This window comes from Arthrobacter sp. UNCCL28 (assembly GCF_900102805.1).
GTDB classification, from domain to species: Bacteria; Actinomycetota; Actinomycetes; order Actinomycetales; family Micrococcaceae; genus Arthrobacter; species Arthrobacter nicotinovorans_A.
In genome coordinates this window covers 504,751-562,421 of the sequence record NZ_FMWE01000001.1, presented here as the reverse complement: position 1 = coordinate 562,421, position 57,671 = coordinate 504,751, and the positions used below count along the sequence as shown (strand labels likewise).

At 63.3% G+C, this 57,671-nt stretch carries 47 protein-coding genes (2 of these 47 only partly in view); 10 read left to right on the top strand and 37 right to left on the bottom strand.

Annotated features, from left to right (window positions below; all coding sequences use genetic code 11):
• The 7 genes from BLQ01_RS02520 to BLQ01_RS02490 all read right to left on the bottom strand — a co-directional run.
• Positions 1-1,639, bottom strand: partial view of an ATP-binding protein gene (locus BLQ01_RS02520; RefSeq protein ID WP_091550347.1) — the beginning only. 2,525 nt of this gene lie to the left of the window's left edge; 1,639 of the gene's 4,164 nt are visible here — the first part of the coding sequence; the start codon lies at positions 1,637-1,639; its stop codon lies beyond the left edge, outside the window.
• Positions 1,640-1,804: 165 nt separating this feature from the next.
• Positions 1,805-3,394 carry a glutamine-hydrolyzing GMP synthase gene (gene guaA, locus BLQ01_RS02515; protein ID WP_026539875.1) on the bottom strand — a complete coding sequence of 530 codons (1,590 nt, stop codon included), beginning with the start codon at positions 3,392-3,394 and terminating at the stop codon, positions 1,805-1,807.
• 119 nt (positions 3,395-3,513) lie between these two features.
• On the bottom strand, positions 3,514-4,014 hold the full coding sequence (locus BLQ01_RS02510) for a DUF3817 domain-containing protein (protein ID WP_017200326.1): 501 nt from the start codon (positions 4,012-4,014) through the stop codon (positions 3,514-3,516).
• The gene (locus BLQ01_RS02505) at positions 4,011-4,910 is read right to left on the bottom strand and encodes an SURF1 family protein (protein ID WP_091549998.1); all 900 of its coding nucleotides are present in this window, start codon (positions 4,908-4,910) and stop codon (positions 4,011-4,013) included. The genes BLQ01_RS02510 and BLQ01_RS02505 overlap by 4 nt, the downstream gene beginning before the upstream one ends.
• A 238-nt stretch (positions 4,911-5,148) precedes the next feature.
• Positions 5,149-5,637 carry a PTS sugar transporter subunit IIA gene (locus tag BLQ01_RS02500; protein WP_026539873.1) on the bottom strand — a complete coding sequence of 163 codons (489 nt, stop codon included), beginning with the start codon at positions 5,635-5,637 and terminating at the stop codon, positions 5,149-5,151.
• Positions 5,638-5,685: 48 nt separating this feature from the next.
• The gene (locus BLQ01_RS02495; protein ID WP_091549996.1) at positions 5,686-7,440 is read right to left on the bottom strand and encodes a glycerol-3-phosphate dehydrogenase/oxidase; all 1,755 of its coding nucleotides are present in this window, start codon (positions 7,438-7,440) and stop codon (positions 5,686-5,688) included.
• Positions 7,441-7,607: 167 nt separating this feature from the next.
• On the bottom strand, positions 7,608-8,744 hold the full coding sequence (locus BLQ01_RS02490) for a GuaB3 family IMP dehydrogenase-related protein (protein ID WP_026539871.1): 1,137 nt from the start codon (positions 8,742-8,744) through the stop codon (positions 7,608-7,610).
• 182 nt (positions 8,745-8,926) lie between these two features.
• Between BLQ01_RS02490 and BLQ01_RS02485 the strand changes: the two genes are divergently transcribed.
• Positions 8,927-9,577 carry a hypothetical protein gene (locus BLQ01_RS02485; RefSeq protein WP_139183430.1) on the top strand — a complete coding sequence of 217 codons (651 nt, stop codon included), beginning with the start codon at positions 8,927-8,929 and terminating at the stop codon, positions 9,575-9,577.
• Here the strand turns inward: BLQ01_RS02485 and BLQ01_RS02480 are convergent.
• The 4 genes from BLQ01_RS02480 to BLQ01_RS02465 all read right to left on the bottom strand — a co-directional run bounded on the left by BLQ01_RS02480 (position 9,574) and on the right by BLQ01_RS02465 (position 17,405).
• Complete coding sequence (locus BLQ01_RS02480) at positions 9,574-11,472, bottom strand: ABC transporter ATP-binding protein (protein WP_091549992.1); 1,899 nt, start codon at positions 11,470-11,472, stop codon at positions 9,574-9,576. The two genes, BLQ01_RS02485 and BLQ01_RS02480, sit on opposite strands and share 4 nt — an antisense overlap.
• Before the next feature lie 88 nt (positions 11,473-11,560).
• Entirely contained in the window at positions 11,561-13,072 is a 1,512-nt protein-coding gene (guaB, locus tag BLQ01_RS02475; protein WP_026539869.1) for an IMP dehydrogenase, read from the bottom strand.
• 200 nt (positions 13,073-13,272) lie between these two features.
• Complete coding sequence (locus tag BLQ01_RS02470; RefSeq protein ID WP_091549990.1) at positions 13,273-15,351, bottom strand: acyltransferase family protein; 2,079 nt, start codon at positions 15,349-15,351, stop codon at positions 13,273-13,275.
• Positions 15,348-17,405 (bottom strand): acyltransferase family protein, encoded by a 2,058-nt coding sequence (locus BLQ01_RS02465; protein ID WP_254779218.1) that lies wholly within the window; start codon positions 17,403-17,405, stop codon positions 15,348-15,350. Before BLQ01_RS02465 ends, BLQ01_RS02470 begins: the two co-directional genes overlap by 4 nt.
• A gap of 238 nt (positions 17,406-17,643) precedes the next feature.
• On the opposite strand from BLQ01_RS02465, the gene BLQ01_RS02460 reads away from it, so the two are divergent.
• Complete coding sequence (locus BLQ01_RS02460; RefSeq protein ID WP_091549986.1) at positions 17,644-18,621, top strand: DUF389 domain-containing protein; 978 nt, start codon at positions 17,644-17,646, stop codon at positions 18,619-18,621.
• Here the strand turns inward: BLQ01_RS02460 and BLQ01_RS02455 are convergent.
• The 5 genes from BLQ01_RS02455 to BLQ01_RS02435 form a co-directional block, all read right to left on the bottom strand.
• Positions 18,534-19,694 (bottom strand): flavin-containing monooxygenase, encoded by a 1,161-nt coding sequence (locus BLQ01_RS02455; protein WP_091549985.1) that lies wholly within the window; start codon positions 19,692-19,694, stop codon positions 18,534-18,536. The two genes, BLQ01_RS02460 and BLQ01_RS02455, sit on opposite strands and share 88 nt — an antisense overlap.
• 205 nt (positions 19,695-19,899) lie before the next feature.
• Positions 19,900-21,534 (bottom strand): helix-turn-helix transcriptional regulator, encoded by a 1,635-nt coding sequence (locus BLQ01_RS02450; protein WP_091549983.1) that lies wholly within the window; start codon positions 21,532-21,534, stop codon positions 19,900-19,902.
• Positions 21,535-21,709: 175 nt separating this feature from the next.
• Positions 21,710-23,323, bottom strand: coding sequence for a chaperonin GroEL (groL, locus tag BLQ01_RS02445; RefSeq protein ID WP_091549981.1), 1,614 nt, complete (start codon positions 23,321-23,323; stop codon positions 21,710-21,712).
• An 86-nt stretch (positions 23,324-23,409) separates the two neighbouring features.
• Complete coding sequence (gene groES / locus BLQ01_RS02440; RefSeq protein WP_011775524.1) at positions 23,410-23,706, bottom strand: co-chaperone GroES; 297 nt, start codon at positions 23,704-23,706, stop codon at positions 23,410-23,412.
• 191 nt (positions 23,707-23,897) lie between these two features.
• Positions 23,898-24,260 carry a hypothetical protein gene (locus tag BLQ01_RS02435; protein ID WP_026539864.1) on the bottom strand — a complete coding sequence of 121 codons (363 nt, stop codon included), beginning with the start codon at positions 24,258-24,260 and terminating at the stop codon, positions 23,898-23,900.
• A 67-nt stretch (positions 24,261-24,327) separates the two neighbouring features.
• Here BLQ01_RS02435 and BLQ01_RS02430 point away from each other — a divergent pair, with 67 nt between their 5' ends.
• Positions 24,328-25,557: a THUMP-like domain-containing protein gene (locus BLQ01_RS02430; RefSeq protein ID WP_091549980.1), complete on the top strand. Its 1,230-nt coding sequence runs from the start codon at positions 24,328-24,330 to the stop codon at positions 25,555-25,557.
• A gap of 4 nt (positions 25,558-25,561) precedes the next feature.
• On the opposite strand, the gene BLQ01_RS02425 is transcribed toward BLQ01_RS02430, so the two are convergent.
• The 3 genes from BLQ01_RS02425 to BLQ01_RS02415 are packed head-to-tail and all read right to left on the bottom strand — an operon-like array spanning position 25,562 to position 27,726.
• Positions 25,562-26,374 carry a shikimate 5-dehydrogenase gene (locus tag BLQ01_RS02425; protein WP_091549977.1) on the bottom strand — a complete coding sequence of 271 codons (813 nt, stop codon included), beginning with the start codon at positions 26,372-26,374 and terminating at the stop codon, positions 25,562-25,564.
• Between the two features lie 51 nt (positions 26,375-26,425).
• Entirely contained in the window at positions 26,426-26,548 is a 123-nt protein-coding gene (ykgO, locus tag BLQ01_RS02420) for a type B 50S ribosomal protein L36 (RefSeq protein WP_011775528.1), read from the bottom strand.
• A 29-nt stretch (positions 26,549-26,577) separates the two neighbouring features.
• A complete protein-coding gene (locus BLQ01_RS02415) occupies positions 26,578-27,726 on the bottom strand; it encodes a GTP-binding protein (protein ID WP_091549975.1) in 1,149 nt (382 codons plus the stop codon).
• Positions 27,727-27,908: 182 nt separating this feature from the next.
• Between BLQ01_RS02415 and BLQ01_RS02410 the strand changes: the two genes are divergently transcribed.
• Positions 27,909-29,060 (top strand): glutamate--cysteine ligase, encoded by a 1,152-nt coding sequence (locus BLQ01_RS02410; RefSeq protein ID WP_026539860.1) that lies wholly within the window; start codon positions 27,909-27,911, stop codon positions 29,058-29,060.
• A 48-nt stretch (positions 29,061-29,108) separates the two neighbouring features.
• Here the strand turns inward: BLQ01_RS02410 and tsaD are convergent, their stop codons facing one another.
• The 6 genes from tsaD to BLQ01_RS02380 are packed head-to-tail and all read right to left on the bottom strand — an operon-like array spanning position 29,109 to position 34,411.
• Positions 29,109-30,254: a tRNA (adenosine(37)-N6)-threonylcarbamoyltransferase complex transferase subunit TsaD gene (tsaD, locus tag BLQ01_RS02405; protein WP_175493324.1), complete on the bottom strand. Its 1,146-nt coding sequence runs from the start codon at positions 30,252-30,254 to the stop codon at positions 29,109-29,111.
• Positions 30,251-30,754 carry a ribosomal protein S18-alanine N-acetyltransferase gene (gene rimI / locus BLQ01_RS02400; RefSeq protein WP_026539858.1) on the bottom strand — a complete coding sequence of 168 codons (504 nt, stop codon included), beginning with the start codon at positions 30,752-30,754 and terminating at the stop codon, positions 30,251-30,253. Before rimI ends, tsaD begins: the two co-directional genes overlap by 4 nt.
• On the bottom strand, positions 30,754-31,425 hold the full coding sequence (gene tsaB / locus BLQ01_RS02395) for a tRNA (adenosine(37)-N6)-threonylcarbamoyltransferase complex dimerization subunit type 1 TsaB (protein ID WP_091549974.1): 672 nt from the start codon (positions 31,423-31,425) through the stop codon (positions 30,754-30,756). Before tsaB ends, rimI begins: the two co-directional genes overlap by 1 nt.
• Positions 31,425-32,009 carry a tRNA (adenosine(37)-N6)-threonylcarbamoyltransferase complex ATPase subunit type 1 TsaE gene (gene tsaE, locus BLQ01_RS02390; protein ID WP_091549972.1) on the bottom strand — a complete coding sequence of 195 codons (585 nt, stop codon included), beginning with the start codon at positions 32,007-32,009 and terminating at the stop codon, positions 31,425-31,427. Before tsaE ends, tsaB begins: the two co-directional genes overlap by 1 nt.
• Entirely contained in the window at positions 32,006-33,259 is a 1,254-nt protein-coding gene (gene alr, locus BLQ01_RS02385) for an alanine racemase (protein ID WP_091549970.1), read from the bottom strand. Before alr ends, tsaE begins: the two co-directional genes overlap by 4 nt.
• Before the next feature lie 57 nt (positions 33,260-33,316).
• Positions 33,317-34,411, bottom strand: coding sequence for a carbohydrate kinase family protein (locus BLQ01_RS02380; RefSeq protein WP_254779165.1), 1,095 nt, complete (start codon positions 34,409-34,411; stop codon positions 33,317-33,319).
• A gap of 66 nt (positions 34,412-34,477) precedes the next feature.
• Here BLQ01_RS02380 and BLQ01_RS02375 point away from each other — a divergent pair, with 66 nt between their 5' ends.
• Positions 34,478-35,869 (top strand): 6-phospho-beta-glucosidase, encoded by a 1,392-nt coding sequence (locus BLQ01_RS02375; RefSeq protein WP_091549966.1) that lies wholly within the window; start codon positions 34,478-34,480, stop codon positions 35,867-35,869.
• Here BLQ01_RS02375 and BLQ01_RS02370 read toward each other — a convergent pair.
• Complete coding sequence (locus tag BLQ01_RS02370; protein ID WP_026539852.1) at positions 35,850-36,368, bottom strand: GNAT family N-acetyltransferase; 519 nt, start codon at positions 36,366-36,368, stop codon at positions 35,850-35,852. The two genes, BLQ01_RS02375 and BLQ01_RS02370, sit on opposite strands and share 20 nt — an antisense overlap.
• A 137-nt stretch (positions 36,369-36,505) precedes the next feature.
• On the opposite strand from BLQ01_RS02370, the gene mshA reads away from it, so the two are divergent.
• Complete coding sequence (gene mshA / locus BLQ01_RS02365; protein WP_026546274.1) at positions 36,506-37,750, top strand: D-inositol-3-phosphate glycosyltransferase; 1,245 nt, start codon at positions 36,506-36,508, stop codon at positions 37,748-37,750.
• Positions 37,751-37,852: 102 nt separating this feature from the next.
• A complete protein-coding gene (locus BLQ01_RS02360; RefSeq protein WP_091549965.1) occupies positions 37,853-39,541 on the top strand; it encodes a formate--tetrahydrofolate ligase in 1,689 nt (562 codons plus the stop codon).
• A gap of 191 nt (positions 39,542-39,732) precedes the next feature.
• Here BLQ01_RS02360 and BLQ01_RS02355 read toward each other — a convergent pair whose 3' ends face one another.
• The 8 genes from BLQ01_RS02355 to glmS form a co-directional block, all read right to left on the bottom strand.
• A complete protein-coding gene (locus BLQ01_RS02355) occupies positions 39,733-40,818 on the bottom strand; it encodes an inositol-3-phosphate synthase (RefSeq protein WP_091549963.1) in 1,086 nt (361 codons plus the stop codon).
• A 170-nt stretch (positions 40,819-40,988) separates the two neighbouring features.
• The gene (gene mgrA / locus BLQ01_RS02350; protein WP_091549961.1) at positions 40,989-42,026 is read right to left on the bottom strand and encodes an L-glyceraldehyde 3-phosphate reductase; all 1,038 of its coding nucleotides are present in this window, start codon (positions 42,024-42,026) and stop codon (positions 40,989-40,991) included.
• Between the two features lie 80 nt (positions 42,027-42,106).
• Positions 42,107-43,876: a malto-oligosyltrehalose trehalohydrolase gene (gene treZ / locus BLQ01_RS02345; RefSeq protein ID WP_091549959.1), complete on the bottom strand. Its 1,770-nt coding sequence runs from the start codon at positions 43,874-43,876 to the stop codon at positions 42,107-42,109.
• A gap of 54 nt (positions 43,877-43,930) precedes the next feature.
• Positions 43,931-46,243, bottom strand: coding sequence for a malto-oligosyltrehalose synthase (gene treY, locus BLQ01_RS02340; RefSeq protein ID WP_091549957.1), 2,313 nt, complete (start codon positions 46,241-46,243; stop codon positions 43,931-43,933).
• The gene (gene glgX / locus BLQ01_RS02335; RefSeq protein ID WP_091549955.1) at positions 46,240-48,522 is read right to left on the bottom strand and encodes a glycogen debranching protein GlgX; all 2,283 of its coding nucleotides are present in this window, start codon (positions 48,520-48,522) and stop codon (positions 46,240-46,242) included. Before glgX ends, treY begins: the two co-directional genes overlap by 4 nt.
• Before the next feature lie 68 nt (positions 48,523-48,590).
• A complete protein-coding gene (locus BLQ01_RS02330; protein WP_175493323.1) occupies positions 48,591-50,168 on the bottom strand; it encodes an NAD(P)H-hydrate dehydratase in 1,578 nt (525 codons plus the stop codon).
• A 17-nt stretch (positions 50,169-50,185) separates the two neighbouring features.
• A complete protein-coding gene (locus tag BLQ01_RS02325) occupies positions 50,186-50,533 on the bottom strand; it encodes a holo-ACP synthase (protein ID WP_011775548.1) in 348 nt (115 codons plus the stop codon).
• Between the two features lie 4 nt (positions 50,534-50,537).
• Positions 50,538-52,421, bottom strand: coding sequence for a glutamine--fructose-6-phosphate transaminase (isomerizing) (gene glmS, locus BLQ01_RS02320; RefSeq protein WP_026539843.1), 1,884 nt, complete (start codon positions 52,419-52,421; stop codon positions 50,538-50,540).
• 138 nt (positions 52,422-52,559) lie between these two features.
• On the opposite strand from glmS, the gene coaA reads away from it, so the two are divergent.
• Positions 52,560-53,531 (top strand): type I pantothenate kinase, encoded by a 972-nt coding sequence (gene coaA, locus BLQ01_RS02315; RefSeq protein ID WP_026539842.1) that lies wholly within the window; start codon positions 52,560-52,562, stop codon positions 53,529-53,531.
• A 1-nt stretch (position 53,532) separates the two neighbouring features.
• Positions 53,533-54,417: a M15 family metallopeptidase gene (locus tag BLQ01_RS02310; RefSeq protein WP_175493322.1), complete on the top strand. Its 885-nt coding sequence runs from the start codon at positions 53,533-53,535 to the stop codon at positions 54,415-54,417.
• A gap of 65 nt (positions 54,418-54,482) precedes the next feature.
• Here the strand turns inward: BLQ01_RS02310 and glmM are convergent, their stop codons facing one another.
• The 3 genes from glmM to rplM all read right to left on the bottom strand — a co-directional run bounded on the left by glmM (position 54,483) and on the right by rplM (position 56,994).
• Positions 54,483-55,847, bottom strand: a complete 1,365-nt coding sequence (glmM, locus tag BLQ01_RS02305; protein ID WP_026546280.1) for a phosphoglucosamine mutase — start codon at positions 55,845-55,847, stop codon at positions 54,483-54,485.
• A 157-nt stretch (positions 55,848-56,004) separates the two neighbouring features.
• Entirely contained in the window at positions 56,005-56,511 is a 507-nt protein-coding gene (gene rpsI, locus BLQ01_RS02300) for a 30S ribosomal protein S9 (protein ID WP_091549953.1), read from the bottom strand.
• 39 nt (positions 56,512-56,550) lie between these two features.
• The gene (rplM, locus tag BLQ01_RS02295) at positions 56,551-56,994 is read right to left on the bottom strand and encodes a 50S ribosomal protein L13 (RefSeq protein ID WP_024817563.1); all 444 of its coding nucleotides are present in this window, start codon (positions 56,992-56,994) and stop codon (positions 56,551-56,553) included.
• 287 nt (positions 56,995-57,281) lie between these two features.
• On the opposite strand from rplM, the gene BLQ01_RS02290 reads away from it, so the two are divergent.
• A protein-coding gene (locus BLQ01_RS02290; RefSeq protein ID WP_091549951.1) for a prepilin peptidase crosses the window boundary here: on the top strand, positions 57,282-57,671 show its 5' portion. The gene runs 255 nt beyond the window's last position; only the first 390 of its 645 coding nucleotides appear in the window; the start codon lies at positions 57,282-57,284; the stop codon falls past the right edge of the window.

Below are 57,671 nucleotides of genomic sequence, written 5' to 3'. Positions count from 1 at the left end.
GGGTGAACTTATCCAGGCTCTCCCGGACGGCGATGAGCAGTTCGAGCTGTGCACCCCATTCGGTGAAAGTATCGCCCAGCCGGATTTCAGCGTGGTCGGAAACCTGCTTCATCCTGTCCCGCAGGACAGGAAGCTTCTCCTCTGCCAGGCGCGCGAGTTGTTGGGCTTCTTCGGTCTCCTTGCGCGTGACCAGGCGTGCGCCGTACCAAGGGCTGGAAGTGGACGCCCGGCTGAAGCTGCCGAGCTCCGCTGCCCGGCGCAGGCGGCCTGCCAGTTCCTCCCGGTCCTTGATGTTGTCCAGGACGCTGCGCTTGAGGCGGACAGTGGTGGAAGGCGCGGGGTGGATGGATGTCAGCTCTGCCAGTGACTGCATGGCCTGGTAGGGAGAGCACCCCCACCGTTCACGGACGTTGTGCAGCGAGGCCACATGGTCCATCAAGGCGTGGCGGTGCCCGGTCAACGTCTGGTGCAGATTGCCCAGCTGGGGTTCAAGCGCTTTTTCGTTGCGCATGATGGCCCGGACCAATTGGCCCTTGAGCTGCTGCGGAGTGGTCCCGTTGCCGGGGCGGAACAGCATGGAGTCAAGGCCGAGCGATTCCAGATGCGCGGAGAGTCCTGCCAGGCTGGACTGCCTGTCACCTACCACCAGCACGGATTTACCCTCGCTGACCAGCGCACCGATCGCATTGATGGCGGTTTGGGTCTGCCCGCTGCCCGGCGGGGTGCTGACAACCAGGGAATCCCCGGCGCGGACGGCATCCACAACGTACTGCTGGTCCGTGTCGGCGTCCAACAGCAGGAGTTCATCCGCCGGATCACGAAGATCGAGGCTGGGGAACCGGCCGGCTTTGATCGGCTCAGGCTCAATGTCACCACCGTTGGCTGCAACAGCAAGCGCCGCAACGGTGGGATTGTTCATGTTGATCCATGGATCATCGAGGTTGCCCGACAGGTCAGCCAGGGTGGTGACCAGCAAGTTGAACTCCACCTCGGCACCGTGAATCGGCTGGACGAGTGTTGCCAGCCGGTCCAGCACCGGCTGGGGATCGAAACGCGCGGTGTTATAGGCCATGCGGGCCACTGCGTTGACGTCGAAGACGATGCCATGGACCGATTTCAGGTGGCGGACCAAGGCAGGATTCATCCGTGCCTGCTCGGTGAGCTGAAGCTCGAAGTCGTCTTCGCCCGGCCTGATGGTCAGGATGATCGAAGCGAGCATGACGGGTGCGGAAACGCGTTGGGGCTTTCCACCAACAGCAGAGGTCCACACTACGGTCCCTGCCGACAAATAACCGGCCTCAATACCGCGATCGTTGCTCAGCTCGAAGATCTTGGACCTGATATTGCGGGCGGCGCGGGCTGCCACCAAGTACTGCTGCCTGTCCCGGATCAAGGTGGACAGGCGCGTCCTTCGACCTGCCAGCAACTGCGCCAACCCCGAGGGGTGCGCGTTGCTGAGATCGATGGCGCCCTCCGGCGTCTTGACGAAACGCAGCATCGTGTCCGCCCCGGTGACGGGCTTAAGACCAGACAGCCATTTACGGAGCTCTTCGGAACCCTCTTCCTGGCCTTGACCTAGTGACACAACTTCTGCCTTCTTTTCTGTACTAGCTTTAGACGCCTTGGACCATACCGGCATACCTTCGAGGGTAGCGGGAATACCTTGGCAGTCCGGACCGCAACGCTGTTCCGACGCGAAATTGGCCGTCATTTCACAGGTGCCTGCCAAATTGCGGGGACCACGGCACTACGGGGGTCCAAGCAAAATGGCCGGCCTCCAAAGGAAGCCGGCCACTTTAGAATGCTATTCCCACTCGATGGTTCCCGGTGGCTTGCTGGTGACGTCCAGCACCACGCGGTTCACTCCATCAACTTCGTTGGTGATGCGGTTGGAGATCCGGGCGAGGAGGTCATAAGGCAACCGCGACCAGTCCGCCGTCATGGCATCCTCGGAGGACACCGGTCGCAGCACGATCGGGTGGCCATACGTACGGCCATCACCCTGGACACCAACACTGCGGACATCGGCCAGGAGGACAACCGGCATCTGCCAGACGTCGTTATCCAACCCTGCGGCCGTGAGTTCGGCGCGGGCAATGGCATCGGCCTTGCGCAGCAGGTCCAGGCGTTCCTTGGTTACTTCGCCTACGATACGGATTCCAAGGCCCGGGCCCGGGAACGGCTGGCGTCCGACGATTTCCTGCGGCAGACCAAGCTGGGCACCAACAGCGCGCACTTCATCCTTGAACAAGGCCCGCAGCGGCTCGACGAGCTCGAACTGCAAATCCTCAGGAAGCCCACCCACGTTGTGGTGGCTCTTGATGTTCGCAGCACCTTCGCCGCCGCCTGATTCGACGACGTCCGGGTACAGTGTTCCCTGAACCAGGAACTTGATCTTCTCGCCTTCGGCAGCAGCCTGGGCGATGATGGCCCGCTCCGCTTCTTCAAAAGCACGAATGAACTCCCGGCCAATGATCTTGCGCTTGGTTTCGGGGTCGCTGACGCCGGCCAAAGCCGACTGGAAGCGCTCCTGCTCATTGGCGACGTAGAGGTTGACGCCCGTGGCAGCCACGAAGTCGCGCTCGACTTGCTCGGCTTCGCCTTCACGCAGGAGGCCGTGGTCAACGAAGACACAGGTCAGCTGGTCGCCAACGGCGCGCTGGACCAAAGCCGCAGCTACAGCGGAGTCGACGCCACCGGAGAGGCCACAGATAACTTTGGAGTCCCCGATCTGCTCGCGGATCCGGTCCACCTGCTCTTCGAGGATGTTGCCGGTGGTCCAGTTGGGGCTCAGGCCGGCCCCCTTGAACAGGAAGTTCTCCAGAACATGCTGGCCAAGGACAGAGTGCTTCACTTCCGGGTGCCACTGCACACCGTAAAGGCGCTTCTCGTCATTGGCGAAGGCAGCTACCGGAGCTCCGGCCGTAGTAGCCAGGACCTCGAAGCCCTCGGGGGCCTCGTGAACAGAGTCGCCGTGGCTCATCCAGGTGTTCTGGGACGCCGGGACGCCATCGAGGATGGAGCGTGCGTCACCTACCAGCAGGGCTTCGGTGGCACCGTACTCCCGCAAACCGGTCTGGGCTACCTTGCCACCCAGGGCATTGGCCATGGCCTGGAATCCGTAGCAGATGCCAAACACGGGAACGCCGGCCTCGAAGAGGTCAGCACCCACGAACGGGGCACCCTCTGCGTAGACGCTTGAGGGCCCTCCGGAAAGGATGATGGCTGCCGGGTTCTTGGCCAGAAGCTGCTCGGTGGTGAAGGTATGCGGAACAATTTCCGAATACACATTCGCTTCGCGGACGCGGCGGGCAATCAGCTGCGCGTACTGGGCACCGTAGTCAACAACCAGCACCGGCTTCTGGGAAGTTTGGGGTGCGGTGGGAGTAGTCACCAGACAAGACTACTTTGCCGGGCCGTCCCGGTGCACGTCCGCGAAGCCTGCAAGGGGCCAAAACGCCCCTTGCCGTAAGGCATCTCACATGCATTGCTGCGCGTGGGGCCGGCGGTGTCCTAGTACCGCTTGGATGCCTGGGGGTTGGCGGCCAGTTCAGCTTCCACCTGGGCGTGGAACTTCTTCTCCACAATGAAGGACAGCAACGGAATCACACCGCCCAGGGCCAGCAGGACCATCTTGGAGAACGGCCAGCGCATGAGCGACCACAAGCGGAAGTTGGAGACCAGGTAGACCACGTACATCCAACCGTGCACGATCAACACCGAGGTGGAGATGTTGAATCCGCCAATCACTCCCTTGGGCTCGGATTCGGCGAAGCCAAAACCAAAGGGCTGACCCGTCACGGCGTTGGTGCCGCCTGCGAACAGCGAAACTCCAAACCCGTAACGGGCGATGAGTTCGGCGCACAGCAGGAGCAGCATGGCACCGGTGAGGTAGGCCATGACTTTGTAGAACTTCAGCGCCGAACGGATCTGGGCTTCCGTTCCGCCAAACCGCCGCTTCTTGGGCTTGGGTCCGGATTGTTCGGGCTGGATGGCCGGTTTTGGCTCAATCATTGCTGCACCTTTTGTTCTGGCTCTGGGCTTGTAGGTTCTGTGGTGGCCCCGGGACGCTCCGAGGGATAGGAGACGCGTTCGTCGTCTTCGTGGCCGTCGCCGTCTCCGCCTTCTTCATCCTCGTAGTCCTCGTCCTCTTCGAGGTCGCGACGGTAGTCGTCCTTGACCAGGCGCCACCAGATGAAGAGGGAGAACCCAGCGAAGACAACCCATTCCACGGCGTAGAAAAGGTTCAACCAGTTGACCTTCTCCGCAGGCGGCTGAGGCGGGATGTTGAGGGCCTTTACGTCGTCGCCGAGCGGCAGGGTGACTCCGCCCGACACTTCCGACGTCGCTGCGACGAACCCCGGGTAGCTGGACACTTCCCAGATGTTGATGAGCTCGGCGGAAGAGACTGCTGACGCACGGCCTGGACCGGCGTCGACGTTTGGAACGGGAGCTTCAGAGGGAATGAGGCGGCCGGTCACCGTGATGATGCCCGACGGCGGCGGGCCGGCTTGGGCGGCGTCGGCTACCCAGCCGCGGGCCACAGGAATCCACGTTTGGGGTGAGGCCGCAACACCGCTCAGGGCCGGAGCGTTGTTGACGGCGAAGGCCGAGACGATCCAGAAGCCCTTTTGGTTGTTGTAAAGGCGACCCTCCACAAGAACCTGTTTGGCGGGATCGTAGGTTCCCGTAGCCGTGACCATCTGGTCCGAAACGGAACCGGGAAAGAACTGCCCGGGTTTTAGGACGTCCACCAGCGGTTTGACTTCTTCAACACTGGACGGCGCCGGGGGCTCGTGCTGGGCGGACCGGCTGAGCTGCCACTGGCTGAGCAGCACAAACACCCCGGACAGCAGAAGCGCAAAGACCAGTCCTGCGATCCAGCGGGGTTTCAACGCGGTTTTCAACACCCCTTAACCGTACTTCGTCCGGCTGTAGAACAACGAAACGAGGTAGGTCAGCCTGCCCTAGAGTGGGGCAGCCGGGTCCTTTCGTGGCGACGGAGTCGACACGAAAGGGCCTGCCCTAGAGTGGGGCAGCCGGGTCCCTGCGTGGCGACGGAGTCGACACGAAAGGGCCTGCCCTAGAGTGGGGCAGCCGGGTCCCTGCGTGGCGACGGAGTCGACACGAAAGGGCCTGCCCCAATCTCTAGTGGTCGAAGAACACCAGGCTGGAGTTGATGAGCTCGGAGATGACCTCGGGATCATGGGCACGCCGGAGTGACTCGCGGAAGGATTCCTTGGACAAGGATCGCGCCAACGTGGCCAGAACTTCCAAGTGGTCGGAGAAAGAACTGGCAGGGGTGGCGATAAGGAGGATCAACGTCGCCGGACCGTCAGTTGCCCCGAAGTCCAGGGCGTGGCCGAACTTGGTCACACCCACTGCGATGGAGATCCTGTCCACGAATTCGCTTCGGGCATGCGGAAGCCCGATTCCGCCGGGAAGTCCTGTGGCCAGTTGGTGCTCGCGTGAGTGCACCTGTTCCAGGAAGCCTTCGAGGTTGGTGATCCTGCCGGCAGCGTGGAGCTTATGGGCCAGCTGGGCAGCGGCGTCGATCTTGTCCTCTGCGACGAGTTCAAGGATGACGGTGTCCGGGGTGGTCAGTTCCGCGTCATACCGGTCAAGTGGTTCTGCCAAGTCGTGTTCCCTCCAGTGTGGCCTTCCGGCCCCATTTTCCTGAGCTGGTCAGCGAAGGGGCACGATGTCATCCACTCCCATGCGCGCGGCATCGGCCGATTCGTCGTCGGGTTGCTGCTGGCTGAGCCGTTCAGCGTCCACGCGTGCCAGGTAGTGCTTGATTTCGCTTTCGCGCTGATTCTCGCTCCAGCCAAGGATTTCTCCCATCAGCTTAGCTACTACAGGGACCGCTGCCACACCCCGGTCCCACGATTCGATCGAGATCCGTGTTCGTCGCGTCAAAACGTCGTGGACATGACGGGCGCCCTCGTGCGTTGTTGCGTAGACGACCTCGGCGGCGAGGTAGTCATCGGCACCGGGCAGGGGCTCTCCCAGTTCAGGGCGTGCGGAGATCAGTTCAAGTACCTCCGGCGTCATGGATCCGTACCGGTTCAGCAGGTGTTCAACCCGGGCAACGTGGACACCGGCTTCCTCGGCCGAACGCCCCCGCCGGTTCCAGGCGGCTTTGAAGCCTTCCGCTCCCAGCAAGGGGATGGTGTCCGTGCAGCTCGGGGGAACCCGCTCGTCCATGGCCCTTGTTGCCTCGTCCACTGCGTCTTTGGCCATGATGCGGTAGGTGGTGTACTTGCCGCCGGCCACCACCACGAGCCCGGGCACGGGATGGGCAACCACGTGCTCACGCGAGAGTTTGGCAGTGGAGTCGTTCTCCCCGGCAAGCAATGGCCGCAGGCCGGCGTAGACCCCTTCAACGTCTTCACGGGTCAACGGGCGCTTGAGGACTTTGTTGACATGCTCCAGGACGTAGTCGATGTCCTTGCTGGAGGCCGCCGGATGGGCCTTGTCCAGTTTCCAGTCCGTATCCGTGGTGCCAATGATCCAGTGGCGGCCCCATGGGATAACGAAGAGAACGGATTTCTCCGTGCGCAGGATCAAGCCAACCGTGGATTGGAAACGGTCGCGGGGCACCACCAGGTGGATGCCCTTGGAGGCACGGACTTTGAGTTGGCCCCGGTCGGTGACCATGGCCTGTGTTTCATCGGTCCAGACTCCGGTGGCGTTGACCACTTGCTTTGCCCTGACGTCAAAAACGCTGCCGTCTTCCTGGTTCTCGAGCCTGGCCCCCACTACTCGTTCGCCCTCGCGAAGGAAGTCCACCACGCGCAGCCGGTTGGCGGCATGGGCTCCGTAGTGGGCCGCGGTCCGGACCACGTTCACTACCAGGCGGGCATCGTCCACCTGTGCGTCGTAGTAGCGGATGGAACCCACGAACGCGTCGTCCTTCAAACTGGGGGCAGCGCGCAGGGTTCCGCGCTTGAAGAGGTGCTTGTGCATGGGAACCCCGCGGCTGTGCCCGGACGTCAGCCCCAGGGTGTCGTAAAGCATGATGCCCGCACCGACGTAGGGACGCTCCCAGAACCTTCTCGTCAGCGGGTATAGGAAGGGCACTGGGCGCACCAGGTGGGGTGCGATCTGCTGAATCAGCAGTCCCCTTTCCTGGAGGGCTTCCTGGACCAGGCCGAAATCAAGCATTTCAAGGTATCGGAGGCCTCCGTGGATGAGCTTGGAAGACCGGGAGGAAGTACCTGACGCCCAGTCCCTGGCCTCCACGATACCCACGGTAAGCCCACGTGTGACGGCATCCAGGGCAGCCCCGGCTCCCACCACGCCTCCACCAACGATGAGGATGTCCAGCTCCTTGCCGGCCTCGGCAGTGGATTTCAGGACTTCGATCGACGCGGCACGGGATTCCGGGCTCAGCGCTCCCGGAGAACCCGCCTGTGGACCGCCTGCGGCATTGCTCATCGGACCCCTCCTCAAACGCAACAGCTGGTAATCCCCTACCCTACTTGCTGCCCGCCGCCTTGGGCAGGGCAATGCCGGTCCGGAAGGCAGAATCCCGGACAACCAAGAAAGCCCCTGTTGGCTCCGACCGGAATCGGCAGTCAACAGGGGCTTTCAGCGCTTGGTTATCAGTTGCCCGCGTAAGGCGAGACAACGACGTCGACCCTCTGGAACTCCTTGAGGTCCGAGTAGCCGGTGGTTGCCATGGAACGGCGCAGCGCACCGATCAGGTTGGACGTGCCATCGGTGTGGTGGCCGGGGCCGAACAGGACCTCTTCCAACGGACCGACGGTTCCGACGTTGACGCGGTCACCGCGGGGGGATTCGAGGTGGTGCGCTTCCGGACCCCAGTGCCAGCCGCGGCCGGGTGCTTCTTCCGCACGTGCAAGGGCACTGCCGAGCATGACGGCGTCGGCCCCCATGGCGATGGCCTTGACGATGTCACCGGAGCTTCCCATGCCGCCGTCGGCAATGACGTGGACGTAACGGCCGCCGGACTCGTCCATGTAGTCGCGGCGGGCCGCAGCGACGTCGGAGATGGCAGATGCCATGGGCGAATGGATGCCCAGGGCCCGGCGGGTGGTGGTGGTAGCGCCGCCGCCGAAGCCCACCAGGACTCCGGCCGCGCCGGTGCGCATGAGGTGCAGCGCCGGGGTGTAGCCGGCCGCACCGCCAACGATCACGGGGACGTCGAGTTCGTAGATGAACTGCTTGAGGTTCAGGGGTTCGTGATTCTTCGAGACATGCTCAGCTGAAACCGTGGTTCCACGGATAACGAAGATGTCGACGCCGGCAGCCACCACGGTCTTGTAGTGTTCCTGGGTGCGCTGCGGGGTCAGGGAGCCGGCTACAGTGACGCCGGCGGCACGGATTTCGGCCAGGCGGGAACTGATGAGTTCCGGCTGGACGGGTGCCTTGTAAAGGTCCTGCATGCGGCGGGTAACGGCGGGGCTGCTGGTTTCGTCGGCAAGGCCGGCGATCTCGTCGAGCACCTTCTGCGGGTCCTCGTAGCGGGTCCACAGGCCTTCCAGGTCCAGGACGCCAAGGCCGCCGAGGCGGCCGAAAGCGATTGCCGTGTCCGGGGACATCACGGAGTCCATGGGAGCAGCGATCACTGGGGTGTCAAACTTGTAGGCGTCGATCTGCCAGGAGACAGAGACGTCCTTCGGGTCACGCGTACGGCGGTTCGGGACGATTGCGATGTCATCCAGGGAGTAGGCACGACGCCCACGCTTGCCTCGGCCAATCTCTATCTCATAAGTCACGGCTCTTACTTTACTGGACCCCTCCCGGAACCCCGATTCGGCAAATAAAGTAAAAACTTCATAAAGTGTGCCCAGCACATCATTGAAGGGGGACCCATGACGCCTGGATTCTACCGAGCCGGCATTGAGCCGCCGGGATTGCCGACCGGAAAACTCCGCGCAGCCCGGGAGCAGTATCCCGCGTGAGCTATCAGACAGGCCCAGCGCCTCTCCCCCAGGCCGCCCGGCCCCTGGACTATTGGCTATCGACCGAACTCGCCGCAATAACCCCTGCCGGTGCGCGCTCCCGGCTTCGGGAGATCGCTGATGCGAGAGGTTCCTACATGGGCGCTTGGGCCGCCGGAATTGGCATGGGGGCAGTCCTCATCCTCCTGGGTGTCATCCTCGCCATCCGATTGGGCACGCTGGTGCCGGTTCCTTCCTTTGGCCTCCCCGGAGCGGCAATCACCGTACTTTGCTCCGTCTTTTATGCACGGGTGCGCGACCGGTTGCCGCGAACTGGCCGGTTGATCGTCAATCGTGGGCCCGGGAACTTGCGCGGCGCGTTGTCATTCGCAGGGTTCGTCCTGGTCGTCTTCATCGGACTGTTCGCCTTCACAGCCAAACCGTCCACATGGCAGGATCCTGCCGCGCTGCTGACGCTGGCTATGGTTCTTACCTTCGTGGTGGGCCTCCTCGTGGCGGCGATCATCGTCCCGGCGACCATCGTGGGCCGTTCGAGGGAGTCGCTTCGCCGCAAAGCTGCAGCCGATCCCCATTTCCGGGCGCTGCTGGAGCAGGACCTCGCTACGTGGCGTGATCCCTACGGCGATGCAGGATACGGACCGCTCTAGGTCTCAGGAGCCGTCCGGCTGGTCTCATCCACTGATAGCTGGGATTCGAACATCCGGAAATACCGGCCACGAAGCGCAACCAGTTCCTTGTGGGTGCCCTGCTCGGCGATGCGCCCGTCTTCGAGCATGTAGACGATGTCCGCCTTTTCAATGGTGGCGAGGCGGTGGCTGATGGCAATGATGGTGCTGCTGCGGTCAGCAAAAAGCCTTGTGAAGATCCGGTGTTCGGCCAGGGCATCAATGGCAGAGGTGGGCTCATCCATCACCATGAACGAGGCGTCACGATAGAAGTTGCGGGCCATTGCCAGCCGCTGCCATTGTCCGCCTGAGAGCCCGCTTCCCTTGCGCCCGCGTGGATCCTCCATCCAGTTGCTGACGTTGTTCTCCAGTCCATTGGGCAGTTTGTTGATGAATTCCATGGCCTCGGCGTCTGAAGCGGCCCTGCGGATACGAAGGTCATCGCGGGGCAGGTCCACGTCCCCGAGGTAGATGTTTTCGGCCGCGGTGGCGAATTCGTACTTCAGGAATTCCTGGCTCAGGACCGCCAGGTGCCGGTGCCAACTGGTCACATCAATCCCGGCCAGGTCCTTGCCGTCCAACAGGACCTGACCGGAATCAGGCTTGTACAAACCGGCCAGGATCCGGATCAGCGTGGACTTGCCGGCGCCGTTCTCCCCCACGATTGCGATGTGCTGGCCCGCCCTGATGGTCATCGAAATGCCCTTGATGACCTCGATCTCACTGCCCGTGTAACTGAACCGGATGCCCCGCATTTCCACGATGGAGGGCGAGGATGCAAGCGGTGGTTCGTGCCCGCTGGGTACCGGCAAGGCCATGAACAACTCGTAGTCCTTGAGGTTGGCCAGATCTTCGTCAATGGAGCTGAGCGAGGACACCAGGTTGTTGGCCGTGGACAGTGCGCGGCTGACGATCTGTTGGACATACAGGAACTGGCCAACGGGCTGGGCCCGGGCGATGATCTGCCCGACCACCCAGATCAGCGACACTACCTCGGCACCATATTGGAGGGCATCGGCCGCGAGCTGTTTGGGAATGTACCGTTTTTGGAAGTCCAGGCGCCTGCGCTCATCGGCGTCCCTCAACCGGGAGCGAAGGTCCATCAGATATCCAACGATGCCGTACAGCCGCATCTCGGCGATGTGCTGGGGCCGCAGGAGGTTCTGCTCGATCATCCGCCGTTGGCGCCGGGAATCAACCTGGGTGTTCCAGTGGGCGATCTGTTCACGGGAGAGCTTGAACTGGAGGTAGACGCTGGGAACGATCGCGACCAGGACGATCACGGCGATCCACCAGCTCACCAACAACAACGCACCGATGGCGAGGATCACCGAGACGAGCTGGGTGAAGATGGCCGCTATCCGGTCCAGGACGCGGGCATAGGAGTCGGAGAACCGCTTGGCACGGTCGTAGAGGTCCACCGTCTCTTTGTCGTCATAGCGCCAGAATTCTAGGGCCAGGAATCGCTGGTACATCATGTCGCCCACGATCGCGCCAACTTTGAAGCTCATGAGCTGCTGGATGTAGCGGTCCACGCTGCTGAAGGCACCCCAGAACAACCCCAGCGCAGCGGTGATGATGACGTACAGGATTGCCTGCGGACCGGCGTCGGGATCCCCCGCGTAACCGGCCGCCAGGGCGGTAGTGGTCAACGCGGCGAAGTAGGTGGTCACCAGCGGCAGGGTGGCCGAAATGACCGAACCGAGGACTTTCATGATGACCGCCACCGGGGAGGCTTTGAAGCTCACCTTCAGGACCTGCCCGACGGCGCGTGCGTACGGCCGCAACGCCAGCTTGCGCGGCGGCGGCTTGCCGGGTTGGACAGGGGTCACCCGAAGTGACTCCGGGTGCCGCGGTTGCGCGGGCTTCTCTGACATGTGCCCAGCCTATTCCCGTGCGCCGACATTGATGCTTCTGGGTTAAACAACTGTTCCCCGCGGAAATTCCGCGGGGAACAGTATCTGTTTAGCGGGAGCCGTAGTTGGGGGCTTCCACCGTCATTTGGATGTCGTGCGGGTGCGATTCCTTCAGGCCGGCCGGGGTGATGCGGACGAACTTGCCGCGGGCCTTGAGCTCGGGAATGGTGGGGGCACCGGTGTAGAACATTGTCTGGCGGAGTCCGCCCACCAGCTGGTAAGCCACCGAAGCCAACGGGCCACGGAAAGCCACACGGCCTTCGATGCCCTCCGGGATGAGCTTGTCGTCACCGGAGACGTCGGCCTGGAAGTAGCGGTCCTTGGAGTAGGACGTGTTCTTGCCGCGGGACTGCATGGCGCCCAGGGAGCCCATGCCGCGGTAGCTCTTGAACTGCTTGCCGTTGACGAAGATGAGTTCGCCCGGGGACTCTTCACAGCCGGCCAGGAGGGATCCCAGCATGACGGTGTCGGCGCCGGCAACCAGCGCCTTGCCGATGTCGCCCGAGTACTGGAGGCCGCCGTCGGCGATCAGCGGAACGCCGGCAGGGATCGCAGCCTTGGCGGACTCGTAGATCGCGGTGATCTGCGGGACACCAACTCCGGCCACCACGCGGGTGGTGCAGATGGAGCCCGGGCCCACGCCCACCTTGATGCCGTCGGCACCGGCGTCGATAAGTGCCTGGGCACCCTCACGGGTGGCGGCCTGTCCGCCGATGATGTCCACGTGGGCAGCAATCGGATCGGACTTCAGCCGGCGGATCATGTCCAGCACGCCTTGTGAGTGGCCGTTGGCCGTGTCAACGAACAGCGCATCCACGCCGGCGTCGATCAGCTTCATGGCGCGCTCCCAGCCGTCGCCGAAGAAGCCGATTGCTGCGCCCACGCGGAGGCGGCCTTCGTCGTCCTTGGTGGCCAGCGGATACTGCTCCGCCTTGGTGAAGTCCTTGGTGGTGATGAGGCCCTTCAGGCGGCCCTGCTCATCAACCAGGGGGAGCTTTTCGATCTTGTTGGTGGCCAGCTTGTGCGATGCTTCCTCACGGCTGATGCCCACGTGCCCGGTGATGAGGGGCATCTTGGTCATGGCGTCGCTGACGCTGCGGAGCGGGAATTCCGATTCCGGAATGAAGCGGGTGTCGCGGTTGGTCACGATGCCCAGCAGGCGCCCGTCAGTGTCCACCACGGGGAGGCCCGAAACACGGTAGCGGGAGCAGAGTTCATCCAATTCCTGCAACGTAGCCTGCGGGCCGATGGTCAACGGGTTGGTGATCATCCCCGATTCGCTGCGCTTGACGCGGTCCACGTGCTCGGCCTGGTCATCGATGGACAGGTTGCGGTGAACCACGCCCAAACCGCCCTGGCGTGCCATGGCGATGGCCATGCGGGACTCGGTCACCGTGTCCATCGCTGCGGACAGCAGCGGCGTCTGGACGGAAATTCGCTTGGAGATCCGGGAGGAGGTGTCGGCGTCGGACGGAATGACGTCGGTGTGGCCCGGGAGCAACAGAACGTCGTCGTACGTCAGGCCAACAAAGCCAAAGGGATCGTGTTCGGGCTGGGTCATGAGTGTGCGCCTCTTACCTGGGTTCCGGGGGCTTAACTGGTAGGGGTTGCAACTGATGACCAGCCCGTCATTACGGGACTGGCCTGTGCATAAGGTACCTGTGCGGAAATTGCGTGTGCAGAAGGTATTGGATAAATACTAGAACCTTCGCGCCGATCGCCATATTCCGCGAAGGCCCAGTGTGAGCAACGGCACTGGACTTAGCTGCCGGACCACCCCGTGGCAGCCAGGAGCCGCTGCTCGAACATGGGGATCATGCTTTGCACGTAGGTTTTGGTCAGATGGTTGTCATCTTTGTAGACGTAGACATTGCCCACCACTGCCGGGCAGGTGCCTTGCTCGCAGATGAAGTCGCTCATATCCATCAGGTGGAGCCGGTCCACTTTGCCCACGTAGTCGTCCAGGGGCGAGGACGCGGCCAGGGACTCCTCAAGCGGGGCATTGCAGTCAGGGGAATCCGGGCCCTTCTTCTGCACGCACTCGGGCATGTTGATGCTGAACCGGGGGTTGTCGCGGACGCCCACAACGTCAATTCCGGCATCGGTGAAGGGTTGGATCCCTTCTAGGTAGCCAGGGACTTCAGTCTCGAAAGGTGCCGTGGCATGGGTCAGCGAGGCCACAGTGAACACAGCATCGGGCCGGTGTTCCATGACGTAGGCAGCACTCGCCTTGTTGAACTCGTTGCATTCAGCGGTCCGTTCGGGAGATTCCGCGCCAAAGCGGCAACTGCCCTTCAACAGCGTCACTACCTCCCATCCGTGCTGTTTGGCGATCGGCCCCAGCGCAGCCATGTACTGCTGGGCGTGCGAGTCGCCAAGCACCACGATTTCCTTGGTAACTTCCTCGGGTTCGTCGTTTTGCAGGCACCCCTCCAGCAAGGGATCCGAGGGGACGTTGTCCCCCGTGCACAGCCCGTCAATGTCAGCCCATTCGTCCTTCATCGCAGCCGGCGCCGGGATGATCATCGCTTCCTGGGTGGGTTCGCCGACGAACTCCGGAGACAGCGCGGCCGCGCCTGGGGTCAGTTCCTTGGGCTGGCCGGCGATCGCGGCACTTTCGGAGGCGATGGCCCCCTGCCAGGCGGTGACGGGCAGCGCCAGCAACGCACCGCAGGCGGCAATGACGACGGCGGCACGCCAGGACCGGACGTCAGGCCACTCCCAGCGGCGCAGGGGAACTTCCACGTACTTGGTGGTCGCGAGGGCCAGCACCATGGACGCGGCCATGATCCCCAACCCCTGAAGGAGGTTCGGCGACGTGGTGCCGGAAACCAGCAGGAAGAACACCAGGACCGGCCAGTGCCACAGGTAAAGGGCATAGGAGTTGTCCCCCACCACAACCAGCGGACGTGAGCTGAGGATCCGGTCCACGCCGAAACGGCTCCCGCTCTGTCCGGCAATGATCACCGCTGCTGCGGCCAGGGTAGGCCAAAGAGCAATGAAACCAGGGAATGAACGGTCAACGGTAAGGACCAGCCCGCAGGCCAGCATCGCTGTGATTCCTGCCCAGCCAAGGAAAACGCGGAGTCGTCGTCCGGGCTTGAGGTAGGGAAGAGCAAGGGCAAGCATGGAACCAAGGGCGAATTCCCACAGGCGGGCACGGGTATCAAAGTACGCTACCGCCTGGTTGTTGGTGGTTTCCTCGATGGAGAACACCAGGGACGCCGCGAAGATGACCCCGAACACCCAAAAGAGGAGGGTTCTATGGGCAACGGCCTTCCGGGCGGGGAATAGCCTGGCCAGCTGCGGCTGCAGCAACGCAACACCGGCGAAGACCAGCGGCCACAGGATAAAGACCTGTCCTTGGACGGACAGGGACCAGAAGTGCTGGAGCGGACTCGCCCCTGAATGGTCCTGTGCGTAGTAGTCAACGGCTGTGTCAGCCAGCTGCCAGTTCTGCCGGTACAGCAGCGAAGCCCACGCCTCGGCAAGGACATCCGGCCAGCGGCTTTGCGGAATGAAGGCCCACGTGGCGGTCAGGACTCCCAACAAAACCACGACGACGGCGGGCAGCAGCCGCTTGAAGACGTGCAGCCAATGCTGCAGGAGCCTCAATGGCTTCCCGTTCTCGAGTTTGCGCGTAAAGGACAGGGTGAGCAGGAAGGCCGAGATGAGCAGGAATACGTCCACTCCACCCGAGACGCGGCCAAGCCAGATGTGGTACGCCGCAACCATCACCACAGCCAGGGCGCGCAGGCCCTGGACTTCCGGACGGAAGCCGGGTTTCGGCGTCGTGCGTTTCTTCCCGGCGGGTGCCGCCGCTGCAGGCGTGTCCATCATCGCTGCCACCCCGTAGCGGCAAACCACCTTTCCTCAAACATTTCAGCCATGCTGGTGACGTATGTCCTGGACAGGTGGTTGTCGTCCAGATACACGAACACGTTTCCCACCACGCTGGGGCAAGTGATGCCGTCGCAGAGGAGGTCGGTCATGTCCAGGAAGGCCGCGTTGCCGAATGTTCCCTGCACTGCCGCGAAGGGGCTTTCAGCGGCAAGGACCTCTGGCTGGTCGGACTTGCAGTCGGCACTGTCCACGCCCTTGGACAAGGCACACTCGGTGACGTTGTAGTCGTAACGGGGGTTGTCGCGGATGGCCACCACCTCAATGCCCAAATCGTTGAAGTTGGTCACGGTCTGGTCAAAGCCGTAGATCAACTGCTCATCCGGCGAGGACGGGGACGCCATGGTTCCCACCATGAAAACTGTGTCCGGAGACTTTTCCGCCGCGTACCGGAAAGCGGCAGCATTGAAGTCATTGCAACCGGCGTCGGCGTCCGGGTTCTCCGGCATGAAGTGGCATCCGCCCACCAACAGCGCAGTCACTTTCCAGTGCTCCGCCTCCGCCAGCGGAGCAAGGGCAGCAAGCCACTGCTGGGAATGGGAGTCGCCCAACACCAGGATCTCCCGGTCAGCGTCCTCCCCCACATCGTTCTGCTGGCACTTGTCCTGCAATTGCTTGTCCCCGGGCTTGGCATCGCCCTCGCACGGGCCGGACAACGTTGCCCAGTCTTCCGGAAGCTGCTCAGCGGTGGGCAGTGTCTTGGCGCCATCGCTGACCAGGTCCACATAACCGGGAACCAGCGCGTGGGCGCCGGGGTTGTCATTGAATGCCTGCGCCTGGGCGGCTTTGAGGTCCAGGTCCTGCTTGTATTGGAACCCCAGCAGTGGTGCGCACGCCACGGCCAGGCACGCTGCAATCGCGATGACCGAACGGCGGCGCTTGACCTCAGGCCATTTCCATTCCCGGAACGGCTTCTCCACGTACTTGGTGGTCAGGAACGCCAGGACCAGGGACAAAGCAATGATCACTGTTCCCGAGAGCCAGCCGGCATGGTCCTTGCCACTCCAGGCCAGGGCGATCACCAGGATGGGCCAGTGCCACAGGTACAGGGCGTAGGAATTGTCACCGAGCCGGACCAGGAACTTTGAACTGAGGATCCTGTCCACGCCCAAACGGCTCCCGCTCTGGCCCGCAGCAATCACGGCAACCGCGGCCAGCGTAGGCCACAGCGCAACGAACCCGGGAAATGCCGTCTGCACCTGAAGCAGGACACCGCAGCTGAGCATGGCCGCGACGCCAATCCATCCCATGACCACGCGCACTGGCTTGGCGAAGTTCAAACCCGGGAGAACCAGCGCCAGCAACGTGCCCAGGGCGAACTCCCAGAGGCGCGCAAAGGTATCGAAGTACGCCACTGCCTGGTTGGTGGCCGTGAAGATGACGGAGTACGTCAAGGAAAGAGCAAAGATGACCGCAAAAGCGTAGGCGAGGGTGGCCCTGTACCTGAGGCTGAACCGGCGGCAAAGAACTGCGACGGTGGCAAAAATGACAGGCCACAGAATGAACACCTGGCCCTGGATGGAAAGGGACCAGAAGTGCTGCAGCGGGCTGGCCAGGCTGTGGTCGGTTGCGTAGTAGTTGACGGCCAGGCCCTGAAGGAGCCAGTTCTCGAAATAGAACAGCGATGCCCACGCCTGGTGGACCACCTCCACCCAGCGTGTGGGCGGAAGGAAGGCGAACGTCGCCGCCAGCGTAGCAAGGAGTACCACCACGACGGCGGGAAGCAGCCGCCGGAACAGGTGCAGCCAGTGCCGCACAAGATCCATGGGGCGGCCCTGTTTAAAACGGCCGGTGAACTGCAGCGTCATGAGGAAGGCAGAGATCAGGAGGAAGACATCCACGCCTCCGGAAACCCGGCCGATCCAGATGTGATAACTGACCACCATCAGGACGGCGAGCGACCTCAGACCTTGGATCTCAGGGCGGAATTTCGACTTTGCAACGGGTCCGGAAGGCCGCCTGCCGGCGCGGGCAGGTGCTGGGAGCGTTGGCATAGTCACGTTAGGCAGTTCCTCAAAAGCTGTGGCACAAAGCATCAATCATACGCGGGTTGGCGGCCCCAACCCAGTCGGGACCCTTCCCGGGACCGGTCTTCATAGGTCAATCAGGACCGATCCCGCTCTGCATTTTCCCTGTCCATCCTGTGCGTGGCGTGTGCGTGGCCTGTGCCTGAATGGCTGGTAAGGCAACCGGACGCAACTACGCTGGAGCCGGGTCGACGGAAGGAACCCCATGATCGTACAGTTGCGCATCTGCGTGCCGGAGGAGTTGGCCGATGCCGTCCTTCAATGCTGCTCCGGCCAGACCGGAACTGCGGAGGTAGCCGTCTTCAAGGGCGCCTCGGTGATCCCTCCCGGCGACGTGATGACTGTCCAAATTGCCCGGGAATCCGCGGAAGAACTGATAGAACGGCTGCACGCCCTCAAAGTGCCCGACTTCGGGTCGATCTCCATCTCCTCACCGGACCTCGTTCTGTCCGAGCGGGCCGACCACGCCGAGGAAGAGGCTCCCGGTGAATCGGCCGACTCCGTTATCTGGGACGAAGTGTCCACGCAGACGGGCGAGGACTCCAAACTGACATGGAGTTTCCTGGCGTTCCTGGTGATTGCGACCCAGCTGGCAGCCATCGGCATTGTGACCGATTCAACCATCGCCATTGTGGGCGCCATGGTGGTGGGTCCTGAGTTCGGGCCCCTCGCCGCGTTGGCTGTGGGGCTGGTGGAGCGGAAGTGGCGATTGGTACGCGGCTCACTGCTTGCCCTGGCCGTGGGTTTTCCCCTGGCCATGCTGGTCGCTGCTTTGGCAGCATGGGTCTCCGTGCCTCTTGGGTTGTTCCCGGACAACACACTGGAGCAAGGTTCGGCGGTGGAATTCATCTACCATCCAGGTCCGTACTCACTGATCGTGGCCGCATTGGCGGGAGCAGCAGGCATGTTGTCCATGATCAGCCACAGGTCCTCGGCCCTGGTGGGCGTCTTCATCTCTGTCACCACTGTGCCCGCCGCAGGGTACGTTGCCGTGGCCTTGGTCCTGGGCGAATACAGCCAGGCGGCCGGCTCTGCCATGCAACTGGTCCTCAACCTGGTGGGCATCGTCTCAGCGGCCGCTGCCGTGTTGCTTTTCTACCGGCTCATCGGCAAGCGGGTTTCACTGCCCCGGCGGCCGTCCCGCTCCGGACGACGTTCCATAGCCAATCGGCGGGCCAGGTAACGGGCGTCCCGGCATACTCCAGGCAGCGTTGCCGAGGCTGCCGCGAACAGGAACTCCTGGCCGATGAAGTAGACGCCGGGAACCTCGTGGGCCACGCCCCTTGTCTGCAGGGGCTCGCCACGATCGTCAAAGACCGGCAGCTTCACCCATGAGTAATCCTCGTGATAGCCGGTGCACCAGATGACGTTCGCGGCCTCCAGCCGGGTCCCGTCATCCAGAACCGGGACACCATCAGAAATCCCTGCCAGCCTCGGGCCCAACACAACCCCGGCGGCCAGCAGATCCTTGGTCTTGGTCCGGATCAGCGGCGCAGCCATGGACTTGAACCCCGGAGCAGCCTTTCGCCCGATCGGCGTGTTGAGCGTCAGGACGTGGACGCCAAGGAACTTGACCACCGGCAGGGCAAAACGGGCTGCTGCACGGCCGTGCTTCACCGGCATTTCGCCGCTGGGCCTGCCGGACAGTACCGTGTGGTGCGAACCGGCAACGTCCAGGGCGATCTCAGCGCCGGAATTCCCAAGCCCCACCACAAGCACAGTTCCGTCCCGCAGTTGCCCGGGGTTCTTGTAGTCCTGTGAATGGATTTGGAGAACCCCGGGATCCAGCTCTCCTGCGAACGCAGGCCGTTGAGGCAGGCGGTGTCCGCCGGTGGCAATCACCACATTGTGCGAGCGCCACGTATGCTCGGCCGCCCGGACAACGAAACCTCCACCCTCAGCCCTGATTTCCTCCACGTGAACGCCGGCCACGAAAGGAAGGTCAAAGCGGCGGACATAGTCCTCCAGGTAATCGGCCAGTTGGTCTTTTGTGGGGAAAGCAAGGCGGTCTCCAGGGAAGGGCCAGCCCGGAAGCCCATCATATTTGGCGGGTGTGAACAGCCTGAGGGAGTCCCATCGCTGACGCCAGGCATCTCCTGGCCGTGGGTTCTGATCCACTATGAGGAAGTTCCGGCCTTCCCTGGCCAACCAGTACGCGAGTGCGAGTCCGGCCTGGCCACCGCCCACGATCACGGTGTCCAGGTCGGTGTGCTGCTGGACTGTGTTCGTCTGGTCTGGTTGCTGCTGCGAGTCCATGGCTGGTCTTCCTTCCATTCTTGGATCTTGGGGGTCCTGATACAGCCAAGCTACGATCCCAGCGCCTCCCGCCGCGTCGGCAGAATGGCCCATTGGCTTCCCAACGACATGGGTAATTCTGCGCATTAGGTGATAGAGCGTCCGGCACATCGGCAGGGGAAATGAGAGAGCGTCCGGCCGAACGGCAGGGGAAGTGAGAGAGGGATCAGTGGATCAAGCCGTGTTCAAAGGCATAGCTGGTGGCAGCTGCCCTGGATGGCACGGAAAGCTTGGAAAGAATGTTGCCCATGTGCCGGGCTACGGTCTTTTCGCTGAGGTACAGCTCCCGGGCGATGGCGCGGTTCGAGTGTCCAGCGGCCACCAGGCGCAGGACTTCCATCTCCCTGCCCGTCAGTGAGGACTGTCCTCTGGGTTTTTCGCCGGCCAGTTCCAGGACTTCCGCCAACGCCGGTGTTGCTCCCAGATCCGCGAACTCGGTTTTTGCCGCTTCGAACTCCATGGCCGCCGAGTCGGGGTCGCCCAGCATGGCGCAGGCACGGCCGGCAAGCACCCGGCATCGGGCTGATTGGTAGGGGGCCTCAAGGCTGTACCAGATCCGCCAAGCACTCCTTGACTGACGGAGGGCAGCTGTGGGGTCGCCCTCGGCCAGGGATACTTGCGCGCCCGCGTGGGAAGCCAGCGCCAATTCCAACGGCCGGCTTTCGTCATGCAGTGGCTCGGATAATTCGTCCGCCAGGGCCCTGGCCGCACCCACGTCCCCCAGTGCCAGTTCAATGTCCACCGCGGCGGGGAGCAAACGGCGGCGATTGACCGTGTCCGCGCCGGCCAAGGCCCGCCGCATAGTGGTTTGGGCTTGGGATTCCTTGTGCTGCGCCAACTGCAGGTACGCGATTCCCGGTACCGGCTCAAAGCCAGTCCCCGCCGCCGTGGCATATGCTTTGGCCGCTTCATCCCAGAATCCTCTGAGGCGCAGGACTTCGGCTTGCTGGTACCAGGCCCCGAACGTCGCATCGGGGTCGCCCTTCCTGACCCTGCCTTCGGCCGAACGCGCCACAGAAAGCGCCTCGTCCCATGCGCCATGCAAGATGAGCAGCTCAGCCCGGTAGGCCTGGCATTGTCCGCTGAACATCACCATGTCCGGGCGTTCCCCGCACCAACGTTCCAACGCCGAAGTCCACTCGTGGGCACGCCGGACATCATGCGAGAGTCGGCAGCTGCCCAGGACCGCGCAGTAGATAATGCCCGAAGGGATGGGAGAGACCTCCCCTGAGGTGACCGAAACCATCACTTCGTCCAGGAGCAGCAGTCCTTCCTCCACCTGTCCAAGGGAAACGCATGAGGTACCCACTCCGAGCCGCCCCAGCGCCTGGAGGTCGTTGTCATGGAAGGATTGGCCCAGATTCAGGGCCCTGCTGAACAGCTCATGGCCGGTCTGGGGGTTGCCGGCACGAAGCGACGCCAGCGCGGCAGGGATGAGGAGGTACCCTTCCGCCGCGCATGGTCCGGCCATGCCGTCCAGCAGGTGCCGGGCACGGGACAACCAGCCGTTGCCACGTGCTTGTTCACCCATGTCCATGAGGAACATGACCAGCCAGGCAGCACAGCGGGCAGCGCTGTCGGTGTCGCCCATTGTCAGGAATTCGTCGTGGGCTCTTGCCAGGTATTCGATGCTCTGGGCGTTCAAGCCAAGCAGCATGGCCACCGAAGCCGCCAGCTCGATGTCCTGGGGCGGGAGGCCGGCCTCGGAATCGGCGCGGGCCAGGCAATCGAGTGCATCGCTCCAGCGGCGCTCACGGAATGCGGAGCGCCCCAGGTCCAAGTTTGTGTCCGGAGCTGTCATGGCCCGCCCCTGCGGGTGGTGGCTGCCCGGTAGATGCCCGAGCCGCCTTGGTAGCGTCAGGTTACCGCCGCCGTCGAACGCCCACAATAGTCTCACCAGGCGGGAGGGGTGCTGCCGGCGGAAACGCACGAAGCCCCGGCCACAAACGTGACCGGGGCTTCAGTAAAACAGGCTCTTAGTGGCTGTGGCCTGCGTGTGCGTCTTCTTCCTCAGCCGGCTTCTCGGCAACCAGGGTCTCGGTGGTGAGAACCAGGGCAGCGATGGAGGCGGCGTTGCGGAGTGCGGAGCGGGTGACCTTGACGGGGTCGATCACGCCGGCGGCGATCAGGTCCTCGTACTCGCCGGACTTGGCGTTGAAACCGTGGTTGGCTTCCAGCTCGGAGACCTTGGCAACAACAACGAAGCCGTCGAAGCCGGCGTTCTGGGCGATCCAGCGCAGGGGCTGGACCAGGGCGCGGCGGACGATGCCCACAGCTGCTGCTGCGTCACCCTCCAGTGCCTTGACGGCCGGGGACTCGTCCAATGCCTTGAGGGCGTGGATGAGAGCGGAACCGCCACCGGAAACGATGCCTTCTTCAAGGGCTGCACGCGTTGAGGAAACGGCGTCCTCGATGCGGTGCTTCTTTTCCTTCAGCTCAACCTCAGTGGCTGCGCCGACCTTGATGACACCGATGCCGCCGGCAAGCTTGGCCAGGCGTTCCTGCAGCTTTTCCTTGTCCCAGTCGGAGTCCGTCCGGGAGAGTTCGGCACGAAGCTGGGCAACACGGTCAGCCACGTCCTGGGCCGAGCCGGCGCCGTCAACGATTGTGGTGTTGTCCTTGGTGACCGTGATGCGGCGTGCGGTACCGAGTACCTCCAGGCCAACGGAGTCCAAGGTCAGGCCGAGGTCCGGGGAAACAACCTGTGCGCCCGTGAGCGTGGCGATGTCCTGGAGCATGGCCTTGCGGCGGTCGCCGAAGCCCGGAGCCTTGACGGCAACAACGTTGAGCGTGCCGCGGATGCGGTTGACGATCAGTGTGGAGAGGGCTTCGCCTTCGATGTCTTCGGCAATGATGAAGAGCGGCTTGTTGGCCTGCAGGGCCTTCTCCAGCAGTGGCAGGAAGTCCTGCAGCGAGGAGATCTTGCCCTGGTTGATCAGGATGAGGGCGTCCTCGAGGACGGCTTCCTGGCGCTCTGCGTCGGTGACGAAGTACGGGGACAGGTAGCCCTTGTCGAACTGCATGCCCTCGGTCAGTACCAGTTCGGTCTGCGTGGTGGAGGACTCTTCAATGGTGATGACACCGTCCTTGCCAACCTTGCCGAACGCTTCGGCGAGGAGCTCGCCGACTTCGTCGCTCTGCGCGGAGATGGCTGCGACGCTGGCAACCTGGGTGCCTTCGACTTCGCGGGCGTTCTCCAGGAGGCGGGCTGCGACGGCTTCAACGGAAACCTCGATGCCGCGCTTGATCTCGCCCGGAGCGGCGCCGGCAGCAACGTTGCGCAGGCCTTCCTTGACCAGGGCCTGTGCCAGCACGGTGGCCGTGGTGGTGCCGTCGCCTGCGACGTCGTTGGTCTTGGTGGCTACTTCCTTGGCCAGCTGTGCGCCAAGGTTCTCGTAGGGGTCATCAAGTTCGACTTCGCGGGCGATGGTCACGCCGTCATTGGTGATCGTGGGAGCGCCCCACTTCTTGTCCAGCACGACGTTGCGGCCGCGCGGGCCAAGCGTCACCTTGACAGTGTTGGCGAGCTTGTCGATACCGGCCTCAAGAGACCGGCGGGCAGCATCGTTAAAAGCAAGCTGCTTTGCCATGGTTGTGTCCTTTCAAGACAGAAAACCCGCACCGCCGGCGGTCGGAATTGATTTCCAACGTGACGGCGGCGCGGGGCTCCGGGAAGTTACTTTACGACGATCGCAAGGACGTCGCGGGCGGACAGAACGAGGTACTCGTTGCCGCCGGTCTTGACTTCGGTTCCACCGTACTTGGAGTAGATGACGACGTCGCCAACAGCTACGTCAACCGGTACGCGGTTGCCGTTGTCATCGAAGCGGCCGGGGCCGATTGCAACAACTTCGCCTTCCTGCGGCTTCTCCTGTGCGGAGTCCGGAATGACCAGGCCGGAAGCCGTGGTCTGCTCTGCTTCGAGCGGGCGAACAACAATACGATCCTCAAGAGGCTTAATCGAGACCGACACTCGGACTCTCCTTTTCATGAGCTGATTCATGGACTAAGAACTAGGGTGCCGGAGCGTACAACCGTCGTCGCGGTGCCGGAAGACGCTTGGCGTGATTAGCACCCTCTGGGGGAGAGTGCTAACAAGACTCTATGTAAGCGTTAGCACTCGGTCAAGGTGAGTGCCAGCATTTCGTCATGGGTGAACGTCGGTCACCGGCCTGTGAGGTCGTCCAAATCGTAGTTCTGGCCGTCGTCATCCTCATCCAGCGGCGTATTGCCGCGGTTCAGGTACAGGAACACTCCGGCCGCAACAGCAACGACGCCGGAAATCACCAGGGTGATAATCCCGCCGGTACGGGCGCCACTGTAAAGCTCGCGGATGCCCCGGGCCTCGTCCGTGGCATCATTGACGCTCTTCCCCGCCACCGAATAGGTGGCCGCGTTGAAGGAATCCAGCGCAAAGATGATGATCAGCAGGCCGACGCAGACCACGGCAATCACGACCCCCGCTATCAGGGCGGGTCGCGCGAACTTCATCACGGTGGAGGGCTGCGGGGCTGCGGTATCTTCCATGCAAACAACCCTATCCGGCTGATTCGTCCGTCACGTTCCCAAGTGCCGCGCCGTTAGGCTTGATGGCATGCCCCACGCACCGCAGGAACAGATCGCACCCTTGCTGACAACTGAAGGATGGGAACTCCTGGCCTCGTTGGGGCCCTACCGCGAGGCTGATGCCTTCAGTGTCAACGCCGACCTCCGCAAGGCCGGCCACTCCCCCGAATTGGTGGCCGCAGTCCTCACGCAATCCCGGCTGCGCACCCGGGCAGAGGCAAAGTTCGGAGAGTTTGCCCGGCAGATGCTGTTCACCCAGGCCGGCTTGGAGCAGGCAACGCGGTTGAACGTGGCCGCCCGGCACGCCGAACGTTTCGTGAAAGCCGGGATCTCCCACGTTGCAGACCTCGGTTGTGGGCTCGGCGCTGATTCAATGGCCATGGCATCCATGGACATTGCTGTCACCGCCGTTGAAATGGATGAAACCACGGCTGCCTGCGCCACCATCAACCTCATGCCTTTCCCGCACGCCACCGTGGTGCACTCGGATGCGACGTCCGTAGAGCTGGACGGGATCGACGGCGTGTGGCTGGACCCTGCCCGCCGGACCACCTCAACGTCGGGGACAAAACGCATCTGGGACCCTGAGGCTTTCTCTCCCCCGTTGTCCTTCGTTGAAAAGCTGGCAGCTACCGGCCGCGCCATCGGCGTCAAAATGGGGCCCGGAATCCCCCATGACTCCGTTCCCTCCCGTTGTGAGGCCCAGTGGGTTTCGGTAGGCGGCGACGTCACCGAAGTGACTTTGTGGTTCAATGCCGTGGCCCGTCCCGGTGTGCGTCGGGCGGCACTGGTCATCGGCAGCCAGGGCGCCGCTGAAATCACCAGCGGCGAGGAGTTCGACGGCGGCCCGGCAGCCGGCGTCGGGCCCGTTGAGGGCTTCCTTTACGAACCTGATGGTGCGGTGATCCGCGCAGGGTTGGTGGCCGACGTCGCCGAACGCCTGGACGGGCACCTGCTGGATGAACACATTGCCTACATCTGCGCGCCGGAACTGCACGACACTCCTTTTGCCCGCGCCTATAAGGTGCTCGAAGTGATGCCCTATAACGTCAAGGCCCTCAAAGCCTGGGTGAAGACCAACGGCATCACCGTGCTGGACATCAAGAAGCGCGGCACGTCCGTGACGCCCGAAGAGCTCCGTAAGCAACTGCTCCCCGCCAAACCGGCCAAAGGCATGGCTGCGAAAACAGCCACCCTGGTCCTGACCAGGATCGGCGAGGACAAAGTGGTTGTCGTGGTGGACCCGGTAAAGGCCTGAGCCGTCAGCGCCGCGAGAACTCCGAGGCCTCGCGGACCTGCCCGGCGCTGGGACGTACACCCGTGTAAAGCACAAACTGTTCTTCAGCCTGGATGGCAATGACCTCGGCTCCGGTGATGACCTTCTTGCCGGAGTTCCGTGCTGCGGTGATGAGCGGCGTTTCCGAGGGCAGTGCCACGACGTCGAACACCACCTGCGCTGCGGCGATGGTGGCGTCGTCGAAGGCCTGGGCCCTTTCGTCCGCACCAGCCATGCCCAGCGGGGTGACGTTGATGATGAGATCCGCTGTTGAGCGGTTGACGTCGTCCTGCCAGCCGAATCCGTAAAGATCCGCGAGCGCGCGGCCACTGGTTTCGTTGCGCGCCACGATGGTCACTGCAGTAAACCCGGCGTCCCTGAGGGCGGCGGCGACGGCCTTGGCCATGCCCCCGGCACCGCGGAGCAGCACGGTGTGGCTGTTGGGGACCTGATGGTCCTTCAGGAGCCGGGCTATAGCGATGTAGTCGGTGTTGTAGGCGGTGAGGACGCCGTCGTTATTGACGATGGTGTTCACCGAATCAATCGCTTTGGCTGATGGGTCCATCACGTCAACCAGGGGGATGACGGCTTCCTTGTAGGGCATGGACACCGCGGCACCCCGGATGGGGAGGCCGCGGATGCCAGCCACTGCGAGCGTGATGTCCGCCGGGGCGAATGCCTTGTAGACAAAGTTCAGGCCGAGCAGATCGTAGAGATAGTTATGGAACCTGGTCCCGATGTTGCTGGGCCTGGCCGCCAGCGAAATGCACAGGGACATGTCTTTGTTCAGGATTGGCATTCCCCCATTAAACAACGGCCTTCACGCTCCCGCGTTGATCCCGCGGCCGGGTTAGCCCTGACGCGCCTTCATCCGCGGGTTGTTTTTGTTGATGACGAATGTACGTCCCCGCCTGCGCACAATCTGTGCGCCCGGGATCTTCTTGAGGGCACGCAGTGAGTTCCTGACCTTCATGGTGTTTCTCCTTCTGTTGGGTGTTTGGTTCAGAGGGCGTCGCTGAGTTCCAGGGGGTCCTCCCAGACCCCGGAGTCCAGCTCCATTTCGGCTTCCGTCAGTTGGCATCCGTCCAGAAGCCCGCGGATTTCCGCCGGGTCGATGTCTTCGGAGCGTCCGGTGATGGCCAGCACGGTGCCGCGGTCACCGTGGTGGGGGTGCCAGTCCAGGAAGGCGTCGACGTCGCCGGTTTCCTTGGCGGATTCCGTGCCACGGGCAGCATCAACAGAATCGGCCAGCCAGTTTCCGGTACTTTCCAGCCATACCCTGGGTCCTATGCCCTGGACGGCGATGCGCCGCGTGGGTGCGGACGCGATCCACAGGCGGCCACGCAGCCAGTGGGTTCCGATCGCCAGTTGCGGCAGCGCGTCCCGGAAGCGCCCCGGGTGCAGGGGGCGGACGGTTTTGTGAAGCACGGTCCGGAATGGACCCGGCGTTTCGTCCAACGGCACACGCACGACGCCGGGCCGGTTGCGTGCCGCTGCTTCGGCATGGTCAAAGCATCCCGGCCGGAATTCCCCGGCCGGCCCTACGACGTTGGCGTGGGGTGCCAACTGGCCCAGCAGTTCCAGACCAATACGCCAAGGGCCTGATCCTTCACGCTGATCTCCCGTCAGCACCGCTCCGAGTCCCGGGAAGACCATTACGGTATCGACTTGGCCGAACTCACCGATCAGGAATTCGCCGCTGGTGCGCTCGTCCTGGGGCATGGACGTGAAGCCGGATTCGTAGAGCGTGTGGCGATCCCAGATGTGGTCATCCAGGTCCGCCGCATCAATGGCGAGCACCGCGTTGTCGATCACGGCCGGCCGGCTGAGGCCACGGTGCAGCTCTGCGACGGCCATCCCCGCGGCAACTCCCGGGGGCAGGCCAAGGACCACGTGGTCGAAGCCGCACGAGGCGAGCCGTTCCGCCGTCGGGACGACATCAAGCCGGACGGTGCAGCTGAGGCAACCGTGCTCCAGCACCGTGGTTTCGCGTTCGAAGAGGCGGCCGTCCCGATAGACGCGTCGGAGGACAAGGGAACCGTCCAGGAGATCGTGGAGGACCACCACGGAGTTCTGGTGGGTCCGGCCAAGCCGGATGGTGGCGGCCTCACGGCATTGGCTGTCCAGGGAACTGACGACTGTGAGGTGCATGGGTCGAGTGTATTGCTAATTGTTCTCATTAGCAAATGGTCAAGGATTTCGGGCTGGTTCACGCCGATATCCCGGGGGTTCACGCTGCATTAGACTTGATCCGACCGCTGGCGGCCCCACAGCGGGGAATCGTGCCCGGCTGTGACAAACCAATGCGGGGACTGAAGGACTGAGGGGACTACGTGCAGATTGATTTTGCGCCATCCAGGCAATCGACACTGGGTGTGGAATGGGAGTTGGCGCTCGTCAATGCACGCACCGGAGAACTTGTATCGGTAGCCAACGATGTCCTGAAGGGCGTCGCCGCCAACCACCCGGACCTCAATGAGGACGACGAACACCCCCATATCAAGCGCGAGCTTCTCCTCAATACCGTGGAACTGGTCACCGGCATCTGCGAGACCGTCAAGGACGCAAAGGAAGACCTTGGCAGGTCCCTCGCCGCGGTCCGCGAAGTCACGGATCCCATGGGCGTAGAAGTCTTTTGCGCCGGAAGCCACCCCTTCAGCCCGCCGTTGCTCCAACCCGTCACGGACAAAGAGCGTTACGCCAAACTGATCGAACGGACCCAATGGTGGGGCCGGCAAATGGTCATTTACGGCGTCCACGTCCACGTGGGCATCGACCACCGCGACAAAGTCCTCCCCATCCTGGACGGCTTGGTCAACTACTTCCCGCACTTCCAGGCACTGTCCGCCTCCAGCCCGTACTGGGCCGGGGAAGAAACCGGGTATGCCTCACAGCGCGCCCTCATGTTCCAGCAGCTCCCTACCGCCGGGCTGCCCTTCCAGTTCGAAACCTGGGAGGCGTACGAGTCCTACGTCCAGGACATGTTCACCACGGGAGTGATCGACTCCACGTCCGAGATCCGCTGGGATATCCGGCCCGTCTCCAACCTGGGCACCATCGAAATGCGCATCTGCGACGGCTTGGCAACGCTGGAAGAAGTGGGCGCCATTGCCGCGCTGACCCAGTGCCTGGTGGACGAGTTCTCCTCCACCCTGGACGCCGGCGGCAGCATCCCCACCATGCCGCCCTGGCATGTGCAGGAGAACAAATGGCGTGCCGCACGGTACGGCATGGAGGCCATCATCATCCTTGACGCCCAGGGCAACGAGCAGTTGGTCACCGAACACCTCGCGGAAACGGTGGCCCGGCTGGAACCGGTGGCAGCAAAGCTCGGGTGTTCCGAAGAGCTCGCCGACGTCCTGAAGATCATCGAACGCGGAGCCAGCTACCAGCGCCAGCGCCGCGTCGCTGCTGAACACAACGGCGACCTGCAGGCCGTGGTCATGGACCTGGTACAGCAGATGCGCAAGGGCCCGGACGCGTAATTATCCGGATCACGCGGCCGCCGGTACCGTCCTGCGAGGGAGCGGAACCTAAGCGGGCACTGACACCGTGGTTACCGGCATGGAGGAATCGGGGGCAAAGCCAATTCCGCTCGGCCCAACACCGGCCATGATCAGCTGGGCCCCAAGGGCAGCCACCATGGCGCCGTTGTCCGTGCACAGGTCCAACGGAGGGACGTGGAGGGTGATCCCGGCTGAAGCACAGCGCTGCCCGGTCAGTTCCCTTAGCCGGGAGTTCGCTGCCACTCCACCACCAAGCAGGACATCAGTGATGCCATGTTCCTTGCACGCCAGGACGGCCTTGGAACTGATGACGTCCACCACGGCTTCCTGGAAAGCCGCAGCAATGTCTGCCACGGGCACTTCCTCGCCCCGGGCCTCGAACTGTTCAACGCATCGGGCCACGGCGGTCTTCAAGCCGCTGAAGGACCAGTCGTAGCGGTGCGGTCCCTTCTCCCCGGCAGTGCCCATGTACTTCGGCTGCGAGAGGCCCCGCGGGAAACGGATGGCTTTGGGATTGCCCTGGCGTGCCAGCTTGTCGATGGCCGGTCCACCCGGGTACCCGAGGCCGAGGATGCGGGCCACTTTGTCATAGGCCTCCCCTGCGGCATCATCGATGGTTGAACCCAGCAGCTCCACGTCGTCAGTGATGCTCCGGATACGCAGGATTTCCGTGTGCCCACCCGATACCAGCAGTGCCCCGAGGTTCTTCGGCAACCTCCCGGCACCCAGGCCGGCGGCAGCACCGGCGTCGTGCTTGCCATCCTGCGCCGACTTGCGATCAAGGAGCCCCACACCAACATGCGCCACCAAGTGGTTGATGGCATACAGCGGCTTGCCGGTGGCAACGGCCAGCGCCTTGGCGGCGCAGACACCCACCATCAACGCACCGGCAAGGCCCGGACCCGAGGTGACGGCAATGGCATCAATCTCGTCCAAGGTGACGCCGGCTTCCTGCAGCGATTCCTGCAACGTGGGCACAAAGGCGTCCAGGTGGGCGCGGGAGGCGATCTCGGGGATGACCCCGCCAAAGCGAACATGCTCTTCCATGGATGAGGACACGGTGTTGGTCAGCAGCGTGGTGCCCCGCACGATCCCGACGCCGGTCTCATCGCACGAGGACTCGATGCCGAGCACCAATGGCTGCTTGGGCAGTTCCGGATTAGCGCCGCTCACGCTGTTGCTCCTTCGTGGGGTTTATTCAGTTCAAGCCGCATGATCAGGGCATCGGTGCCGTCCCGGTAGTAGCGGGGACGGACATGGATCTGCTCGAAACCGAAGCGCAGGTACAACTGCTGGGCCCGGGGGTTGTCCGCCCGAACCTCCAACAGCACATCAGCGGCACGCCGGCGCCGCGCTTCGGTGATGAGTTCGGTCAGGACAGCGGAGCCAATGCCCTTTCCTTCGAATTCTGGCACGACGGCGATCGTCTGGACGTCCGCGATCGGTTCGATGCACATCAATCCGGCGTAAGCCACGATCTCCCCCGCGACCTCGGCAACTACATAACGGCGGGTTTCGGGCTGCGCGAGTTCGTCGAAGAACATCTGCAGGGGCCAGGCATCCACAGGGAACAGCCGGCGTTCCAAGGACTCCACTACCGGGATATCGGCCTCTGTCATGTCCCGGAGGGAAACTCCCGCAAGCTCAAGCTTGGGTGAGACTATCCGTCCCATCAGAGCGCACGCTTCCGGGGCCCGGGCACCTGGGCATCGGATTCCCGCAAGTAGAGCGGGGTGGAGTCCAGCAACGGTTCACCGGCCGCGAGCTTTGCCAAGGCGAACTGGCCCAGTGAGGCTGCGTGAGGCTGGGCTGTGGAGAAGTCCTCGTTGGCCTTCAGGACATCGGCATACAAGCCTGCTCCGGCACCAAAAACCGGCAGGTCCGGAAGGTCGGCGGCAAATCCCACGTGCGGTCCGTCAACAAGCACCGGCAGCTGGCCGTCGGCCAGCGTGTATCGCGCCCAGTAGACCTCCTTGCGCCTGGCATCCGTGGCCACCAGGAACTCAGCAGCTGCAGCGGTGGACTCCGCCACCTCCAAGGCAATCGCATCAAGGCTCATCACGCCATGCAACGGCTTGTTCCAAACGAAAGCCAAGGTTCTGGCAGTGGCGATTCCCGAGCGCAATCCCGTAAAGGGGCCAGGACCTACGCCGGTGACGATCGCGTCGATATCGGCGCCCGTGACGCCCGCTCCGGCCAGGAGCTTTGCGATGCCGGGAGCCAGGACTTCGGCATGGCTGCGGGTGTCCTCCGTAGCGAAGGAATCCACCACGCCCTCCATGGCGTCGTCGGAAATCAGGGCAGCACTTGCAACCGCTGAGGTATCAATGGCCAGGATCAGCATCAGTTGCTCCTCTCCTGTGACGCGGTTTCAAGGAGTCGCGGAGCCTCGGCCCAGCGGGGTCCGTATCCACGGAAGACGAGGGTTCGGGGCTCGTCGTCGTCATCGGTATCGAAGTCAAGGACGTCGCCGCCTTGTGGGTTTGTTGTTGCCAGGCTCTCCCCACCAACAGATCGATGCAGGTCAATCTCCAGGCGGCTGTCCGAGAGGTGCTCCACCCTGTCCCGGCCCCACTCCACCACAGTGACGGCCGTGTCCATGGTGTTCTCCAGATCGATGTCGTCGATTTCAGCTGATGATTCCAGCCGGTACGCATCGACGTGGACCAGGTCCGGACCACCGGGCCGCGGTCCGTCAGCAAGGTTGGGGTGGATGCGTACCAGCACAAACGTGGGGGAAATGATGCCCGCACGTACGCCCAGGCCTTCGCCCAGTCCTTGGGTGAACGTGGTCTTGCCTGCACCCAGCTCGCCGGTCAGGACCAGGAGGTCCCCGGCCTCGAGTACCTCACCCAAGGCTGCCGCGAGGGCGTGCGTCTGCTCCGCCGTCGTGACCGTCAGGGTGCGCTCCCACTGCGGTTCGCTCACAGCGCTGCCGTCTCTGTGGCTTGGTTGGCGTCCTTGTGGACCTCGGCCGGGGGCGGCAATTCGTTGACGTAGCTGCGCGGGACCCGGGGGCTGATGCGGGTGACGATTTCATAGTTGTTGGTTCCCGCGGCCGCCGCCCAATCGTCAGCCGTGGGTCCGCCGTCGGCACCGTCGCCAAGCATGACGGCCTCGGCACCCTTGAAGCCTGCTGCCTCTTCCGGCGTCAGCGCTCCGAGGTCAACCACCATCTGGTCCATGGCAATCCTGCCCACCACAGGGTAGTTGACGCCATTGATGCGGACAGGACCGCCGGTGCCAACGCGCGGAACTCCGTCGGCGTACCCCAGCGGGACCAGGCCCAGCGTGCTTTCCCCGCTGGTGCGGTAGTTCAGGCCATAGGAGACACCCTGGCCTGCCGGCACCTTCTTGCAGTTGGAGAGCAGCGTGCGGACCGTCATGGCCGGGTGCAGGCCAAGTTCCGCGGAGGTAGCGCCCTCAAAAGGCGAAAGTCCGTAAATGCCGAGGCCAACACGGACCAGATCGAAGTGTGAGTCCGGGCGGGACAGTGTGGCCGGAGTGTTGGCGATATGCCGTACTTCCGTGTCCACCCCTGCATCCTCGGCCATGGCTATCGCCTCGCGGAAGACGGCCAGTTGCTCATCGGTTTCGGGACGGTGCGGCTCATCAGCCACTGCGAGGTGCGAGAAGATACCCACCACGCGCAGCAGGCCTTGGTCCTGGTATTCCATGGCCTGGCCCACCAACTGGTCCCAGTCGGCAATGGTGCATCCGTTACGGCCCAGCCCGGTGTCCACTTTCAAATGGACCCGCGCAGGCCGTTCCTGTTCACGCGCTGCCGCCACTACGGCGTCCAGCTCCCAGCCGGAAATTCCGACGTCGATGCCGGCGGCGACTGCCGCTTGGAAGTTGCTCTCCCGGGTGTGCAGCCAGGCCAGCAAAGGAGCATCGACCCTGGCGGCGCGCAAGGCGAGCGCCTCGGAAATGTGCGCGACCCCCAACCAGGCGGCCCCGGCGTCGAGCGCTGCGCGGGCTACTTGGACGGCTCCGTGGCCATACGCGTCAGCCTTCACCACAGCCATGACCGAAGCGGGAGAGGCGATGGCGACGAACTGGCGAACGTTGTGCCGCACGGCTTCGAGGTCGATCACGGCGGAACGTTCCAGCACCGCCGACTTTGCTATGGAGGCTTTCGACCCGATACCGATATCTGCAGCTGCTTCGTAAGTCACCCTAGAGATTCTAGTAGGGCCGGTGAATTCGGGTTAACTGCGTGCCTTCCCGGCCCGCTACTGTGCGTCCGACAAATGTGCGATCGTTGCCCTGGCCCGGCGCTGGGCTTCGGCCGGGATGTCCTTCACGATCGGTTCAAGGAACGCGAACCGCCGCAGCCACGGGCTGGACTGGCGTTCCTTCCGCGCGTTGGCCCGCTGCCACCAGTCGGCGATGTCCCCCCACCCGGGGGCCGCCAACGAGCCGCCCACCTCCTGGACCGCCAGCGAGGCGCACAGGTTGGCGAAGCGAAGGCGGTCCCCCAGCCTCCACCCCGCCAGGCATCCCACAATGAACGCCGCCCCGAAGCAGTCGCCCGCGCCGGTGGGATCGTAGGCGGAGACCGGGAGGGAGGGCACCCATTCTTCCTCGCCGGTCTCCGAGTCCACGGCAACGGCCCCCTGCGGTCCGAGCGTCACCACGGCCACAGGCACCCGGTCTGCCAGGGAGTACAGCGCAGCCCACGGGTCCGCTTTGCCTGTGAATGCCATGGCCTCAGGCGCATTGGGCAGGAAGGCATGGAAGTTCTCCAGCAAATCCAGCCGGCGTTCGGACCACTCTCCCGTAGGATCCCACCCCACTACGCCAAAGAGTTTGGTGCCGGAATCCTTTGCCGCGAGCATCCACGGCTCCAGTTCTTCGCCGAGGTCAGCGACGGCGGCGAGTGCCTTGGGTGGTTTGCCCATCAGTTCGGAGGAACTGATGGGCGCCGGGTGCCCGTGGGTGACCATGGACCTGTCCTGGTTCACGCACAGGGAAACGGTGACCGGCGAGTGCCAGCCCGGAACCTTTCGCGACAACGACAGGTCCACGTGTTCCTGGCTTTCAAGGATTTGCCAGTTGTAGTCGCCGTAGCCGTCGTCCCCGAAGGTCGCGGCAAGATTTGTACGCAAACCCAGCCTGGCAGCGGCGATGGCTTGGTTGGCCACCCCGCCGGGGCAACTGCCCATCCCCTCGCTCCATACCTCCGTGCCGGGTTCGGGCGAGTGCGGCAGGCCAGTGAAAATGATGTCCTGGAAGACCGTTCCTGTCAGGAGGAGGTCGCAGTGCTGGTCGGCATCGGAGCGCAGGGAAGCCAGTGGATCAAATCGTCGCTGGGGCATAGCGTCCATGCATCGCAGACTACGCCGATCCTCACGGGGCTGCATAGATCCGTAAGGCCTGCATAGACTTCGGTCATGCGGCTCATGATCGCCGGTGGCGGCGGCTTCCGGGTACCCCTTATCTACAGGGCCTTGTGCGTGGGTCCCTTCGCCGGGCTGGTGGACGAGCTGGTGCTCTACGACGTGGACGAGGCCCGCCTGGCAGCCATTGAAGCGGTTGTCCTTGACATGGCTTCCGCGGAGGGTTCCGCGCCCGTCGTCGTGGTTTCCTCTGACCTGCCGGAGGCCCTGGCCGGGACGGACACGGTGTTCGCGGCAATCCGTCCCGGCGGCACTGCCGGGCGGATCGCCGACGAACGCGTGGCCTTGGATCTTGGCCTGCTGGGCCAGGAAACCACCGGCGCGGGCGGGATCTCCTATGCGCTGCGGACCATTCCCCGCATGCTGGAACTCGCCGAAGCGATGCGGCAGCATTGCCCCGAGGCATGGCTCATCAATTTCACCAACCCCGCAGGCATGGTGACCGAAGCTTTGGGCCCGGTGTTCGGACGCAAGGTGGTGGGCATCTGCGATTCCGCCGGGGGCCTGGTCCATCGGGCGGCACGTGCTGCCGGCACCCCGCTGGCAGAAGGAAGTCTCGACGGCGTGGGCTACTTCGGGTTGAACCATCTCGGCTGGCTGTATCGGCTGGCTCCCGGCGGGCGGGACCTGCTGCCCGGGCTGCTGGCGGACCACGCTGCGCTCGAGACCATCGAAGAAGGCAGGTTGTTTGGGCAGCACACCCTGCTGCAGCTTGGCTGCCTGCCCAACGAATACCTGTACTACTACTACCAAACAGCCCGGGCCACCGATGCGATCCGCCGGCAGCAGGAAACCCGGGGTGCATCAATCCACCACCAGCAGAGTTCCCTCTACCCTGCCCTGGTGCGGGCAACTCATCCCTTTGAGCTGTGGGACAGTGCCCGCAGGTCCCGGGAGGAAGGCTACCTGGCTGAAGCCCGTACGCACGGTGAGCAACGGGACGAGTCCGACTTGGCCGGCGGTGGCTATGAGCGGGTAGCACTGTCCGTGATGCGGGCGTTGTCCGGGGGTGGATCTGCCCAGCTGATCCTGAACGTTCCCAACGCGCCGGTCTCGCCTGCTGGTCCGGCGGGCAAGGTGGCCGTGCCCGGGTTGCCGGCCGACGCCGTCGTCGAGGTTCCCTGTGAGGTGACGCCCGACGGCGCGTGGCCGCTTGCGCAGGAACGGCCGGGCGGCCAATTCCTCACCCTCATGCAGCACGTCAAAGAGGTGGAGCGGCTGACCATCCGTGCTGTGGTGCACGGCGAGCGCAGTGCTGCCGTTGATGCCTTCGCGGCGCACCCTTTGATCGGAACGGCGGAGCTGGGAGAACAACTCCTCACCGGATACGAGGCAGCGTTTCCCGAACTCGCCCGGCTGTGGAGGCCTACAGCTTCCGGTACATGACGTGCAGGCCCACGTAGCCGATCTCCGGATGATCGAATGCCTCAGGCACCGTCGCCAGGATCCGGAAGCCCATGGACTGCCACAACCACACCGCCCGGACGTTGCTCTCCACCACGGCGTTGTACTGCATGGCGTAGAAGCCTGCAGCCTTCGCTTCAGTCAACGAATAGGCGCAAAGGGCGCGGGCAACACCTTGGCCTGAGTGGTTGGCTCCCACCATGTACCCGGCATTGGCTACATGACTGCCGCCGCCGGCCTGGTTGGCGTGGAACTCTCCTGTTCCAAGGATCACGCCCGAGTCCCTGGCTACGGCCACGAACGTCTGGCCGGGAGCGTCTTTGATCCACTTGCTCCGGGCCGCTTCCTCGGACGTGTCACGGTCCCAGGTAAAGGTCTCACCGGCACGGATCACCGGTTCCAGGATGGCCCAGATCCCGGGCCAGTCCGCGGGGATGGCTTGGCGGATGTCGAAAGTCTGTTCTTCGCTCACAGCCGCCACGCTAGCAGCCCCGTCCAGCGGTGGTGCTGCCCGCAGCTGTGTGTTGGCACCTTCGGAGGCAGTGGACGGCAGGAGTAGTGTTTTCTGCAGGGCAAAGGCGTGTTTGCTGTTTTGCTGTTCGTGTCAGGAGGAATGCGGTGCCGTTGATCCGTCGTGTGGCGTTCCTGTCCTTGCATACCTCCCCCATGGAGCAGCCAGGTGCCGGAGATGCCGGTGGGATGAACGTCTACGTGCGGGCCCTGGCCATGGCGCTGGCGGAGACCGGGGTGGAAGTGGAGATCTTCACCCGATCCACCAAAGCCGGCCAACCCGCAGTCGAACATCCAGGTCCCGGCGTCTGCGTCCATAACGTCATGGCGGGGCCTCGCCGCAAAGTCCCCAAGGAAGAGCTGCCGGCCCTCCTGCACCAGATGGTGGAACAGATCGACATGATCCGCGGCAGCCAACTGCACGGCCGCTACGATGCCATCCACTCACACTATTGGGTGTCCGGCGTGGCCGGGCTGGAACTGTCCGGACTATGGGGCGTGCCGCTGGTGCACACCATGCACACCATGGCCAAGGTCAAAAATCTTGTCCTCGAATCCGGCGAACGCCCCGAGCCCCGGCGCCGCGAAGAGGGCGAACAGCGGATCGTCGACGGCGCTACCCGGCTGGTCGCCAACACTCCAGCCGAAGCCGAGGAACTGGTTTCGCACTACGGTGCCGATCTTGACCGGATCGACGTGGCCCCGCCCGGCGTCGACCTCAAGGTCTTTACGCCCTCGTTCCGGCGGAAGTCACGGTCCCTGCGCGGAGTCAGGCCGGACAGTTTCCACATCCTCTTCGCCGGGCGGATCCAGCGGCTCAAAGGCCCCCAGGTGTTCGTCAAGGCCGCTGGGATCCTGCGCAAGCGCCGGCCCGACATCGATCTCGAGCTGACCATTCTGGGCTCCCTCAGCGGTGCCAAGGACTTCAATCTCCAACACATCATCGACGACGCCGGACTGGCCGACGTCGTGACGCACCGCCCGCCTGTGGTGGCACCCGAACTGGCAGGTTGGTTCCGCTCAGCAGACGTCGTGGTCATGCCCTCTTTCAGCGAATCCTTCGGTTTGGTCGCTTTGGAAGCACAAGCGTGCGGTACACCAGTGGTGGCCACCAACGTGGGCGGACTGTCACGGGCCATTTCCGATGGCCGGACGGGCATGCTGGTGGACGGGCACGACCCCTCCGACTGGGCAGACGCCTTGGAGGACCTCTACGACGACGTCCAGACCCGTGAAGACATGGGACGGTTGGCCGCAACCCACGCCGAATCCTTCGGATGGCAACGGACAGCAGCCATCACGCTGGAAAGCTACCGCGAAGCAGTGGGCGGCCTGCTGGTTCCCCGGCGCTGAGTCTTCGCCGGTTCGGCCGTGTCGACTGGTAGATTGACGCGCACAGCGAACCAACGCCTGCAGCACCACCCCGCTGCCGGCATACCCAGCCGAAGGACGACGATGTCTGAAAACAAGGTCCTGTCCGATCTTGAAATTGCCCGCAAAGCCACCATCCAGCCCATCGTGGACATTGCCCGACGCGCAGGCATCACCGAGGACGCCCTTGAGCTGTATGGGCCCTACAAGGCCAAGATCAATCCGTCGAAACTGGTTTTTCCCGCTGGGAAGACCCCCGGCAAGGTTGTCCTGGTGTCCGCCATGTCCCCCACCCCGGCAGGCGAAGGCAAGTCCACCACCACCGTGGGTCTGGCCGACTCCCTGGCCCGCGCAGGGCACAACGTGATGATTGCCCTTCGCGAGCCCTCCTTGGGGCCGATCCTGGGGATGAAGGGCGGAGCCACCGGCGGCGGGTACTCCCAGGTGCTTCCCATGGACGACATCAACCTGCACTTCACCGGCGATTTCCATGCAATCACCTCCGCCAACAACGCGCTCATGGCCCTGGTGGACAACCATATTTTCCAAGGCAACGAACTCAATATCGATCCCCGCCGCATGACATTCAAACGCGTGCTGGACATGAACGACCGCTCGCTGCGGGAAGTGGTGATCGGCCTCGGCGGACCTGTTCAGGGCGTGCCGCGGCAGGACGGCTTCGACATCACCGTGGCCTCCGAAATCATGGCGGTCTTCTGCCTGGCCAAAGACCTGGACGACCTCCGCGCACGGCTGGGCCGGATCACTTTTGGCTACACCTACGATCGCTCGCCGGTCACCGTAGCGGACCTCGGTGTCGAAGGCGCACTGACCATGCTGTTGAAGGACGCCATCAAACCAAACCTCGTCCAGACCATCGCAGGAACCCCTGCATTGGTCCATGGTGGCCCGTTCGCCAACATTGCCCACGGCTGCAACTCCCTGATCGCCACCAGCACGGCAATGCAGTTAGCCGACATCGTGGTCACAGAAGCCGGGTTCGGGGCAGACCTCGGCGCGGAAAAGTACATGGACATCAAGGCGAGAATCGCCCAGGTGGCGCCATCCGCCGTCGTAGTGGTGGCGACGATCCGCGCCCTGAAGATGCAGGGCGGGGTCCCCAAGGACCAACTCAGCGAACCCAACGTCGAGGCCGTTGCTGCCGGGGTGGAGAATCTTCAGAGGCATGTCCGCAACGTGTCCAAATTCGGCATCTCCCCCATCGTCTCCATCAACAAATTCGCCACGGACACCCCGGAGGAACTGGAGTGGCTGCTCGACTGGTGCACCGCGGAAGGCGTCGAGGCCGCCGTCGCCGATGTCTGGGGCCGGGGCGGAGGAGGCGACGGCGGTGACGGTCTTGCTGGGAAGGTTGCAGCCGCCTTGTCCGCACCGTCGGACTTCCACCACCTCTACCCTCTGGAGATGCCTGTGGAGGACAAGATCCGGACCATTGTGCAGGAGATCTACGGGGCGGACGGCGTCGACTTCTCGGTTCCGGCCCTGAAGCGACTGGCGGAGATCGAGAAGAACGGTTGGTCCGACTTCCCTGTCTGCATGGCCAAGACCCAATACTCCTTCACCGATGACGCTTCCAGGCTCGGCGCTCCCAAGGGTTTCACGGTGCACGTGCGCGAACTGATACCCAAGACCGGCGCCGGCTTCATCGTGGCGTTGACCGGTGCTGTCATGACCATGCCCGGACTGCCCAAGGAACCGGCCGCGATGCGCATGGACGTGGACGCCGACGGTCAACCCACCGGCCTCTTCTAACCCGCTCTCACATCCCCTGCCCTCCAGCCCCACGCTCTCTCACATCCCCTGCCCTCCAGCCCCACGCTCTCTCACTCTCTTGAGAAAAGTGAGCGAGCGTCGGCCCCAAACCGGAAGGACGTGGGAGAAGGTTCGGGAAACGACAAACGCCCCCGTAATGGATACGGGGGCGTTTGGTAAAACGGGAGTGTTTAGCGCTCGATGTCGCCGCGGATGAAGGCTTCGACCTTATCGCGGGCGAGGTCGTCGTTGAACTGCTCCGGGGGCGACTTCATGAAGTAGCTGGACGCGGAAAGCAGTGGGCCGCCGATGCCGCGGTCCAGGCCGATCTTGGCCGCACGGATGGCGTCGATGATGACACCTGCCGAGTTCGGGGAATCCCAGACCTCAAGCTTGTACTCAAGGGACACCGGTGCGTCGCCGAAGTTGCGGCCCTCGAGGCGCACGAAGGCCCACTTGCGGTCGTCCAGCCAAGCCACGTAGTCCGACGGCCCAATGTGGACGTCGTCCGCGTGCAGCTCGGCCTCAACGTTGGAGGTCACGGCCTGGGTCTTGGAGATCTTCTTGGATTCCAGGCGGTCGCGCTCCAGCATGTTCTTGAAGTCCATGTTGCCGCCGACGTTGAGCTGGTAGGTGCGGTCCAGCGTCACGCCGCGGTCTTCGAAGAGCTTGGCCATGACGCGGTGCGTGATGGTGGCACCGATCTGGCTCTTGATGTCATCGCCCACGATCGGGATGCCGGCCTCGGTGAACTTGTCAGCCCATTCCTTGGTTCCTGCGATGAACACGGGCAGGGCGTTGACGAACGCCACACCGGCGTCGATCGCGCACTGGGCGTAGAACTTTGCAGCCTGGTCCGAGCCAACGGGCAGGTAGCAGACCATGACGTCGGCCTTGGCCTCGCGCAGCGCTGCGACGATGTCCACGGCTTCCTCGGGTGCCTCAACGATGGTCTCGCGGTAGTATTTGCCGAGGCCGTCGAGCGTGTGGCCGCGCTGGACCGTTACGCCGGTGGCGGGAACGTCGGCAATCTTGATGGTGTTGTTTTCGCCGGCGCCGATGGCGTCGGCCAGGTCCAGTCCAACCTTTTTGCTGTCAACGTCGAAAGCAGCAACGAACTGGACGTCGTTGACGTGGTACTGGCCGAACTCGACGTGCATCAGACCCGGGATCGTGGCCTTGGGGTCAGCGTCGCGATAGTACTGAACACCTTGGACCAACGATGCAGCGCAGTTACCTACGCCGACAATGGCAACACGAATCGGATGTGAAGACACGGAACTCCTCTTGAGACTAAACCTCATATGCCAGGCGCAGCCCTGACTGAGTCCAGGGCACGACTGATTGGCACGGCGCCATTCGGCGCACTCTTGCATTGTAACCAACACAGCAGGGGCCGGCTTTGTTCCCGGCCGGCCCCTGCAGTTTTATGGCGGTACTTTGGAGGCTACTTCCCGGCCCAAAGGTTGATGTCCGACTCCACAGCGAATTCGTCAATCGCCGTCAGTTCGTCCGTGGTGAACTTCAGGTTGTTGATGGCGCTAAGAGTGTCTTCAAGCTGGGCGACGCTGGATGCACCAACAAGCGCAGAGGTCACCGGGGAGCCTTTGGGCTGGTCACGCAGAATCCAGGCAATGGCCATCTGGGCGAGGGTCTGCCCACGTCCCTCAGCAATGGCATTCAAGCCCCTGACCCGGTCCAGCTTTTCCTCGGTCAGTTGGGATTCGGAGAGGAATCGTTCCTTCGCGGCCCGCGAGTCGGCCGGAACACCGTTGAGGTAGCGGTTGGTCAGCATGCCCTGCGCCAGGGGCGAGAACGCGATGGAGCCTGCCCCCACCTGGTCCAAGGCCTCGTAGAGATTGGGGGATCCGTTCTCTGTCCACCGGTTCAGCATGGAGTAGCTGGGCTGGTGAATCAGCAGTGGCGTGCCGAGTTCCTTCAGTATCCGGGCAGCCTCGATGGTCTGCTCGGGTGTGTAGGACGAGATTCCGGCATACAGCGCCTTGCCGGACCGGACCGCGTAATCCAACGCGCCCATGGTCTCTTCCAGGGGCGTCTCCGGGTCCGGGCGGTGGCTGTAAAAAATGTCCACGTAGTCCAGGCCCATTCGCTCCAACGACTGGTCCAGGCTGGCGATCAGGTATTTCCGGGATCCCCACTCACCGTACGGGCCGGGCCACATGTAGTAGCCGGCTTTGGTGGAGATGACCAGTTCATCGCGGTAGGGCTTGAAGTCATCCTTGAGGTGGCGCCCGAAGTTGGTCTCCGCCGACCCGTCGGGCGGGCCATAGTTGTTGGCGAGGTCGAAGTGGTTCACACCAAGATCGAACGCCCGGCGCAGGATGGCACGCTGTTCGTCAAAGCGCTTGTCATCGCCGAAGTTGTGCCAGAGGCCCAGCGAAATGGCAGGGAGCTTGAGTCCGCTGCGTCCAACACGGCGATAGGGCATGGTTTCGTAGCGGTTTTCCGCAGCCGAATAAGTCATACGTACCATCCTGCCACTGCGCAAACCGGGGTGACGGCGCCGTCCGCTATGTGGGCGCCGTCACCTTCAGTTTGGAGGACTTACTGGACGCGCACGACGGCGGCGCTTCCGCCGGGAAGCGTCAGAGTCCCCTCGTCCAGGGCTGCTTCGCCGTCAGTAGCCAGCAGGATGCTGCCGCTCAGGGGCGTCCCGAGTGCCTTGTCCCCGAAGTTGCAGATGACGCGAACATCGCCGCGGGACATCTGCAGCCAGTGTTCGTCGTCGTCGAACTCCACCGAAGTCTCACCGAAGCCGCCGTCCACCAACTCGGGAGTGTCCCGGCGCAGCTGTGCTAAATCCCTGTACAGCTGCAGCAAGCGGGCGTGGTCTCCCTCGCCTGCTTCATCCCATTTGAGCTTGGAACGCTGGAACGTCTCGGGGTCCTGCGGGTCGGGCACCACAGCAGGGTCCCATCCCATGCGTTCGAACTCCTTGATCCGCCCTTCCGCTGTGGCCTTTCCAAGCTCAGGTTCCGGGTGGGAGGTGAAGAACTGCCACGGTGTGGACGCACCGAACTCCTCGCCCATGAACAACATGGGCGTGAAGGGGGACGTCATGGTCAGCACTGCCCCAATGGCCAGCTTCCCGTAGGACAACGACGCCGTGAGCCGATCACCGGTTGCCCGGTTGCCGATCTGGTCGTGGTTCTGCAGGCAGACTACCAGTGCCGACGGGTGGGCAAGGTCCCGCCGGATAGGCCGGCCATGATGCCGCCCACGGAAACTGGAGTAGCTGCCATCGTGGAGGAACCCACGTTCCAGGACCTTCGCCAACACGGCCAGTGAGTCGAAGTCCGCGTAGTAGCCAGTGGTTTCGCCACTGAGGTTGACGTGCACTGCGTGGTGGAAATCATCGCTCCATTGGCCTTCGAGCCCGTAACCGTTGTCCTTGCGCGGGTAGATGAGCCGCGGATTGTTCAGGTCCGATTCGGCGATCATTGTCCGGGGAACCCCGGTTTCGGCTTCGACCTCATCACCCAGTGCCCCGAACTCCTCGAGGATGTGCACGGCGCGCTCGTCACGCAAAGCGTGTACGGCATCAAGGCGGAGCCCGTCCACGTGGTAGTCCCGCAGCCACATGGCCGCGTTCTCCAGAATGTAGCGCCGGACGTCGTCCGAGCCAGGCCCGTCGAGGTTAACGGAGTCACCCCAAGTGTTTCCCTCCCCCGACTTCAGGTAGGGACCGAATTTGGGCAGGTAGTTCCCACTTGGCCCAAGGTGGTTGTAGACAACGTCCTGGATGACGCCCAAGCCGGCAGCATGGGCGGCGTCAACAAAGCGCTGGTACGCTGTCGGGCCGCCGTAGGGCTCGTGGACGGCGTACCAAAGAACGCCGTCGTAACCCCAATTGTGGACGCCGTTGAAGCCGTTGACCGGCAGCAACTCAATGAAGTCCACACCGAGGTCCACCAGGTAGTCCAGTTTGGCGGCGGCAGCATCCAGTGTCCCTTCAGGGGTGAAGGTGCCCAGGTGCAGCTCGTAGATGACAGCTCCCTTGAGCGGCCGGCCCTTCCACCCGGAGTCCTGCCACTGGTGGACGGAGGGATCGAAGGTGACGGACAAACCGTGAACGCCTTCCGGTTGCCGCCTCGAACGCGGGTCCGGGAATGGCCCCTCGCCGTCCACGATGTACCCATAGGGCACGCCGTCGCCTTCCTGGCCGGGCGCCTCAGCGGGCGCCCGCCACCAACCGGGGGCGGCGGCGTCGTGGTGTTCCATCTGGTATTCGCGCCCGTCGGCAAGAAGCCGGACCGAATCAGCGTTCGGCGCCCAGACGTCGTAGCGGTTTTTTCCAGCAGCGTGCTCCAGCATCATGCTCCCTTATGCGTGTTCAAGCGTGCGTTGCAGTGATGGTTTGATGTGGGGTCAGTCGGTGGGGACCAGCAAGGCCACGGGATACTTTTCCAGCAGCGTCCCCAACAAGATGTTGCCGGCACCGTACGTGGCTCCGGTGAGTTCGTCACGGACGTTTCCGGATACCTCAATTGCGGTGTCCCGCCAGCCACCTTCCCGGGCAAGCCGTTTGGGCAGGCGCGTGGCCACAGTGAGGGCACCGCGGCCGGCAGCGCCGCGATCGAAGGCCACCACGTGGCCGGCTGCGGCCCCGTGCACTCCTACCGGGGTGTATCCGCTGAAGAGTTCAGGCCGGTCGCGCCGCAACCTCAGTGCCCGTGACACCACCAACAGCTTGGCCGCCTCATCCGTGAAAGCCGGTGAGGCCCCGTTGTCCAACTCCGCCAGCGCGGTTATACGAGCCTGGAAGTCGACAGGGCGCCTGTTGTCCGGGTCGGTGAGGGAACCGTCCCTGAATTCGGTGCCCTGGTAGACATCCGGCACACCGGGCATGGTCAGCTGGACCAGCTTGGCCGACAACGAGTTGGACGTTCCATGGGGTTCCAGCTCAGCGACAAAGTTGGCCAAGGCTGCTCCAACTTCAGGCGAATCAAAGACGGAGTCGACGGCGGCCGCCAGGTGACGTTCGAACTCCTGGTTGGGGTCGGTCCAGTTGGTCGAATTCCCCGCCTCACGTGCAGCCTTCAGGGCGTAGGACTGCAGGCGTCCGCGATCTGCAGGCCAGGCACCGACGATCGATTGCCATACAAGGGCAGCCAAGGGACCGTCAGGGATGGGGGCCAACTCCTGGACGGTGCCCAGGAACAGTTCCCATTCAGGGACGGCCTCGGAGATGACCGAGATACGGGCCCTTGCGTCCTCGCTCCGCTTGGTGTCATGGGTGCTCAGTGTGGTCATGGAGAGCGGCAACGCCTGCTGCCTGCGGGCCATCCGCCTATGGAACACGTCGGTGGATACAGCGAATTCCGTCGGATCTGCTCCCACTTCGGTAAGGGTCCCCAGCCGGCTGTAACGGAAGAAGGCGGTATCTTCCACCCCCTTGGCCATGACCATTCCGGAGGTCTGCTGGAAACGTTGTGCCAAAGCACCGGAGGAATCCATAAGCAGTGGCGTCAGGAGCTCCAGCACCTCTTTGAGGTCAGCACGGCTTTCCCCGGCACGACGGATCGATTCGGCCAGGACATCCTGGCCGTAAGGAAGGTAGGTGCGGTAGATGGGGAAGCAGCAGATGACTTCGGCGATGGCATCGGCAACTTTCTCCGCCGGCAAGTCCATGGACGGTGGCACCAATCGCGCCAACCGGAGGATTTCCGAACGCAGGATTCCGTCGGCGATCCGGCGCTTGGTCCCGTGGATCATCGCAGCGTAGTTCGCCGGGGATTCCGCGTCCCGCAACCTGGCGTCGAGGGAATTCAGGTATTCCTCTGCGGCCGGATCCACGAAGAGCCTGTCGACGTCGGCAAGGGCGTCGTAGCCGGTGGTCCCTTCACACTCGAAGGTGTCCGGCAGTTCTTCTCCGGGTTCAAGGATCTTTTCGACCAGCAAGTAGGCCCCACCGGTTGCTTCCCGCAGCCGGGCGAGGTAACCCTCGGGGTCGGCGAGCCCATCCGGGTGGTCGATCCGCAACCCGTCCACCAGTTCTTCACGGAACCAGCGAACGATCTCCTCGTGGGACTCGTCAAAGACCCAGGGGATTTCGACGCGCAACCCGGCGAGGGTGTTGACGGCGAAGAACCGGCGGTAGTTCAACTCAGCGTCCGCCCGGCGCCAGCCCACCAGTTCATAGTGCTGCCGTGCATGGACTTCCCGCGGGTTGTCCCCGGAGGTATAGGTCCCCTCGGCCAGGGGGAAGCTGTGATCGTAGTAGCGCAGTTCGCCGTCCACCACCGACAACCCGTCAAGGTCGTCATCGCTTCCCATTACAGGGATGCGGATCTTGCCTCCGCCGAAGTCCCAGTCGACGTCGAAGGCCTCCGCGTACTTTGAACCGCGGCCTTCCTTCAGCAACTGCCACCACCAGGCATTTTGCTTCGGTGAAGCAACACCCATGTGGTTGGGCACGATGTCGGCCAGGACGCCAAGGCCCTTTTCCTTCGCTGCCTTGGACAGCGCGGAAAGCCCCTCAGGGCCTCCACGGGAAGGATCGACGGTTGAAGGATCGGTCACGTCATAGCCGTGGTCCGAGCCCTCTTCCGCGGTCAGGATCGGGGAGACGTAAACCCAGTCGATGCCAAGCGAACGCAGGTATCCGGTGAGATCCGCTGCGTCCTGGAGAGTGAAACCAGCGCGGATTTGGAGCCTGTAGGTTGAGACGGGTGTCTTCATGAATCCGCCTTCTTCCCGTCACCTTCGTCATTGGTCCCCTGGGGTGCGGAGTCCTTGTAGTCGAAAGGAAGCGATGTCACGGCAGGAGCCGTGATGGACGCGTTTTCCGGTGTGCTGGTCTGCGTCAGGGCAGCAAGGGAGGCCGCCACGGAGTGGTCGGGTTCAATTTCCGGAGTGCTGTGGGCCCGCAGGACCACCAAGGACTTCCCGCCGACCATCAGGATCTGGTCGGGCTTGACCACTCCCGCTTCAGCACCTTCTCCGGCGGTGTCGATCATGACGTCCCAGGCGGGGGCGTACTCATCCGAAGGAATCCGGAAACCGACTTCTTCCTGGTCGGCGTTGAAGTAGAGCAGGAAGTTCACGTCCGTGATGCGCCGGCCCTGCGTATCCTGGCCGTGGATGCCATCACCGTTGAGGAATACGCCAACGGACCGACCCAAGGCTTCATCCCAGTCCGACGGGCTCATGGTGCTGGCGTCCGCGTCAAGCCATACGATGTCGGGCAGTCGCTCGCCTTCGCCTCGCAGGACCGGCCTGCCGTCGAAGAAGCGGCTGCGACGCAGGCTCGGATGTTTGGCCCGGAGGGCACTGACGGCGGCCGTGAACTCGATCAGGGGCTGGTCCACGTTGTCCCAGTTGATCCAGGTCAGTTCCGAATCCTGGCAGTACCCGTTGTTGTTGCCGTTCTGGGTCCTGCCGAGTTCATCGCCGTGCAGGAGCATGGGGACGCCCTGAGACAGGAACAGCGAGGCGATGAAGTTGCGCTGCTGGCGCGCCCTCAAGCCAAGGACAGTGGGATCATCCGTGGGACCTTCGGCTCCGCAGTTCCACGAGCGGTTGTGCGATTCGCCGTCGTTGTTGCCTTCGCCGTTGGCCTCGTTGTGTTTCTCGTTGTAGGAGACGAGGTCCGCAAGGGTAAAACCGTCGTGGGCGGTGACGAAGTTGATCGATGCCACCGGGCGGCGGCCCGAGTGCTCGTAAAGGTCCGCGGAGCCGGTGAGCCGGGACGCGAATTCGCCCAGGGTTGAGGGTTCGCCGCGCCAGAAGTCACGCACGGTGTCGCGGTACTGGCCGTTCCATTCGGTCCATTGCGGCGGGAAGTTGCCCACCTGGTAGCCGCCGGGACCAACGTCCCATGGTTCGGCGATGAGCTTCACCTGGGAAACCACGGGGTCCTGCTGGATGAGTTCGAAGAATGTGGAGAGTTTGTCCACATCGTAGAATTCGCGGGCAAGCGTGGATGCGAGGTCGAAACGGAATCCGTCCACGTGCATCTCGGTGACCCAGTACCGCAGGGAGTCCATCAGCAACTGCAGGGAGTGCGGGCTGCGGACATTGAGTGAGTTGCCGGTGCCGGTGTAGTCCATGTAGTACTTCTGGTCGTCTTCCACCAGCCGGTAGTACGCGGAGTTGTCGATTCCCTTGAACGAGAGGGTCGGTCCAAGGTGGTTGCCTTCGGCTGTGTGGTTGTAGACCACATCGAGGATGACTTCGATTCCGGCGGTGTGCAGTGCCCGCACCATGGCTTTGAAGTCCTGGACCTGCTGGCCAGTGTCACCTTTGGAGCTGTAGCTGTTGTGGGGGGCAAAGAACCCAATGGTGTTGTAGCCCCAGTAGTTGTTCAGGCCCTTGTCCTGCAGGATGCCGTCATTGACGAATTGGTGCACCGGCATGAGCTCGATCGCCGTGATTCCCAGCTTCTGCAGGTGGGAAATAACCGCCGGGTGCGCGACGCCGGCATACGTGCCGCGCTGCTCCTCCGGCACCTCGGGATGCATCTGGGTAAGGCCTTTGACGTGGGCCTCGTAGATCACGGACTTGTGATACGGAATCCGCAGCAGCTTGTCGCCGTCCCAATCGAAGAACGGGTTGATGACGACACCCAGCATCATGTGCGGTGCCGAGTCCTCGTCATTGCGGGAGTCCGGGTCATCCATGTTGTAGGAGAACAAGGATGGATCCCAGTCGATCTGCCGGTGGATGGCCTTTGCGTAAGGATCCAGCAACAGCTTATTGGGATTGAACCTTTGGCCGGCGTCGGGGTCGTAAGGACCGTGCACCCTGTAGCCGTACTTTTGTCCGGGTTGGACCTGCGGCAGATAACAGTGCCATACGTAACCATCAACCTCGGTAACTTCTACGCGGACTTCCCCGCCGTCGTCGTCGAAGAGGCACAATTCCACTTTTTCGGCCTTCTCGCTAAACAGCGCGAAGTTGGTGCCGGTGCCGTCAAAGGTGGCACCCAGCGGATAAGCCGATCCAGGCCAGACTTCCATGCGTTCTCCTCTTGATGATGCGAACAACTGTTGCAAGCCTACTCATGACCCCGACAACGACAGTAACCTTAGGGTCTTGTTCGGTCGTATTCCGCGCTGAGCGAACCAATCACACGCGGTATCGCCGACATGATCGCGGAAGCTGTAAGGGGCCCTCCGTTGAATTCTTCCGAAGCCTGCGATCCAGCCCGCCCGTGAAGGCTCGCAGCAACGGCAGCCAATGCAGCCCAGCGGTCCTCAACGTCCAGGCCCAGGCCGGCATATGCGCCGTCGTCGTCCTTGATGGATTCCGCGCTTTGGGCGAGCAAAGCGCCCAGGATACCGGCCAGGACATCGCCACTGCCTGCGGTCGCCATCCAGGCCGTGCCTTCGGACTGGCTGAAAACAACGCCCGACGGCGACGCCACCAGTGTGGTGGCTCCCTTCAGGAGCACCGTGGCGCCGGTTTGTTGTGCGGCCTGACGTACCCAGTGCAGCGGACGCGATTCCACGACCTCCCGCGTCACGGCCACCTCACCGGTTGAGGGCAGCGACTCGAGGAGAGCGGCCAGTTCTCCAGCGTGTGGCGTCAGGATCCAGTGGGCCGGGCAGTGGTCCGGCAGGAGGCTTAAAGCACCTGCATCCACTACCACGGGTAGATCCGCGGCCAAGGCAGTCGCAGCAGCGGACCTGGCCCGTTCCAGCTGTTCTTCCCCGTCGACGCCGGAGCCCAGCAACCATGCTTGGACCCGGCCGGGTTTTTCCGGTTCCCACAGAGCTTCCGGGTTTTTGGCCAGCACCAACTGCGCTACCGCTTGGGGGCCGGCGTACCGCACCATCCCGGCGCCCGCGAGGGCCGCCGCATGGACGCCCAGGACAGCGGCACCGGCAAACCGCACCGAGCCCGCCACAACGCCCAGGACACCCCGCGTGTATTTGTGTGCCCGGCGTCCGGGACGGGGCAGCACTGCGGAAATTTCTGCAGAAGTGAGGCGGCGGAGCTCCGGCCGGGTGGATTCGAGCAACTCTTCAATGCCGATGTCCACCACCTGGACCCGGCCCGAACAGCCTTCCCCCGGGTCGGTCATGAGGCCTGCTTTGACGCCGCCAAACGTCACCGTAACGTCCGCATCCAGTACAGGCCAGTGGACTTCGCCTGTGGTGGCATCCAGCCCGCTGGGGAGATCGCAGGCCACTACCAAGCCGGGACGCAGTTCCTGAAGGGAGGCAATCAGCTCCGCGGAGGGGCCGCGCAGGCCTCCACGGGCACCCGTGCCAAGCAGGGCATCAATGATGACGTCATTTCCTGCGCATACGACTGCGAGTTCCTCAGCGTTCCCCGGCTCGAGGTAGAGCGTCCGACCACCGGCTGCCTTGAAGGCTGCCAACGCCTCGGGATGGACTTCGGCAGCGGCGAGGACCGCCGTCGTGCGCATTCCCCGGCGTGCCAGCAGCGCTGCCGCAAAGAGGCCATCGCCGCCATTGTTGCCCTTGCCTGCCAGGACGGTGACGCTGGCACCGGCCAGCCGGCGCCGTGTCCTGACCTCGCGTGCTACGGCCTGGGCCAGCCCATAGGCTGCCCGTTCCATGAGAACAGCGCCCCCACCGGCGTCCAGGTACGGTTGTTCCGCATCCCTGATCTGTTGTCCGGTGAAGGCGCTGATCATTGTTCTTGAGAGTCCGCTTAGCCCTCGGCGAGCACAGTGGCCGTGGCGATGCCACCGTCATGGCTCATGGACAAGTGCCAGCGCTTGACGCCCTTGGCCTCAGCCACTGCCAGCACCGTGCCCTTGACCTGGACCGTGGGGCCGTTCTCATCGAGGCCAATCCAGCAGTCCTGCCAGTTCATGCCCGCGGGGGCACCCAGAACCTTGGCCACGGCTTCCTTGGCCGCAAAACGGGCAGCCAGGGAACGGGTGTTCAATTCCCGTTCGGCAGGAACAAACAGCCGATCCCGGAGCCCGGGCGTCCGCTCCAGCTGCCTGCCGAACCGCTCGATGTCTACGACGTCTACGCCAATGCCAACAATCATGGCGTTATTCTACGGTCACGCTCTTGGCGAGGTTGCGCGGCTGGTCTACGTCGTAGCCCTTGGCGCCGGCCAATTCAGCGGCAAAGATCTGCAGCGGAACAGTGGTGAGCAGCGGCATCAACAGGGTGGGCGTCTCCGGTACGTAGAAGACCTGCTCTGCGTAATCCTTGACCGACTCGTCGCCTTCTTCGGCAATGACCAGGGTGCGCGCACCACGTGCACGGACTTCCTGGATGTTGCTGACGACCTTTGAGTGCAGGGAGTCGCGGCCACGCGGGGACGGAACAACGACGAAGACCGGCTGGCCATCGTCGATCAGGGCGATCGGACCGTGCTTGAGCTCGCCGGCAGCGAAGCCTTCAGCGTGGATGTAGGCGATTTCCTTGAGCTTCAAGGCGCCTTCCAGGGCAACCGGGTAGCCCACGTGACGGCCAAGGAACAGCACGGACTTTTCGTCCTTCATGCTGCGCGCGAGCTCGCGCAGGGGCCCTGCGTTGTCCAGGATGTGCTGGATCTTGGCGGGGATCTTGTTGAGGTCCGCCAGGACGTCCTTGATCTGGCCCGAGAAGATGTTGCCGCGCAGCTGGGCAAGGTACAGGCCCAGGAGGTAAGCGGCCGTGATCTGCGCCAGGAATGCCTTGGTGGAGGCAACCGCGATTTCCGGGCCGGCGTGCGTGTAGAGCACGGCGTCGGATTCGCGCGGGATGGTGGAACCGTTGGTGTTGCAGATGGAGATCGTCTTGGCGCCCTGTTCACGGGCGTAGCGGACGGCCATCAGGGTGTCCATGGTCTCACCGGACTGGCTGATGGAAACCACCAGGGTGTTGGAGTCCACAATCGGATCGCGGTAGCGGAACTCGTGGGCGAGCTCAACCTCCGTGGGGATCCGGCACCAGTTCTCAATCGCGTACTTGGCCACCAGGCCGGCATAAGCCGCGGTGCCGCAAGCCAGCACGATGATCTTGTCAACCTGCTTGAGGAGTTCGGGGTCGATGCGGACCTCGTCCAGCGTCAGCTTGCCATCAAGGTCCGAGCGGCCCAGGAGGGTCTGTGCAACGGCATCGGGCTGATCGTGGATTTCCTTCTCCATGAAGGAGTTGAAGCCACCCTTTTCGGCAGATGCCGGGTCCCAGTCGACGTGGTATTCCTTGCCTTCGGCAGGAGCGCCGAAGAAGTCGGTGATTTCCACGGAGTCCGCGGTGATGGTGACGATCTGGTCCTGGCCCAGTTCCACGGCGCGGCGGGTGTAGTCGATAAAGCCGGAGACGTCCGAGCCGAGGAAGTTCTCGCCTTCGCCCAGGCCAACCACCAGCGGGGAGTTGCGGCGGGCAGCTACGACGACGTCGGGCTGGTCTGCGTGGACTGCAAGAAGGGTGAAGGCGCCTTCAAGGCGCTGGCAGGCCAGGCGCATCGCTTCGGTGAGGTTTCCGCCGTCGCCATTGAGCTGGGTGCGGAAGATGTCGCCAACAAGCGCGGCGGCAACTTCGGTGTCGGTTTCGGACTCGAAGGTAACGCCCTTGGCCAGGAGCTCCTGCTTGAGTTCAGCGAAGTTCTCAATGATGCCGTTGTGAATAAGTGCAAGGCGGCCGCCATCGGAAAGGTGCGGGTGCGCGTTGCGGTCGGTCGGGCCACCGTGGGTAGCCCAACGGGTATGGCCGATGCCGGTCAGGGATTCAGGAACTGGATTTGCTTCCAGTTCACCGATCAGGTTGCTCAGCTTGCCGGACTTTTTACGGGATGAGATTTTCCCGTCAGCCACCACTGCGACGCCAGCGGAGTCATAGCCGCGGTACTCAAGACGACGCAGCCCTTCCACGACGACGTCAAGGGCGCTGTGACCAGCTGCCTTGCGAGACGAATTGCCAACATAGCCTACGATTCCACACATGGGTACTAGCCTAACGTCTAGTGCAAACAACTGACGTGGGACATCCCAGCTCTTCCCCTTGCCAGTATGATGTCCAACCCCACAATTCACCCTCCCGTCGTCGCGCATTTCCTGTTCCGCCTCGCGGAGGGCAGAATCATGAGCGTGACTTTGCAACGCACCGAAGCTAATGGCGACGGCGCTTCCCCGTTTGTAGAGCTGGACCGTCAAACGTGGTCCAGGCTTGCAGCGCAGATGGAGCAGCCCCTCAACGAAGAGGACATCTTCCGTCTCCGCGGACTCGGCGACCCCTTGGACATGAAGGAAGTCAGGGAGGTCTACCTCCCCCTTTCCCGGCTCCTGCACCTGTATGTACAGGCTTCGCACCAGCTCCATGCAGCCACCACCACGTTCCTGGGCGAACAGACCCAGCGCACACCGTTCGTGATCGGCGTCGCCGGCTCAGTGGCCGTTGGCAAGTCCACCATCGCCCGCGTGCTCCGCGAAATGCTGCGGCGCTGGCCCGGGACCCCCAATGTGGAGCTCATCACCACGGACGGATTCCTTTATCCTTTGGCCGAGCTGAAGCGCCGGCACCTTTTGGAGCGCAAAGGTTTTCCCGAGTCCTACGACAGGCGCGGACTGCTTCGCTTCGTCTCCGAAGTCAAAGGTGGCGCGGAAGAAGTGCGGGCGCCGTGGTATTCCCACGTAACGTACGACATCGTGCCGGGGAAGGAAGTCGTGGTGCGGCGTCCCGATGTCCTGATTGTCGAGGGTCTCAACGTCCTGGCTCCCGCCCGTCCCCGCATGGACGGCAAGCAGGGACTGGCAGTCAGCGACTTCTTCGACTTTTCCATCTACGTGGACGCCAAAACCTCCTACATCGAGGAATGGTACGTGGACCGTTTCCGCAAACTGCGCACCACCGCATTCGCGCAGCCGGAATCCTACTTCCACCGCTACGCCACCCTGTCCGATGACGACGCCGAATCCACCGCACGCGGCATCTGGAAGCGCATCAACGAACCCAACCTCGAAGAGAACGTGCTGCCAACGCGCGGGCGCGCCCAATTGGTCCTGACCAAGGACGCAGACCACTCCATCCGCCGGATGCTGCTGAGGAAGGTCTAGCGTGGCCAACTCCCAAAAGCTCCCGAGCCGGCGCGTTTTTGCAGGCTTGCTCACCGCCGGAGCTGGAATCGCGGCATTGGCTGCGTGCACACCTGAGAAGGCTATCCCCTCCCCTGTAGCTGCAAACGCCGCCAGTGAAGCCGCTGCGCCGTCTGCAGCCCCCTCCAGCGCCCCCGCTACGGAGCCTGCGGCTGTTTCCCCGTCCCCCAGCGCGGAGTCCCCCACCCCGGCACCATCCAGTTCGGCACCGTCCAGTTCGGCACCGTCCAGCGCCGTTGCACCCCAGCACTCCCTCACTGACCCGGCCAGCCCTTGGGTGATCGTCAACAAGCACCGCCCACTGACCCCGCAGGACTTCGTCCCGGCCGACTTGGTCCAGCCGAAGGTCCGACTCGCCGTCAGCGGCGAAGCTTCCCTGCTTAACAGCACGACGGCGGCTGCCGCGGAAAAGATGTTCGGCGCGGCGGCAACAGAAGGCATCATCATGACCTTGGCTTCGGGCTACCGTTCCTACTCCACCCAAGTGGCCACGTACGGAGGGTACGTCGCCAGCACGGGGCAGGCGGCTGCGGACCGCGCTTCAGCCCGCCCGGGTCACTCCGAGCACCAGACGGGCTGGTCCTTCGATATCGGCGACGGGGGTGGAGCCTGCAGCTTCCAGCCGTGCTTTGCTGAACAGCCCTCGGCGGTCTGGGCCAAGGCCAACGCCCACAGATTCGGTTTTGTGGTCCGCTATCCCTGGATGCTCCACGACACCACCGGGTACTTCTACGAGTCCTGGCACTTGCGGTATATCGGCGTGGAAGCGGCAACGGACATGGCCACGCGCGGCATTGCCACCCTGGAAGAGTACTTCGGGCTCGAAGCAGCCCCGGACTACCTTTAGCCCTTAAACAGCGTCGGCCCGCTCCCCTGGCATCCAGGGTGCGGGCCGATACTCGTTCAAACTTCCTAGACGGCCATTTCGCTGGACACGCCCAGTCGTTCTTTGACCACTGCGGCAAGGCTGTTGCAGATGCGCTCAGCTGTTTCCATATCAGCGGCTTCCACCATGACACGGACCAAAGCTTCAGTACCTGACGGGCGGAGCAGCACGCGGCCGGTCTCACCCAATTCCAGCTCCGCGGCAGCAACAGCCGCTGCCACGCCTTCGTCGGTGCCGGCGCGGGCCTTGTCGACGCCCTTGACGTTGATCATCAGCTGCGGGAGCTTGGTCATGGCCGTGGAGAGTTCCTTGAGACTGCGGCCGGTCAGGGCGACCTGCGCCGCGAGCTGCAGGCCGGTCAGGACGCCGTCGCCTGTGGTGGCGTAGTCGGAGAAGATCACGTGGCCGGACTGTTCCCCGCCAAGGTTGTAGCCGCCGTCGCGCATTTCTTCCAAGACGTAGCGGTCGCCGACGCCGGTTTCACGGATGGTGATGCCGGCGTTCTTGAGGGCGATCTTAAGGCCGAGGTTGCTCATGACAGTCGCCACAAGGATGTTGTCCTTGAGCTTCCCTGCATCATTGAGGGCCAGTGCGAGGATGGCCATGATCTGGTCGCCATCCACTTCATTGCCTTCGTGGTCCACGGCAAGGCAACGGTCGGCGTCGCCGTCGTGGGCTACTCCAAGATCTGCACCGTGCTTGACCACGGCTTCCTTCAGCGGGCCCAGGTGTGTGGAGCCCACACCCTCGTTGATGTTCAGGCCGTCCGGCTCAGCGCCGATCACTACAACATCAGCGCCGGCGTCCTTGAACACCTGGGGCGAGCAACCACTCGCTGCACCGTGGGCACAGTCGAGGACTACCTTGAGGCCGTCCAGGCGCTTGGGCAGCGTACCCAGCAGGTGCACGATGTAGCGGTCCTCGGCGTCGGAGAAGCGCTGGATGCGTCCGACGTCGGCTCCCACAGGGCGCTGCGGCTCTTTGCCAAGCTGCGCCTCGATGGCGTCTTCGACGTGGTCCGGGAGCTTCTGGCCGCCGCGGGCGAAGAACTTGATCCCGTTGTCCGGCGCGGGGTTGTGGGAGGCCGAGAGCATGACGCCGAAATCGGCGTCGAGGTCTGCCACCAGGTAAGCGGCCGCAGGGGTGGGAAGAACACCGGCGTCATAGACGTCGATTCCGGAGCTGGAAAGCCCGGCTTCCACGGCGGCTGCGAGGAATTCGCCACTCGCTCTGGGGTCCCTGGCGACGACGGCGCGCGGCCGCTTGCCGTTGGTTGTGCGGTCATGGCCGAGTACGACGGCGGCGGCCTGTGCGAGCTGCATAGCCAGCTCGGCGGTGAGCAATCCGTTCGCGAGACCGCGCACGCCATCTGTTCCAAATAATCTAGACATCGGCTCAAGTTTAGACGACTACGGGACACCATCAGTTCAGGGGCGTGTCGGAGCGTCATATGGACGGACTTCAACGGTGGGTGTTTAACGGCGAAAGCCCGCCCCGCCGAAGTGGCGGAACGGGCTTTCGATACCCCTGCAAGGGGGCCAAGCCGGATTAACGCTTGGAGTACTGCTGAGCCTTGCGTGCCTTCTTGAGACCAGCCTTCTTACGCTCGATGGCGCGGGCGTCACGGCGCAGGTAACCGGCCTTCTTGAGGGTGGCGCGGTTGTTGTCGACGTCGATCTCGTTCAGCGAGCGGGCAACACCGAGACGCAGTGCACCGGCCTGGCCGGAGATGCCACCGCCGTGGATACGGGCGATGACGTCATAGGCGCCTTCGAGATCAAGGATCTTGAAGGGCTCGTTGACGTCCTGCTGGTGCAGCTTGTTCGGGAAGTAGTTGTCCAGCGTGCGGCCGTTGATGGTCCACTTGCCGGAACCCGGAACAACGCGAACGCGTGCAACGGCTTCCTTGCGACGGCCAACAGCTGCACCGGCAACGGTCAGTGCCGGGCGCTCCTTCTTGGGCGCATCTTCAGCAGATGTGCTTTCAGAGGTGTAGCTGGTGAGGGTTTCCTCAGCCTCGACGGCTTCGGCGGTCAGTTCTTCGTTCTGAGCCACGGTTCTCCTTGTAATAAAAAGTTTAGTTGGTGGCCAGGACTACTGGGCGACCTGGGTGATTTCGAAAGTCTTCGGCTGCTGTGCAGCGTGGGGGTGCTCAGCGCCACGGTAGACCTTGAGCTTGCCCAACTGCTGTGCAGCGAGAGAGTTCTTGGGGAGCATGCCCTTGATGGCCTTCTCAACAGCGCGAACCGGGTTGGATTCCAACAGCTCGGCGTAGTTGACGGAGGTCAGGCCGCCCGGGTAACCGGAGTGGCGGTATGCGCGCTTCTGCTCCAGCTTGGCGCCGGTGAGGGCAACCTTTTCAGCGTTGATGATGATGACGAAGTCGCCCATGTCCATGTGGGACGCAAAGGTCGGCTTGTGCTTTCCGCGCAGCAGTGTTGCGGTCTGGCTGGCAAGACGACCAAGGACAACGTCGGTGGCGTCAATGACGTGCCACTGGCGGTTGATATCGCCGGGCTTCGGGGTGTACGTACGCACGGTTTTGCCTCGTTCTTGTTCTGGCGTTCATGTTTTAGGCGACACGCAGTGAGGCGTGTACCTACTATGTATGCGCTACCGGAGCAGAGGTGAGGGCTCTATGTACCAGTCATCCCAGGATCTCGATATGCCCCAGGAGTTAGCGATCCTGCAACTGGATCCCCCGCAAGGCATGTGTCATCGAGATAGGACACGCACAACGACTCTAAACAATACCTTCAACGGGGCGTCCGGGTCAAAATGGGGTAACCGCCCCTGGGGGCAGCGCGCTGATTAAGGGAGAGCACATGACCGACGGGGCCGCCTTTCCCTTCGTTATCGCCCTCGCCGGCTTCCTCCTAAGCCCGGCCGCCGAGTGGCTCATCTCGGCGAGGCTGCCGCGGCTCGGCAGCCTCCCTCCACTAAGGATCCGGACCACGACGGCGACTGTCACCTCGCTGCTGTTCGGCTTGCTCGCATGGCGGTTTGGCTTTTCTCCCGAGTTGCCGGCTTTCCTTTTATTGGCCGTTCTTGGCGTGCAGCTTTCACGAATCGACTTCGCCCTGCATTTGCTGCCCAACACCCTTATATTGATGCTTCTTGGCGGCGGGTTGCTGCTTTTGTCCGCGTCCGCATCCCTTGGTCCAGGCTGGCCCGAGCTGCTCCGAGCCCTCGCAGGAGGGGCCATTTTGTTCGCA

Bases quoted from the DNA above. Each gene is read 5' to 3' on its own strand.
- treY (WP_091549957.1), bottom strand. From the start codon at position 46,243: ATGAAGACACCCGTCTCAACCTACAGGCTCCAAATCCGCGCTGGTTTC.
- groL (WP_091549981.1), bottom strand. From the start codon at position 23,323: ATGGCAAAGCAGCTTGCTTTTAACGATGCTGCCCGCCGGTCTCTTGAG.
- BLQ01_RS02455 (WP_091549985.1), bottom strand. From the start codon at position 19,694: ATGGACTCGCAGCAGCAACCAGACCAGACGAACACAGTCCAGCAGCAC.
- BLQ01_RS02415 (WP_091549975.1), bottom strand. From the start codon at position 27,726: ATGCACCTCACAGTCGTCAGTTCCCTGGACAGCCAATGCCGTGAGGCC.
- treZ (WP_091549959.1), bottom strand. From the start codon at position 43,876: ATGCTGGAGCACGCTGCTGGAAAAAACCGCTACGACGTCTGGGCGCCG.
- BLQ01_RS02480 (WP_091549992.1), bottom strand. From the start codon at position 11,472: ATGTCAGAGAAGCCCGCGCAACCGCGGCACCCGGAGTCACTTCGGGTG.
- coaA (WP_026539842.1), top strand. From the start codon at position 52,560: ATGAGCGTGACTTTGCAACGCACCGAAGCTAATGGCGACGGCGCTTCC.
- mgrA (WP_091549961.1), bottom strand. From the start codon at position 42,026: ATGACTTATTCGGCTGCGGAAAACCGCTACGAAACCATGCCCTATCGC.
- BLQ01_RS02380 (WP_254779165.1), bottom strand. From the start codon at position 34,411: ATGGACGCTATGCCCCAGCGACGATTTGATCCACTGGCTTCCCTGCGC.
- BLQ01_RS02450 (WP_091549983.1), bottom strand. From the start codon at position 21,534: ATGACAGCTCCGGACACAAACTTGGACCTGGGGCGCTCCGCATTCCGT.
- BLQ01_RS02460 (WP_091549986.1), top strand. From the start codon at position 17,644: ATGATCGTACAGTTGCGCATCTGCGTGCCGGAGGAGTTGGCCGATGCC.
- BLQ01_RS02435 (WP_026539864.1), bottom strand. From the start codon at position 24,260: ATGGAAGATACCGCAGCCCCGCAGCCCTCCACCGTGATGAAGTTCGCG.
- BLQ01_RS02325 (WP_011775548.1), bottom strand. From the start codon at position 50,533: ATGATTGTTGGCATTGGCGTAGACGTCGTAGACATCGAGCGGTTCGGC.
- rimI (WP_026539858.1), bottom strand. From the start codon at position 30,754: ATGGGACGGATAGTCTCACCCAAGCTTGAGCTTGCGGGAGTTTCCCTC.
- BLQ01_RS02510 (WP_017200326.1), bottom strand. From the start codon at position 4,014: ATGATTGAGCCAAAACCGGCCATCCAGCCCGAACAATCCGGACCCAAG.
- glgX (WP_091549955.1), bottom strand. From the start codon at position 48,522: ATGGAAGTCTGGCCTGGATCGGCTTATCCGCTGGGTGCCACCTTTGAC.
- glmM (WP_026546280.1), bottom strand. From the start codon at position 55,847: ATGTCTAGATTATTTGGAACAGATGGCGTGCGCGGTCTCGCGAACGGA.
- ykgO (WP_011775528.1), bottom strand. From the start codon at position 26,548: ATGAAGGTCAGGAACTCACTGCGTGCCCTCAAGAAGATCCCGGGCGCA.
- BLQ01_RS02360 (WP_091549965.1), top strand. From the start codon at position 37,853: ATGTCTGAAAACAAGGTCCTGTCCGATCTTGAAATTGCCCGCAAAGCC.
- BLQ01_RS02430 (WP_091549980.1), top strand. From the start codon at position 24,328: ATGCCCCACGCACCGCAGGAACAGATCGCACCCTTGCTGACAACTGAA.
- BLQ01_RS02375 (WP_091549966.1), top strand. From the start codon at position 34,478: ATGCGGCTCATGATCGCCGGTGGCGGCGGCTTCCGGGTACCCCTTATC.
- tsaB (WP_091549974.1), bottom strand. From the start codon at position 31,425: ATGCTGATCCTGGCCATTGATACCTCAGCGGTTGCAAGTGCTGCCCTG.
- BLQ01_RS02330 (WP_175493323.1), bottom strand. From the start codon at position 50,168: ATGATCAGCGCCTTCACCGGACAACAGATCAGGGATGCGGAACAACCG.
- BLQ01_RS02425 (WP_091549977.1), bottom strand. From the start codon at position 26,374: ATGCCAATCCTGAACAAAGACATGTCCCTGTGCATTTCGCTGGCGGCC.
- guaB (WP_026539869.1), bottom strand. From the start codon at position 13,072: ATGACCCAGCCCGAACACGATCCCTTTGGCTTTGTTGGCCTGACGTAC.
- BLQ01_RS02465 (WP_254779218.1), bottom strand. From the start codon at position 17,405: ATGCCAACGCTCCCAGCACCTGCCCGCGCCGGCAGGCGGCCTTCCGGA.
- BLQ01_RS02495 (WP_091549996.1), bottom strand. From the start codon at position 7,440: ATGAGCAATGCCGCAGGCGGTCCACAGGCGGGTTCTCCGGGAGCGCTG.
- BLQ01_RS02470 (WP_091549990.1), bottom strand. From the start codon at position 15,351: ATGATGGACACGCCTGCAGCGGCGGCACCCGCCGGGAAGAAACGCACG.
- glmS (WP_026539843.1), bottom strand. From the start codon at position 52,421: ATGTGTGGAATCGTAGGCTATGTTGGCAATTCGTCTCGCAAGGCAGCT.